48 protein-coding genes and 6 tRNA genes (1 of these 54 only partly in view) are annotated in these 57,671 nt (G+C 48.5%); 18 read left to right on the forward strand and 36 right to left on the reverse strand.

Features of this window, described 5'->3' with window-relative positions:
- The 7 genes from FN808_RS03525 to FN808_RS03555 all read right to left on the reverse strand — a co-directional run.
- A protein-coding gene (locus FN808_RS03525) for a DUF3300 domain-containing protein (RefSeq protein ID WP_142713172.1) crosses the window boundary here: on the reverse strand, nucleotides 1–540 show its 5' end (the start). Its footprint begins 732 nt before the window's first position; the window shows 540 of its 1,272 coding nt (coding positions 1–540); it begins with the start codon at nucleotides 538–540; the stop codon falls past the left edge of the window.
- Nucleotides 541–664: 124 nt separating this feature from the next.
- On the reverse strand, nucleotides 665–1,300 hold the full coding sequence (locus FN808_RS03530; protein ID WP_142713173.1) for a response regulator: 636 nt from the start codon (nucleotides 1,298–1,300) through the stop codon (nucleotides 665–667).
- 39 nt (nucleotides 1,301–1,339) lie between these two features.
- A complete protein-coding gene (locus FN808_RS03535) occupies nucleotides 1,340–4,210 on the reverse strand; it encodes a ligand-binding sensor domain-containing protein (protein WP_142713174.1) in 2,871 nt (956 codons plus the stop codon).
- A gap of 183 nt (nucleotides 4,211–4,393) precedes the next feature.
- The gene (locus FN808_RS03540) at nucleotides 4,394–5,248 is read right to left on the reverse strand and encodes a sigma-70 family RNA polymerase sigma factor (protein WP_073062696.1); all 855 of its coding nucleotides are present in this window, start codon (nucleotides 5,246–5,248) and stop codon (nucleotides 4,394–4,396) included.
- 180 nt (nucleotides 5,249–5,428) lie between these two features.
- Nucleotides 5,429–6,598, reverse strand: a complete 1,170-nt coding sequence (locus tag FN808_RS03545) for a phosphopentomutase (protein ID WP_142713175.1) — start codon at nucleotides 6,596–6,598, stop codon at nucleotides 5,429–5,431.
- Nucleotides 6,598–8,112 carry a GAF domain-containing protein gene (locus FN808_RS03550; protein ID WP_142713176.1) on the reverse strand — a complete coding sequence of 505 codons (1,515 nt, stop codon included), beginning with the start codon at nucleotides 8,110–8,112 and terminating at the stop codon, nucleotides 6,598–6,600. The genes FN808_RS03545 and FN808_RS03550 overlap by 1 nt, the downstream gene beginning before the upstream one ends.
- A gap of 7 nt (nucleotides 8,113–8,119) precedes the next feature.
- A complete protein-coding gene (locus FN808_RS03555) occupies nucleotides 8,120–9,904 on the reverse strand; it encodes a M3 family oligoendopeptidase (protein ID WP_142713177.1) in 1,785 nt (594 codons plus the stop codon).
- A 232-nt stretch (nucleotides 9,905–10,136) separates the two neighbouring features.
- On the opposite strand from FN808_RS03555, the gene FN808_RS03560 reads away from it, so the two are divergent.
- Nucleotides 10,137–13,787, forward strand: coding sequence for a multifunctional oxoglutarate decarboxylase/oxoglutarate dehydrogenase thiamine pyrophosphate-binding subunit/dihydrolipoyllysine-residue succinyltransferase subunit (locus FN808_RS03560; RefSeq protein ID WP_142713178.1), 3,651 nt, complete (start codon nucleotides 10,137–10,139; stop codon nucleotides 13,785–13,787).
- Nucleotides 13,788–13,887: 100 nt separating this feature from the next.
- Here FN808_RS03560 and folE2 read toward each other — a convergent pair whose 3' ends face one another.
- From folE2 to rpsF, 18 genes are all read right to left on the reverse strand, one after another.
- Nucleotides 13,888–14,787 (reverse strand): GTP cyclohydrolase FolE2, encoded by a 900-nt coding sequence (folE2, locus tag FN808_RS03565; protein WP_142713179.1) that lies wholly within the window; start codon nucleotides 14,785–14,787, stop codon nucleotides 13,888–13,890.
- Between the two features lie 25 nt (nucleotides 14,788–14,812).
- Nucleotides 14,813–15,265, reverse strand: a complete 453-nt coding sequence (locus FN808_RS03570; protein WP_142713180.1) for a 6-pyruvoyl trahydropterin synthase family protein — start codon at nucleotides 15,263–15,265, stop codon at nucleotides 14,813–14,815.
- Between the two features lie 147 nt (nucleotides 15,266–15,412).
- Complete coding sequence (arsB, locus tag FN808_RS03575; protein ID WP_142713181.1) at nucleotides 15,413–16,489, reverse strand: ACR3 family arsenite efflux transporter; 1,077 nt, start codon at nucleotides 16,487–16,489, stop codon at nucleotides 15,413–15,415.
- A gap of 57 nt (nucleotides 16,490–16,546) precedes the next feature.
- On the reverse strand, nucleotides 16,547–17,155 hold the full coding sequence (locus tag FN808_RS03580; protein WP_142713182.1) for a low molecular weight phosphatase family protein: 609 nt from the start codon (nucleotides 17,153–17,155) through the stop codon (nucleotides 16,547–16,549).
- A gap of 129 nt (nucleotides 17,156–17,284) precedes the next feature.
- Nucleotides 17,285–18,190 (reverse strand): arsenite methyltransferase, encoded by a 906-nt coding sequence (locus FN808_RS03585; protein WP_142713183.1) that lies wholly within the window; start codon nucleotides 18,188–18,190, stop codon nucleotides 17,285–17,287.
- Nucleotide 18,191: 1 nt separating this feature from the next.
- The gene (locus tag FN808_RS03590; RefSeq protein WP_246068272.1) at nucleotides 18,192–18,530 is read right to left on the reverse strand and encodes an ArsR/SmtB family transcription factor; all 339 of its coding nucleotides are present in this window, start codon (nucleotides 18,528–18,530) and stop codon (nucleotides 18,192–18,194) included.
- A 168-nt stretch (nucleotides 18,531–18,698) separates the two neighbouring features.
- Nucleotides 18,699–20,042 (reverse strand): beta-helix domain-containing protein, encoded by a 1,344-nt coding sequence (locus FN808_RS03595; protein WP_142713185.1) that lies wholly within the window; start codon nucleotides 20,040–20,042, stop codon nucleotides 18,699–18,701.
- A gap of 109 nt (nucleotides 20,043–20,151) precedes the next feature.
- Complete coding sequence (locus tag FN808_RS03600) at nucleotides 20,152–22,878, reverse strand: TonB-dependent receptor (protein ID WP_142713186.1); 2,727 nt, start codon at nucleotides 22,876–22,878, stop codon at nucleotides 20,152–20,154.
- Between the two features lie 221 nt (nucleotides 22,879–23,099).
- Entirely contained in the window at nucleotides 23,100–25,160 is a 2,061-nt protein-coding gene (ftsH, locus tag FN808_RS03605; protein ID WP_142713187.1) for an ATP-dependent zinc metalloprotease FtsH, read from the reverse strand.
- Between the two features lie 157 nt (nucleotides 25,161–25,317).
- On the reverse strand, nucleotides 25,318–26,358 hold the full coding sequence (thiL, locus tag FN808_RS03610) for a thiamine-phosphate kinase (protein ID WP_142713188.1): 1,041 nt from the start codon (nucleotides 26,356–26,358) through the stop codon (nucleotides 25,318–25,320).
- 79 nt (nucleotides 26,359–26,437) lie between these two features.
- Complete coding sequence (locus tag FN808_RS03615) at nucleotides 26,438–26,890, reverse strand: ExbD/TolR family protein (RefSeq protein ID WP_142713189.1); 453 nt, start codon at nucleotides 26,888–26,890, stop codon at nucleotides 26,438–26,440.
- 9 nt (nucleotides 26,891–26,899) lie between these two features.
- On the reverse strand, nucleotides 26,900–27,445 hold the full coding sequence (locus FN808_RS03620) for a biopolymer transporter ExbD (RefSeq protein ID WP_142713190.1): 546 nt from the start codon (nucleotides 27,443–27,445) through the stop codon (nucleotides 26,900–26,902).
- Nucleotides 27,446–27,463: 18 nt separating this feature from the next.
- Complete coding sequence (locus tag FN808_RS03625) at nucleotides 27,464–27,733, reverse strand: hypothetical protein (RefSeq protein ID WP_246068274.1); 270 nt, start codon at nucleotides 27,731–27,733, stop codon at nucleotides 27,464–27,466.
- Nucleotides 27,734–27,772: 39 nt separating this feature from the next.
- Complete coding sequence (locus FN808_RS03630) at nucleotides 27,773–28,486, reverse strand: MotA/TolQ/ExbB proton channel family protein (protein ID WP_142713191.1); 714 nt, start codon at nucleotides 28,484–28,486, stop codon at nucleotides 27,773–27,775.
- 150 nt (nucleotides 28,487–28,636) lie between these two features.
- Entirely contained in the window at nucleotides 28,637–30,607 is a 1,971-nt protein-coding gene (locus FN808_RS03635) for a protein-disulfide reductase DsbD family protein (protein ID WP_246068275.1), read from the reverse strand.
- Between the two features lie 73 nt (nucleotides 30,608–30,680).
- Nucleotides 30,681–31,139 (reverse strand): 50S ribosomal protein L9, encoded by a 459-nt coding sequence (rplI, locus tag FN808_RS03640; RefSeq protein WP_246068276.1) that lies wholly within the window; start codon nucleotides 31,137–31,139, stop codon nucleotides 30,681–30,683.
- Nucleotides 31,140–31,157: 18 nt separating this feature from the next.
- Nucleotides 31,158–31,409, reverse strand: a complete 252-nt coding sequence (rpsR, locus tag FN808_RS03645; protein ID WP_142713194.1) for a 30S ribosomal protein S18 — start codon at nucleotides 31,407–31,409, stop codon at nucleotides 31,158–31,160.
- 31 nt (nucleotides 31,410–31,440) lie between these two features.
- On the reverse strand, nucleotides 31,441–31,824 hold the full coding sequence (gene rpsF / locus FN808_RS03650) for a 30S ribosomal protein S6 (RefSeq protein WP_142713195.1): 384 nt from the start codon (nucleotides 31,822–31,824) through the stop codon (nucleotides 31,441–31,443).
- A gap of 467 nt (nucleotides 31,825–32,291) precedes the next feature.
- Here rpsF and FN808_RS03655 point away from each other — a divergent pair, with 467 nt between their 5' ends.
- Nucleotides 32,292–33,137 (forward strand): trypsin-like serine protease, encoded by an 846-nt coding sequence (locus FN808_RS03655; RefSeq protein WP_221929892.1) that lies wholly within the window; start codon nucleotides 32,292–32,294, stop codon nucleotides 33,135–33,137.
- 41 nt (nucleotides 33,138–33,178) lie between these two features.
- Entirely contained in the window at nucleotides 33,179–33,406 is a 228-nt protein-coding gene (locus FN808_RS03660; protein ID WP_142713196.1) for a hypothetical protein, read from the forward strand.
- Between the two features lie 54 nt (nucleotides 33,407–33,460).
- Here the strand turns inward: FN808_RS03660 and FN808_RS03665 are convergent, their stop codons facing one another.
- The 7 genes from FN808_RS03665 to FN808_RS03695 all read right to left on the reverse strand — a co-directional run bounded on the left by FN808_RS03665 (nucleotide 33,461) and on the right by FN808_RS03695 (nucleotide 40,884).
- Nucleotides 33,461–34,912 (reverse strand): NADH-quinone oxidoreductase subunit N, encoded by a 1,452-nt coding sequence (locus tag FN808_RS03665; RefSeq protein ID WP_142713197.1) that lies wholly within the window; start codon nucleotides 34,910–34,912, stop codon nucleotides 33,461–33,463.
- A gap of 5 nt (nucleotides 34,913–34,917) precedes the next feature.
- Nucleotides 34,918–35,208 (reverse strand): 4a-hydroxytetrahydrobiopterin dehydratase, encoded by a 291-nt coding sequence (locus FN808_RS03670; RefSeq protein ID WP_142713198.1) that lies wholly within the window; start codon nucleotides 35,206–35,208, stop codon nucleotides 34,918–34,920.
- 7 nt (nucleotides 35,209–35,215) lie between these two features.
- A complete protein-coding gene (locus FN808_RS03675) occupies nucleotides 35,216–36,823 on the reverse strand; it encodes a complex I subunit 4 family protein (RefSeq protein ID WP_142713199.1) in 1,608 nt (535 codons plus the stop codon).
- A 12-nt stretch (nucleotides 36,824–36,835) separates the two neighbouring features.
- Nucleotides 36,836–38,857 (reverse strand): NADH-quinone oxidoreductase subunit L, encoded by a 2,022-nt coding sequence (nuoL, locus tag FN808_RS03680; RefSeq protein WP_142713200.1) that lies wholly within the window; start codon nucleotides 38,855–38,857, stop codon nucleotides 36,836–36,838.
- 290 nt (nucleotides 38,858–39,147) lie between these two features.
- On the reverse strand, nucleotides 39,148–39,450 hold the full coding sequence (gene nuoK, locus FN808_RS03685; RefSeq protein WP_142713201.1) for an NADH-quinone oxidoreductase subunit NuoK: 303 nt from the start codon (nucleotides 39,448–39,450) through the stop codon (nucleotides 39,148–39,150).
- A complete protein-coding gene (locus FN808_RS03690; RefSeq protein ID WP_142713202.1) occupies nucleotides 39,443–39,967 on the reverse strand; it encodes an NADH-quinone oxidoreductase subunit J family protein in 525 nt (174 codons plus the stop codon). The genes nuoK and FN808_RS03690 overlap by 8 nt, the downstream gene beginning before the upstream one ends.
- Nucleotides 39,968–40,068: 101 nt before the next feature.
- Complete coding sequence (locus tag FN808_RS03695; protein ID WP_142713203.1) at nucleotides 40,069–40,884, reverse strand: undecaprenyl-diphosphate phosphatase; 816 nt, start codon at nucleotides 40,882–40,884, stop codon at nucleotides 40,069–40,071.
- A gap of 83 nt (nucleotides 40,885–40,967) precedes the next feature.
- Between FN808_RS03695 and FN808_RS03700 the strand changes: the two genes are divergently transcribed.
- A complete protein-coding gene (locus FN808_RS03700; protein ID WP_142713204.1) occupies nucleotides 40,968–41,975 on the forward strand; it encodes an AAA family ATPase in 1,008 nt (335 codons plus the stop codon).
- A 156-nt stretch (nucleotides 41,976–42,131) separates the two neighbouring features.
- Here FN808_RS03700 and rpsA read toward each other — a convergent pair whose 3' ends face one another.
- On the reverse strand, nucleotides 42,132–44,129 hold the full coding sequence (gene rpsA / locus FN808_RS03705; protein ID WP_142713205.1) for a 30S ribosomal protein S1: 1,998 nt from the start codon (nucleotides 44,127–44,129) through the stop codon (nucleotides 42,132–42,134).
- A 67-nt stretch (nucleotides 44,130–44,196) separates the two neighbouring features.
- Entirely contained in the window at nucleotides 44,197–44,853 is a 657-nt protein-coding gene (gene cmk, locus FN808_RS03710) for a (d)CMP kinase (RefSeq protein WP_142713206.1), read from the reverse strand.
- A 154-nt stretch (nucleotides 44,854–45,007) separates the two neighbouring features.
- Here cmk and rpsT point away from each other — a divergent pair, with 154 nt between their 5' ends.
- From rpsT to FN808_RS03725, 3 genes are all read left to right on the forward strand, one after another.
- A complete protein-coding gene (rpsT, locus tag FN808_RS03715; RefSeq protein ID WP_142713207.1) occupies nucleotides 45,008–45,259 on the forward strand; it encodes a 30S ribosomal protein S20 in 252 nt (83 codons plus the stop codon).
- Nucleotides 45,260–45,277: 18 nt separating this feature from the next.
- Nucleotides 45,278–46,798: a 2,3-bisphosphoglycerate-independent phosphoglycerate mutase gene (gene gpmI / locus FN808_RS03720; RefSeq protein WP_142713208.1), complete on the forward strand. Its 1,521-nt coding sequence runs from the start codon at nucleotides 45,278–45,280 to the stop codon at nucleotides 46,796–46,798.
- Between the two features lie 237 nt (nucleotides 46,799–47,035).
- On the forward strand, nucleotides 47,036–49,618 hold the full coding sequence (locus tag FN808_RS03725) for an ATP-dependent Clp protease ATP-binding subunit (protein ID WP_142713209.1): 2,583 nt from the start codon (nucleotides 47,036–47,038) through the stop codon (nucleotides 49,616–49,618).
- Nucleotides 49,619–49,725: 107 nt separating this feature from the next.
- On the opposite strand, the gene FN808_RS03730 is transcribed toward FN808_RS03725, so the two are convergent.
- Nucleotides 49,726–50,850, reverse strand: coding sequence for a hypothetical protein (locus FN808_RS03730; protein ID WP_142713210.1), 1,125 nt, complete (start codon nucleotides 50,848–50,850; stop codon nucleotides 49,726–49,728).
- Between the two features lie 139 nt (nucleotides 50,851–50,989).
- Here FN808_RS03730 and FN808_RS03735 point away from each other — a divergent pair, with 139 nt between their 5' ends.
- The 8 genes from FN808_RS03735 to FN808_RS03770 all read left to right on the forward strand — a co-directional run bounded on the left by FN808_RS03735 (nucleotide 50,990) and on the right by FN808_RS03770 (nucleotide 53,861).
- Nucleotides 50,990–51,949: a glycosyltransferase family 2 protein gene (locus FN808_RS03735; RefSeq protein ID WP_142713211.1), complete on the forward strand. Its 960-nt coding sequence runs from the start codon at nucleotides 50,990–50,992 to the stop codon at nucleotides 51,947–51,949.
- A gap of 70 nt (nucleotides 51,950–52,019) precedes the next feature.
- Nucleotides 52,020–52,093 (forward strand) — tRNA-Pro (locus FN808_RS03740).
- Between the two features lie 65 nt (nucleotides 52,094–52,158).
- Nucleotides 52,159–52,232 (forward strand) — tRNA-Arg (locus tag FN808_RS03745).
- A gap of 78 nt (nucleotides 52,233–52,310) precedes the next feature.
- Nucleotides 52,311–52,381: transfer RNA gene (locus FN808_RS03750), tRNA-Cys, on the forward strand.
- A gap of 42 nt (nucleotides 52,382–52,423) precedes the next feature.
- A tRNA-Glu gene (locus FN808_RS03755) sits at nucleotides 52,424–52,496 on the forward strand.
- Nucleotides 52,497–52,565: 69 nt separating this feature from the next.
- Nucleotides 52,566–52,639 (forward strand) — tRNA-His (locus tag FN808_RS03760).
- A gap of 117 nt (nucleotides 52,640–52,756) precedes the next feature.
- A tRNA-Glu gene (locus FN808_RS03765) sits at nucleotides 52,757–52,829 on the forward strand.
- Nucleotides 52,830–53,321: 492 nt separating this feature from the next.
- Nucleotides 53,322–53,861 carry a YceI family protein gene (locus FN808_RS03770; RefSeq protein ID WP_142713212.1) on the forward strand — a complete coding sequence of 180 codons (540 nt, stop codon included), beginning with the start codon at nucleotides 53,322–53,324 and terminating at the stop codon, nucleotides 53,859–53,861.
- A 549-nt stretch (nucleotides 53,862–54,410) separates the two neighbouring features.
- Here the strand turns inward: FN808_RS03770 and FN808_RS03775 are convergent.
- Nucleotides 54,411–54,728 carry a hypothetical protein gene (locus tag FN808_RS03775; RefSeq protein WP_142713213.1) on the reverse strand — a complete coding sequence of 106 codons (318 nt, stop codon included), beginning with the start codon at nucleotides 54,726–54,728 and terminating at the stop codon, nucleotides 54,411–54,413.
- A 136-nt stretch (nucleotides 54,729–54,864) separates the two neighbouring features.
- On the opposite strand from FN808_RS03775, the gene FN808_RS03780 reads away from it, so the two are divergent.
- The 3 genes from FN808_RS03780 (at nucleotide 54,865) to FN808_RS03790 (ending at nucleotide 57,492) form a co-directional block, all read left to right on the forward strand.
- Nucleotides 54,865–55,797: a ring-cleaving dioxygenase gene (locus tag FN808_RS03780; protein WP_142713214.1), complete on the forward strand. Its 933-nt coding sequence runs from the start codon at nucleotides 54,865–54,867 to the stop codon at nucleotides 55,795–55,797.
- Nucleotides 55,798–55,820: 23 nt separating this feature from the next.
- On the forward strand, nucleotides 55,821–56,495 hold the full coding sequence (locus tag FN808_RS03785; protein ID WP_142713215.1) for an alpha/beta hydrolase: 675 nt from the start codon (nucleotides 55,821–55,823) through the stop codon (nucleotides 56,493–56,495).
- 415 nt (nucleotides 56,496–56,910) lie between these two features.
- The gene (locus tag FN808_RS03790; RefSeq protein WP_142713216.1) at nucleotides 56,911–57,492 is read left to right on the forward strand and encodes an NADPH-dependent FMN reductase; all 582 of its coding nucleotides are present in this window, start codon (nucleotides 56,911–56,913) and stop codon (nucleotides 57,490–57,492) included.
- Nucleotides 57,493–57,671 lie beyond the last annotated feature (179 nt).

Here is a 57,671-nt window from a genome sequence, read left to right on the forward strand (position 1 = left end):
ACTATCCGATCGATATACATTGCGATAGTATCCGCTGCCGTAGAAGTTATAGTAATTATAGCCAAATGGCCGGTGGTAGCCGTACCAATAGGGATCATAGTAAAAACTGTTGCCGTAGAAGCTGTGATAGTACGGGCTTCCCCAGGAAAATGAAAAACCGAAGCTGTTATAGAAAGAATGATGAAAACCGAATCCCACACTCATCCGCCACCGGGTATATGGACTCAATGCCCAGTAATGGGAAGAGAAATAAGGCCACGAACGGGAATAGCCCCAATAGGGATCATAAAATGAATGATAATTCCAGCTTGGACCAAAATAATCGCTGCGGTAACTCCGGTACGGGCTACAGAGACAATCGGCGTAACGCCTGGCATACTCATAGTCTCTGTAATCAATGGGAATGTAGGCCTCCTCTTCGTATCGCTCTTCTTGTTCCGTGTAGCTGTCATCCTGAGACTGCGTATACTTGAGCTGGGTATAACACCCCGTAAAGAGTGTAGCTGAAAGCACTAGTAGAACAAATTTGACAAATTTCATGGTAACCTCCGTCTATACGCTTAATTGCCAGACATTGAGGCTATTCACTACGCAGACCTCAATTTCTATTTATAAAATAACCTCTTCGAAGTATATCAACAATCACATGATCATGTTAGACCCTTTAGATCTCACCTTTCAGTGATTTTGCGATGACCTCCGCTTTAGAATTAACGTGTAACTTCCTATAAATGTTTCGTATGTGAGCCCGCACAGTATCAATGGATATGTCGTAACGATCAGCAATCATTTTATAGCTCAGCCCGTCGACAAGTCCATTGACAATATCATGCTCGCGGGGGGTTAAATCGGATTCGGTATCTTTCCCGGGATTATCATCCTGAAAATGCGTGATCACCTTGCGTGCAATCTGAGGCGACATCGGGGCCCCGCCCTCCAGCAGCTTGAGAATGGATTCCTTGATTTCCGGCAGCGAGGTATGTTTAAGCAGGTAGCCCGAAGCTCCCGCGCGCAGGGCTTTAAAAATTTTATGGGAGTCGTGGTAGACGGTCAGCATAATAATTTCAACATCCGGATATTTATCCCTGATTATGCCGATCCCCTTGATTCCCGACATGCCCGGCAACTGGATATCCATCAGAATGACATCCGGTGCAGGATGTTCTTCCAGGTAGTCAAGCATTTCTTCCACCGAATCCACCGCCACGGGGCAGGACAGTTCATCCTGCATATCCAGGTAACGCTGAATCAGGTCTCGAATTTTCTTGTTATCCTCAACAATGCCCGCTATTGAAGCCATAATCACATGATTTAAGATGAATATTCGGCACCGGGCAGGTTACTCCCGGTTTTCCACTTGCACTTCAAACCCTTCGCTGCTGTTAAATGTAATATCTGCATCAATACGTTTCGCTCGCATTTTCATGTTACGCAATCCCTGCCCGCTTTTACGTTCGTTCCGAGCAGCTGTGCCGTTATCACTGACATTCAGTGTAAAATGCCGGCCTTTTATGCTAAGCGCCACCTGTACCTTTTCAGCATTGGAGTGCTTGGCGATGTTATTAATTGCCTCCTTAAAAATAAGGTACAAATTTTCTTTTAGCGAAACTTCGATCTTTTCCTCCATATCGCCATCAAAGCGGTAGGTAACCTGCAGGCTCGGCAGCACGCTGTTCACATGATCCTGCATGCGGTCAGTGAGATCGCCCAAGGTATCATTGCGGGCATCAATAGACCATACGATATCATCCAGGCTGGATACGATCTTCCGACTCTGGCTTCCGATCTGCTGAATGGAATCCTGCAGCGGATCTGCAACATCCATGGTCTGCAGAAAATCGGACTGCAAAGCGATCTCTGTAAGCGCAGACCCCACATCGTCGTGCAGATCGCTGGCAATACGGACCCGCATCCGTTCGATATCAACCATTTTTTTGACCCGGTAATAATTATAGATAAAAGCGATAAGCCCGCCTATTGCAAACAGTACCAATAGTATAAACCACCAGCGAAGCCAGAAAGGGGCCAAGACCGTAAAGTCCACCGAAGCGCGCTGGGTACTCCATCGGCCGTCATTGTTCTGGGCCATCACTTCGAAGGTATAGTCGCCCGGAACCAGAGCAGGGTACCGTACGCTCCGCTGAGTCGTCGTCTGCCAGCCCTCCCCTGAATTCCGGAGACGATACCGATACTTAACCTGGTCGGGTGCCGTAAAACTAATGCCGATAAAGTTAAAGGTGATATTGTGGTTATTGCTGCCTACCTGAAGGTCAGACCCCATACCGATTTCCTCGCCCGACACGCTGATACCTTCGATGTGTACTTTGGGAGCCGCCCGATTGACTTTTTCGCTGGAGGGATCAAATTGGGTTACCCCTCCCACAGAGCCAAACCACAGGTTGCCATCGCTGTCTTTGAAAGACGCACCGGCATTCATCTCGTTGGCCGCCAGTCCCTGGTCCTGTGTGATAAGCTTGAATGCCTGTACTTCTTCCGACTGTTGACCTGAACTATAGGCTTCATAATCAAACCGTACGAGGCCCTTGTTGGTGCCTATCCAGAAGATGCCCCGGTCATCCTGTTCGATAAAATAACACACTTCATCCGGCAGCCCATCGTCCCCCGTTATCGGTTCAAATCTCCCGTCCTGAAACTGCGCGATTCCCCCAAAGGTCGCAAACCAGAGGTTGCCGGCCTTGTCTCTGAGGATATCCAGGACGCCGTTGTTTGGCAGGCCGTCCTGGATGCCGTAATTTGTAATCTGCCCGTTGCGTAGGCGGCTGACACCGCCATAGGTTGCAAACCAGACCGAGCCGTCATCATCATCCTCCACAGCCATAACGGTGTTATTTGCCAGGCCGTCGTCTTCGGTCATCTGTTGAAACCGCCGGCCGTCATATTTGAGAATACCCTCCCCATAGGTACCCAGCCACCAGGTGTCCTCCTGCTGCTCCAACGGATGAAGAGCCCTAATCTTTCGATAAGGCAGGATATGTTCATCGAAATTTCTAAACTCTCGGCCATCATAGATACTCAATCCCCATCGTGTACCGATAAACAGCTCATTTTCCCTGCTGGATTTCAGCGTGTATACTTTATTGTCTACCAATCCATCCGCCCGGGTAAAGGTGGTAAATACCCCGGCTGAATCAATACGCACGATGCCCCCGCCGTAGGTCGCTACCCAGTGATTTCCCGTTCGATCTTCCGTTATTGAAGTTACCACGTTGTTAGGGAGCCCCTCCTCGACGGTGTAGCTTTTGAACTGGTTACCCAAAAACAGGCTGATACCACCCCCCAGGGTTCCAAACCATATATTGCCCTCCCGGTCGTAGACCGTCGTCTGAATGATATTATTCACCAGCCCCTCCTCTACCGAATAATTGGTGAACGTACCTTCCGAAAAAAAACTGCTTCCCTCTTCTGTTCCGAGCCACAGTTCATCGGCCTCCGTCACAGAGATAGACTGTATGCGATTATTGACAAGGCCATCATCCTCGGAATAACAGCGGAAGCCTTCGTCCTCCAACCGGCAGAGCCCCCCCCGACTGGCAATCCAGAGTTCCCCGTCCGAAGTCAGGGCCAGGTCGCGCAGCCGGTTATCGGGCAATCCATCCTCTTCGGTATAAGTCCTGAAGTTGCCTTCCTCAAGCTTAGTCAGCCCGTCCCGGGTGGCAAACCAGAGAATGCCCTGTTCATCTTCGACTATTGCACGCACGCGATCGTCGGCCAGCCCGTTGACCTCGCGGTATTGTGTCACATTTTGCCGACCATCCCAGTACCAGACTCCTTCGCCGTCAGTGGCAAACCAGAATTCATCCAGCTGATCCTGGTAGATATCCAGGATGGTACTCACATTCAGGGCCTGGAGAGCCGAAGGCTTGTGGATACTGTCGGCTTTTATAAGGTTGACGCCGCTTTCAGTCCCTATCCACAGCTGGTTATCCCGGTCTTCAAAAAGGGCCGTTACCTTGTTGTCGTGAAGGCCATCCTCGCGGTAATAATTTTTAAATTGGATGCCGTCGAACCGGTTTAGGCCGTAGCTGGTCGCAATCCAGAGGTACCCTTCATGATCCTGCATCATTCCATTCACTACCGATTCGCTGAGTCCTTTCTCGATGGAATAGGTACGAAAAGGAAGCACCTGGGCCTCAGCAACGCTGCCCAGCACCAATACCATCACTGCAAGTATAAAAGAAAACCGCTCCATAGAGATATTACTGATGGAAGTATCCTGCGAGATATTAAATTTACCTGCCTTGAACGTGACTCATTATCATTTGACTGTTCCCGTCTCCAGAGGTAACGCCCTCATTCTATTAAAAGTTTGTCAAAATAAAAAAGGCCCCGGTCAACCGGAGCCTTTATCACCTGACAATTTCTTAATCAAACCCTATCCCAAGTAGGCACGCAGGGCCGCACTTCGATTATGGTGGCGCAGCTTGCGAAGGGCTTTTTCCTTAATCTGCCGTACGCGCTCCCGCGTCAAATCAAAGCGTTCGCCAATCTCTTCAAGCGTCAGGGAGTGTTCACGGCCAATGCCAAAATAGAGCCGGATAACCTCTGCTTCCCGATCCGTCAATTTTGAAAGGGCCCGCTCAATTTCCACTTTGAGCGACTCGCCCATCAGGTCATTGTCTGGATCCGGGGTTTCCTCATTCTCGAGAACATCCAGCAGACGGTTGTCCTCGCCCTGGGCAAATGGGGCATCCACTGAAAGATGGCGACCGGATATCTTGAGCGTATCAGCCACTTCGGAAACAGTCATATCCAGGCTTTCAGCCAGCTCGGCGGCCGAAGGCACTCGTTCATATTCCTGTTCCAGCTTGGAAAGTTCTTTGCCAATCTTGTTGAGTGCGCCAACGCGGTTTAACGGCAGCCGTACAATCCGGCTTTGCTCGGCCAGTGCCTGAAGGATTGACTGGCGAATCCACCATACGGCGTAGGAGATAAACTTAAATCCCCGTGTCTCATCAAAACGCTTTGCCGCCTTGATCAGTCCCAGGTTTCCTTCATTAATGAGATCACCAAGTGATAACCCCTGGTTCTGGTACTGTTTGGCCACAGACACCACAAACCGAAGGTTCGCTTTTGTTAAATCCTCAAGCGCTTTCTGGCTGCCTTTCTGGATCTCCTTGGCCAGCCTTACTTCATCTTCCGGGGTGATGAGCTTCTCTTTGCCAATCTCCTGTAAATAGCGATCGAGTGATTCCGATTCTCGAGTAGAAATACCTGAACTTCTTGCCACGGGCTTGTAATGGGTTTATTGATAATTTCAGTGCAAAATTGTTAAATTTTGAACCGTTTTTGACGGCTTCAACATCAAACTAGGGTAAGGTAACGCTTAATTTAACATAATGTTGTCCTTTGAAATCCCTATAATATAAGGTTTCTATTGGATAATAACGAACAAAGATCTTGCCGGCTATCATTCCTTCATAAGCATACTTTTCCCGTGGAAATCAGCCGAGAGTCCAAAAAAATCAGCAATAGTGCAGGCAATATCGCTGAAGGTCTCTCGTGTACCCAGGTTCAATTGTTCAGCACAGGAGCCCGGAAAAACCAATACAGGCACAAACTCCCGGCTGTGATCGGTGCTGTCATTGGTTGGGTCATTCCCGTGATCGCCGGTTATGACAAGCAAGTCATCGTCCTGTACCTTGCTGATGATAGCTGGTACGGCACGGTCAAATTCCTGTAAACTCTGTGCGTAGCCTTCGGCATCGAGGCGATGACCGTATTTTTGATCTGTATCGATCAGGTTCACAAAAACGAAACTGTCGGAGATAGCCGACATAAGGCTGAGCAGCTGGGAGATCCCCTCGGCGTTGTGCCGGGTCCGCCGATACTGGGTAAAATACCGTTCGGAAAAGAGGTCCACAATCTTGCCTATGGCATAGGTTTTGACCCCGCCCTCCCTCAGCTTGCCCAAGATGTTTTGTTCCGGCGGTGCGATGGAAAAATCATGCCGCTGCTCCGACAGTCGCTCAAACGCGCCTGGCGGCCCTTCGAAGGGCCGGGCAATGACCCGTCCCACCCCATGTTCGCCGGTCATAAGGCGATCGCGAGCGAAGGCACACCACTCGTAAAGCTTCTCGACCGGGGTTACATCCACATGAGCAGCCACCTGGAATACACTGTCAGCCGATGTGTAGACGATCGGATAACCGGTCCTGAGGTGCTCCTCTCCGTAGTCTCGAATAACCTCGGTGCCCGAATAGGACTCGTTGACCAGTACTCGTTCCACCCCGATACCGCCACAGAATTGCTGGATAATGTCCTCCGGGAACCCATCGGGATAGGTAGGAAAAGGACGGTTCAGATGGATTCCCGCCATTTCCCAGTGGCCGGTGGTGGAATCCTTGCCAACCGACTGTTCACGCATTTTCCCGTGGGCACAAAGAGGGTTCGATACAACCGGTACCGAAGCAACGGGAATAATGTTTCCCAGCCCCAGCCGTTCCAGGTTGGGCAGTCGGCAGCTGGTCTGCTCGCAAACATGCCCCAGGGTATTCTCTTCCTCATCGCCGTAGTCACCTGCGTCTTCCTGCGCACCGACTCCCAGCCCATCAATCACAATTACGTAGCAACTACCCATTATTGAAGGCTCTCATTTTTATTGGATTTCATGGCTCTTGACAAGGCCGACTTGGCCTTGGACAGTACCTGGTAAGAGTCGTCGGATTCTTGGTCCAGCTTTATGGATCCCACTGTAATATCCGTTTCAATATGCATCCCGTTGGTGAGTTCGAACGAATTTGAAAATTTCTTGCGCAGCGAAGCGACCCACTTTCTGAGCGCATCCGGATCTTTGTTCTGGATAAAGAAGGAGTAAATGTAGTCGGAATGGAATCCCAAAATACCGGTATACCCGTACTGGGAAGGATTAAAGGTCGTTATCAGATCGCGCTGCATCTGGTCCAACTGGTCAATTCGCATCTTGGTTCGCAGCTTCGGCAGGTTTGAGAGGGTGAGCAGTCCAAACCAGGAATGATATTGCGATTCCTCGCGACTAATATTGCGAAGCTCCGAGTCCACGGTCTTTTCCCAGAAATCCGGCAGGAAAGCCCCGAATTGATTGGCAAAAACCGGCTCATCAATATCAATATTGGGATCATTGCCCATAATCTGCAGTCCCGCCACCCGTACAAGATTCATCAGCTTGTGCTTGGTCGACTCCTTGAAAACAAGTGGATTTTTATCATAAGCCAGCACGACGCCCTGCCGACGATCATTCATCAGGAGTGGTATGGCTATGGTAGCCCCGTCGGTATTCCGTTCACGCGGAGACAAGCGTTTTGGGCTGTTATTAAAGTGAATGGCAAACTCCGTATTCCCATTCTCGGCGGCTTCACTGGTGAGCGACCGTTTTTCCATTGTCATCCCGATGGGCAATACGTGCTCCGCCTGATCCGCATTCATGACATTGCACCAACTTCCCATGCCCTGTGTGACAAAGGAAACGCCCCCGTCGGGCAAAAATTCCTGCATGACGTTCAGCAAGCGCTTCACCAGTTCGGCACGATGACAGCGAACGTTCAACCGGTCAAGGCATTTTTCATAATCAATCCACTCATTTTGCTGTTCGTAAAGATCACTGATCTCCAGGTAGGTATTAAGCACGTTGCGCAAGGCATCGATATAGGAGTATATAACTTCGCTTTTGCCTTCGGTAAAGATGTGATCGCGCGATTCAAGCACCGTTATAGCGACCGTTTCACCGTTGTTTACAAAAGGAAGCATAGTCACATACCGAATCGGAACCTCATTATAATAGTGCTTCAGCAGGGAAGCATCCAGCCCGCGTCCCACTTCCCGTGCCGTGGGCTCGGTAATATCTTTAAACTCATTTAGAAAATGGTTTTCAAAGTGCAACCGATCTTTGAACATTACGTTGTCGAGCTCCGTGGATTTGGTCTCAAGTACGAACTGTTCCCGCGAGCGGTTGATCCAGTACAGGTAGACCGTCTGCATCCCGGACGCACTTCGCATCAGAAAGACAAGATCCTTGAGTACATGCTTGAATTCCCGGAGTGCCTTTTCCTGACGCTTTTGTCCCATTATTTCCGCCTTCGATCGATCCTCTTCAGGTGCGGACGCATAGTTGTTCATATTTCGTTTAGCTGATCTTTTGTGCCAATTCTTCTGCTTGTTCAATCATCTGTTCAATCGCTGAGAGCCCACCGTCCCAAAAATCGGGTTTGGTTATATCAAGACCCAGTTTACCCACAATTTGTTCCGGCCAGTCAGCACCTCCTGCACGCAGCATGTCGATATAAGCATCCGAAAATCCGTTTTCTGACTGTGTATACTGTTTATAAAGTGCCAGAACCAGGAGCTCCCCGAAAGCATAGGCATAGACGTAACCGGGAGTATGCAGGAAGTGGGGAATATAACTCCACCAAAGGTCGTACCCTTCCGTCAATGTCACCGAATCACCGTAGATGTCGGTCTGTGTTTTTCGCCACAGGGCTGAAAATTCGCCGGTCGTCAACTCACCCTCTTCCCGGCGCTTGGTGTGGATGGCATGCTCAAACCTGTTCATGGACACTTGTCGAAATACCGTAGCAATAGTATCATCAATTTTACCAATCAACAGGGCCAGTTTCTCCCTGGGATCATCCAGTTTGCGCATCAATGCCTGGAAAACGAGCATCTCCCCGAATACGGAAGCCGTCTCTGCCGTAGTCAGCGGCGTACCGGCCTGCAGCACGCCCTGTTCCCGAGACAGATACTGGTGGACCCCGTGGCCCAGTTCATGAGCCAGAGTCTGGACGTCCCGGATTTTTCCGTTGAAGTTCATAAAGACATAGGGATGGACCGAGGGCACCGTGCTGGCTGAATACGCCCCGCCCCGTTTCCCCGGCTTGATAGCAGCATCAATCCACTGTTGCTCAAAAAACTCCCCGGCTATCTCACCCATCCGTGGATGAAACTCGGAATAGGAATCCAGCACGGTACGCCGGGCCTTGTCCCACTGAATTTGCTTTTGGGTCTCCAGCAGCGGGGCATAGCGGTCGTAATCATACAATTGATCATAGCCCAGCAGGGATCGTTTAAGCTCGTAAAACCGGTGAACCAGGCTGTACCTTCCGGTGACAGCCGTCACCAGCAGATCCACGGTCTGGTCTTCAATTTCGTTGGCCAGGTTGCGCGAGGATATCCAGCTCGGATAGTTGCGCAGCCTGTCGTCGGTATGCTTGTCGGCCAGCAGGGTGTTAAATATAAAGGTCATTGACCGGCTCAGTTCTGAAAAGGTACCGGTAAGTGCTGCGTGAGCTTTTTTCCGGAGCTCTCGTTCAGGCTCATGCAGCTTGCTCAATGCTTCCTGCTGCGTTAGTTCCTCCCCGTCGAGGGTAAAGCGGGCAGCGCCCATGGTTTCATCGAAATAGCGATTCCACGCACTTCGTCCCGTCACCTTCTTGGCGGAGAGCACCTGTTCCGATTTTTCGTCCAGGATATGCGGCTTGTAGCGGCGTGATGTTTCCAGGTAATGCCGATAGTGCTCCAGGGTTTCACTCTCGATCAGCCGGCGGGCCTGTTCATCATCCATCGCCAGCCACTCCACATCAAAGAAGACCAGTCGCTGGTGAATTTCCGACGACAGCTCCCGGGCTTCCTGAACTAATTTGCCGTATTCAGCGTTGGAAGTGTCGGTTGACCAGATAAGCTGGGCATAGGATCCAATTTTGCCTGATAATTCCAGGATTTCCTCATATTCCTGCAGAGCCTGATTCATCTGCTGTTCATCGAATTCCATGACCTTGTTTTTATACGAGGAAACAAATTCATCCGCTTTTCTGCGAACACGTTTTTTATCGTTCTGCAAGGCGGGATCATCGATTGACTTGTATAAATCGGAAAGATCCCAGGTTATATTTTCAGCACCGGTTGGGTCGCTCACGTTATTATCCATTAATTACTTGTCATTGCCATTTTTAAGCCGTTGTAGATCCGTTGAAAATACCCTACGTAAAATAAAAAATTATCTGGGCTGAAGAATCGTATTTTAACATTACAATGATTAACTTTAGATTTATTTATTGGTCTCTTAAAGAAACCAAAAATATCAGTCAAATTTAACATTGATCCGTTTTTTAATTGTTAATTTTAACCTCACTCAATAAGATCACATTTTGAAGTCGCTGGAAGTTATATTCGGACCTAATTCTGCACTTGTTGAAGAACTATACAATCAATATAAAGAAGACCCCTCTTCTGTCCCCAACCACTGGAAACAGTATTTTGATGAACTTGACAAAGACGACACCATAGAAGAACTGAAGGAAGAGGCCCAAAAAGCAGGCAACGGCACTCCCGCTCCTTCTAAGGCCAAGAAAAAAGAAGAGAAAACAGAAGATACCGGTAAAAAGAAATCAAGCGACAAGAGCATCTCTAAAGGCGTTACGCTGGAGAAGATAAAGGGGGTTTCCAGCAAGATTGTTGAGAATATGGATGAGAGTCTGAATATCCCGACAGCAACCTCAGTTCGGGTGCTTCCCATGAAGATGCTTATTGAGGACCGGGCCATCATCAACCGTCACTTGCTGCAGCATGATCAGCCCAAGTCATCGTTCACTCATTATATTGCCTGGGCGATCGTAAAGGCACTCAAGGAGTTCCCAAATATGAACAACTCCTTTGTGCGCAAGGATGGCGACCCCTACAAGGTGATCCCTGACCAAGTGAATCTGGGTCTGGCCGTGGATGTGCAAAACAAAGACGGTTCTCGTAACCTGCTGGTGCCTAATATCAAAGGCGTGGACAGGATGAACTTCAAGGAGTTTCTCCAGGCCTATAACAATCTTATTGACAAGGTTCGGAACAACAAACTGCAGCTGTCTGACTTTGAAGGAACAACCATCACACTTACAAATCCTGGAATGATCGGGACCGTGCAGTCGGTTCCCCGCCTGATGGAAACCCAGGGTACGATTATCGCTACCGGGGCCATTGACTATCCGGCCGAATTCCAGTCAATGTCACAGAAAGTGCTCAGCCAGCTGGGCGTCAGCAAGGTCATGACCGTAACCTCCACCTACGACCACCGGGTCATCCAGGGTGCTGAATCCGGTTCATTCCTGAAGAAAATTCACAGCCTGCTCAACGGCGAGGAGACCTTCTACGAAGAAATTTTCGAAGATCTCGATATCTCATACGATCCCCTGCCCTTTGGCGGAGATAAATACATGGGACAGCTCGACGGGCAGGGCGCTTCGCTCGAAGACAACAAGCGGGCCATTTCCGTCATGCGCCTGATTAATATGTATCGCACGCGCGGGCATGTGCTGGCAGATTTAGACCCGCTGAGCGACGAACCGGATCACAGTCCCGAACTGGACCTGGAATATTACGGTCTTACCCTCTGGGATATGGACCGCGAGTTCTACTGCGGCGGCCTTGGAGGCAACGAGATAGCACCGCTCCGGGAGATCGTGCACCTGCTGCGTGATACCTATTGCGGCAAGATCGGGGCGGAATACATGCACATCCTCGATCTTGAAGAGCGTAAGTGGCTGCGTGAGCGAATGGAGTCTACCACCAATACCCCTGAGCTGGATATTGATCAGAAAAAAGAAATCCTCCACAAGTTAAATCAGGCCAAGGCCTTCGAGCAGTTTCTACACAAGAAATATATTGGTCACAAACGATTTTCACTGGAGGGGGCCGATACCCTTATTCCCATGATGCATCACATGCTTGAAAAAGCGGGGGAAGACAAAGTCGAAAAAATATTTATGGGTATGGCCCACCGGGGACGTCTCAATATTCTCGTTAACATTCTGAATAAGCCGTATCGCAAGGTCTTTGCCGATTTTGAAGGCAACCTCGATCCCGACAGCATCCAGGGTTCCGGCGACGTGAAGTATCACTTGGGAGCTGAAGGCAAATACAGCACGATGGCCGGGAAGGATATCGATATTGAGCTCCTACCCAATCCCAGCCACCTGGAGTCGGTGAATCCCGTGGTTGAAGGAGCTACACGCGCCACACAGGATCATGACAAGGCGGATGATGCCAACAAAAACATCATGCCCGTTCTAATCCACGGGGATGCGGCCTTCTCCGGACAGGGTGTGGTAAGTGAAACACTCAACATGTCGCAGCTGGATGCGTACCAGACGGGCGGAACCGTACATGTCATCATCAACAACCAGATCGGTTTTACCACGCTGCCCGAAGATGGACGTTCAACGGAATATGCCTCGGATCTGGCCAAAATGATCCTTGCTCCCATCTTCCATGTCAATGGCGACAATCCCGAAGAGGCCGTACACGCCATGCAGATGGCCTTTGAGTATCGTCAGAAATTTAACAAGGATGTGGTCATTGACCTGATCTGCTACCGTAAATACGGTCATAATGAAGGCGACGAGCCTGCATTTACGCAACCGGGCATGTACCAGGAAATCGATTCTCATCCCCCGGTGCGCGATCTGTATACCCAGCATCTGCTGAACCAAAACGAGCTGACCGAGGAGGAAGCCCAGGAACTTTTTGATGAATTTGACGAACTGCTTCGCGAGGCGTTCGAGGATGCCAAAAACGCCTCCCCCCTTGAAGTGACCGACGATATGATTGAACGTCACGAGACCCGACAGGAAGCGTGGCCGGAATTCCCGGATACCACGCATCCCGAAGAAGACCTCAAGGATATCGCTGTAAAACTCAATACCGTGCCCAAAGGCTTTGATGCCAATCCCAAACTGTTGAAACAGCTGGCAAAACGGGCCGAAATTGTAGAAAAGAATACCAAAAATATTGACTGGGGGTTTGCGGAAGCGCTGGCCTTCGGTTCACTGCTGAAAGACGGCACCACCGTCAGACTTACCGGGCAGGATGCCGAACGCGGCACCTTTTCGCACCGCCATGCCATACTTCACGGTACCGAAACCGATCAGAAATTTATCCCGCTCAATAACCTGGCAGATGATCAGGCACCGTTCTTTCCCTATAACAGCCTGCTCAGTGAATTCGCCTGTGTTGGTTTTGAATTCGGCTACAGTGCGGCCAAACTGGATGCCCTGGTCATCTGGGAGGCCCAGTTCGGCGATTTCGCCAATGGAGCTCAAATTCCGGTTGACCAGTATATCTCATCCAGTGAGGCCAAGTGGGGACAAAAGTCGGCGCTGGTTATGACGCTGCCCCACGGTTATGAGGGGCAGGGACCGGAACACTCTTCGGCACGTCTTGAGCGATACCTCCAGCTCTGCGCCGAAGACAACATGCAGATCGTCAATCTTACGACACCGGCGCAGTATTTTCATATTTTACGCAAGCAGGCTATGCAGGAAGAGAAGCGACCGCTTATCATTATGTCTCCCAAGAGTCTGTTGCGTCATCCCTTGGCCACTTCGCGAACAGAAGATCTTGCCAAAGGAGCCTACCAGCCCTTTATTGCCGATCAGGAAGTGGAAGACAAAGACAGCATTGACCGGCTGATTGTCTGTTCTGGCAAAGTTTACTATGATCTCTACAAACAGCGACAAGATGAAGAGATCAACAACGTAGCCATTGCACGGTTAGAACAGTTCTATCCCTTCCCCGATCGGGATATAAAGGAACTCTTCAAAGAATATGACCATGTGGATGATATCGTCTGGTGCCAGGAAGAACCTCAAAACATGGGGGGATGGACCTTCGTAGCTCCCCGTATCATGGGGCAGCTCCAGGAGAACCAGAATCTGCGTTATGCCGGTCGACAAGCCTCGGCCTCTCCCGCAGCAGGACAGGTTAAGATTCACAAAGCAGAACAGCAGAAACTTCTCAATGAAGCTTTGACCTAGTACGCTTACCGAAAAACACAAAAAATTAAAAAAGGTTCCCGGACTCTATCACCCGGGAACCTTTTTTTATGGATCAACACTGTTTCACAGCCGGCCAGTGCTAACGCAAACCGTTGGGAACCCCTTTGCAAATACGGCTGACCGCGTCATGGCTGTGAAGACTTTCAAGGTGTGCACACCGGATTACAAAATCACGTATCTTATCCTGTTCATTCAATTCTTCATACAGCAGCCGGGCAGCATCCTCTACAAACTTCTGGAAGGCCCCGTTCATTTCTGCAAACGCCTGTTCATCCTCACGTTTCACCATCACCTGGGTTTCGGTCATCAGCGCCTTCCGGCAATGATTGACAAGGTCTTCCACAAAGATTGACTCGTCGAGTTCCACCGTGAGACTGGCTACACTGCGCTGACTGTGCGGGACCGTTGCCACCCCCCGGTTATCACGGGCATGCTCCGCAAGCTCAAAAGAGCACGGACAGGCACTGCTATACTCAAAATCAAGGTGCATATACGTATGAAATTCTCCATCGGAGCTCAGTACGCCTTCAATAGCCGTTTCATAATACTGATACCCCTCCAGGCCCGACCGCAGGCTCTCCTGCAGTATTGGATAGTTGAATGAGAGTTTAAGATACGCAGAATTCGAATCCAGAGATTCAATATAGGCCTCCAGAACCTCCCGCAGCATTTCCGGATGAAAAACTTCATCCTTGAAATCATAAAACCGCCGGATAATCCGGCTCATGTTAATGCCTTTTTTTCCCGCCTCAAGCCCCACATACCCTCCTACCGAAGTTTCCAGGGTGATAATTTCTCCATCGGGACGCGGATACTTGAGCGGCAGCTTAAAGTCGGAAATCCCCACCTGTTGTATAGGGACATTAGCCCCCTCTATAAGTGAAGCCGGACCGTTCTGAAGGTCAGGCAGACTTTCTTTGTAATCCTCAGAAACTGTAAATGTAGGGTCGTAGTATCGTTTCAATGTTGTAGATATCATGCTTTAAATACTGCTGTTCTGTATGTTAGTCAATTTCAGGCAATGGTTTACCCAATCGATAGGGACAATATTCGGCTGAATTTCGTTCAGTTTCCTGTAACTCGACACTGTAAAGAAATCCGTCACCCCCTGATTTTTCAGCAATCGGTTCTTCAATCTGTTCAAAAAACGCCTTGACCAAATTTTCGGTGGAGGGCATTATCCCTTCCAGAAATGGTACATCCAGATTCAGGTTCTTATGATCACACTTTACAACAATACGCTGTTCAATGATTGATTTCAGGGTCGCTAAATCAATGACATAACCGGTGGTGCTATTTATCTTGCCGGCTACCGTTACGGACAACTTGTAGTTGTGCCCGTGCCAGTTCTCATGGTTACACTTACCGAAAGTCCGTCGATTCCATTCGTCTGATTTTTCGGGATTGTGCAAACGGTGAGCCGCATTAAAATGAGCTTTGCGTGTAACAAAAACCAAATCTACGTCATTTTATTGTTTAGTGATATCGATTCATCAAAACGAATAAACACAAGCCAAGGTTCCAAAATATCAACCTAAATTATAACCATTAGCTATTTTTTTCAACCACAGACTGCTTATCACAGAGATCGTCTGTTCTCCAGCTCACGGTTCGCTTACCGATACCGAGCTCGGAACACTGGACTGATAATAACGATCCTTCAGCCTGAAAGCGACGTTTACCAAAGCAATCAGAGCCGGCACCTCGATAAGTGGTCCAACGACCCCGGCAAAAGCCTGACCGCTATTTAGGCCAAACACGGCAATGGCTACGGCAATGGCCAGCTCAAAATTGTTGCCGGCTGCTGTAAAGGCAATGGATGCATTCCTGTCGTACTCGGCCCCGGCAAGTTTGCTGACGGCAAACCCAATAAAGAACATCACCACAAAATAGATCAATAATGGTACAGCAATACGAACTACATCCAGCGGTATTTGAACGATGAGTTCCCCCTTGAGACTAAACATCATCACAATAGTAAACAGAAGTGCCACCAGAGTAATTGGAGAAATGAACGGTAAAAATTTCTCTTCATACCATTCCCTGCTTTTTAAGCGAACCAGGCCAAATCTACTGATTATTCCTGCCACGAATGGTATTCCCAGATAAATTGCCACGCTCTCGGCAACCATATAAATTGATATATCCACAACAGCTCCCTCAAAACCAAACAACGGCGGTAATTGGGTGATAAAAATCCAGGCATAAAAACTGTAGGCGAAAACCTGAAACAGGCTGTTCAGCGCTACCAGGCCTGCCCCGTATTCACTGCTGCCTTCAGCCAGATCGTTCCAAACCAGCACCATGGCTATGCATCTTGCCAAGCCAATTAAAATCAACCCCACCATGTATTCGGGGTAGTCGTGCAAGAAAATGACAGCGAGAATAAACATCAGAACCGGTCCGATAACCCAGTTCAGCACTAACGAGATGCTAAGCACTTTAATATCACGGAATACGTTGGGCAGCAGTTTATAATCAACTTTGGCCAACGGTGGATACATCATCAGAATCAGCCCTAAAGCAATGGGAATGTTCGTCGATCCGCTACTGAAAGAATTGATGTACTTCGGTGCAGAAGGAAACAGATAGCCGATTCCAACTCCGATCGCCATGGCTACAAAAATCCACAGGGTTAGGTAGCGATCAAGAACATTCATTTTGCGAGCAGGTTTAGCCATAATGTAAATGTATTAGTACTCCACGCTTAGAAAGAATTGAATAGAAAAATGGACATCCTATACCTCTGACATCAGGTAACACATTTCAGAGGCCACCTGGCGGCACCTTTCATCATAGGTTGCCTTCTCCCGGGAAGTGCCGTCAGATTCTTTGGGATCCACATAGGGGATGGAAAAGCGCTTTTCGGCACCGAAAATCACCGGGCAGTTTTCGTCGGCGTCTGAACAGGTCATGACAGCGGCAAAGTTATTCTTCGGATTGTAAGGATCAGCAAATGTTTTGGAAAAACAGACCAGCGGCTCTTCACCATCATCAAACCAGACTTCGTATCGTGGGTTTTCGCCTTTGGGCTTGCGGACCTTCAGACCCGTGCGTTCAATGGCCCCCACCGCCCGTGGATTAAAAGCGGTGACTTCAGTCCCGCCCGAAAATGTTTCCACACCAGCTATTCCAAAGTATTCGGCAAACACTGCAGACCAAATCTGGCAAAAGTGACTTCGACGGCTGTTATGGGTACATATGAAAACGAGACGGGCCGGCTCTCCAGTGTTTTTTTTTGCCTCAATATAATCAGCCAGCTCCTGCAGCTTAACTTTTCGATGGTCAGAAATTTCTGATATTTCCTTTTTGACACCTTCGATGTACAAATCAAGATCAGGGTACATATAACGCAACCAATGGTATGTTAAAATTAGAATAGAGGTGACAGTCCGTTGACGGCTCAGGAGTCTATTTTGTCAATGTGGCAAATTCTGTATGCAACAGTGCTTCTTAATAGAGCCTCAGGAACACAACTAACAGCAGCCCGAACCGGGAGTGCACGAGGAATCATCTCTGGCCGATTCCACTTCCCCTTTTCGGCTCGAGCGATCAGGCCCTGCCATCGGCTTCCGGGCAAAGACTGTGATGCTGAAGATACCGGTACTGCCCTGCTTAAATTCCCCGATTTCCTCTCCGGAAAGATAGTTGCTCAGAATATCATCGGGCATGATAATCGGTTTCTCCTTCTGGATACGTATGTCTTCGAAGCCCAGTTCCCGGATGTGTCCCAGGTATTCCTCCCTTTGGATGGCACCCGCTACGCAGCCGGCATACATCTCGGCATCCTTGCGAAGTGCCTCCGGGAGCTCGCCCACAAGCACGATATCTGAAATACTGAAATGTCCCCCGGCCTTCAGCGTTCTGAATATTTCGGTAAAAACCCTTTGCTTGTCCGGCACCAGGTTCAATACGCAGTTGCTCACAATAACATCAGCCACCTCATCGGAAACGGGCATATTCTCAATATCACCATAGCGAAACTCGACATTGTTAAAGCCCAGCTTCTGCGCATTCTTGCGGGCTCTTCCAATCATTGATTCTGAAAAATCGATGCCCAGCACCTTTCCAGACGCACCGGCTTCATGACGAGCCACGAAGCAGTCGTTGCCGGCACCAGACCCCAGGTCAATGACCGTATCTCCCTCCTCGATCCTGGCAAACTGGGTCGGCAGCCCGCAACCCAGCCCCAAATCGGCATCCGGGTTGTAACCTTCAACAGCACTGTAATCGTCGGTCATAATATTATACACCTCCTCGGAAGAGGCACCCGAACCGCAGCAGGAACGGGCATTGAAATCAGGTGACTGTTCACTAATCCGGCTATACTTTTCTTTGACTGTTTGTTTCAGTTCATCGGCATTCTTGGGTAAAGAACTCATATCAGCAGCAGTTTTCTTCGGTTTCTGGTTTTAACTTCTGTATCAATGGCAATAAATGATCCCGCAATTCTTTGATTCCCTCTTCCTCCAGGCAGTAGCAGGTGCGTACCCCGTCAATCTCTCCCTTGATCAGTCCCGCCTTCTTCAGTGCTTTCAGATGCTGGGAAACCGTAGACTGTGCCAGGGGAAGCTCATCCGTAATAGCTCCGCAGATACAGCTCTGGCGTTCGGCCAACAGCTCAAGAATTGCTATACGTGCAGGATGTGCGAGTGCTTTCATCAGCTGTGCCGGCCGTTTCTGGGAAGAATCAAACAATTTCGATTTATTAACAGCCATCATTTTATCGTTTATCGTAAATTTACGATTTAATATAAGGCATATGATGCACTCCCACAACTACAGATCAAAAATAAAAAGGAGGTCCCGCTTTCAACGCGACCTCCCTGTGATCAGCACACCTCACACGATGTATGTGAGACGATGATGGATAATGGATAGTTTTATCTTCTACTGATTCGGCCAACGAACCCAGCTGCCTTCCCGGGTCCAGTCCTGCTCTCCCATGGCCCCGGCAAACTCAACCTGCTCAAAAAAGGAGTCTGAAGGGACGGTGGCACCAGTCAATGCCGGAGATCCGGTCTGAAGAGTAAATACAAAGTTATCGGGATCGGTAAATATCGGGTCTGTCTCAGTATAGGAAGCAGCATAGCGGTCAGCATCGGCGGCTTTTTCCCAGCCGAGAGCGTTATTCCATATATAGAAGTTGCTGAGAGCAAGATCGCCGCTGTCATAATTATCCCATGACTGATCGGCTTCGTTTTCATCCCCGGCTGCCCCCTCCAGAACGAAGTTGTACCCCGGCATGTTGCTCAGGATGATGTTGCGATAATCGCCGGTAAAATCCTCTCGCAGACGCATGCCGGATTTAAAATCATCGGTATTGTTGGGAGCCCCGTAGACCGTAATATTTGAGAGCAGCGGGCTGGTCGGGTTCCCTGACCCCAACTCGGCACGCCCGTCATTTTCAAAGCCGTTATCGGCGCCTTCGCGCTGAACGGCCAGCCAGAACTGTCCTCGTCCACTCCATCCCTGGTCCATGTCAAAGCTGTCGTCATCGGCCCCGTAAACAACCAGATAACGCATATCGGCATTTCCGCCGAACCATTCTACGCCGTCGTCGCTGCATTCGTATATATTAATGTGCTCGAGCGTGGTCCCGCTTCCCACCGAGTAGAGCGTCAGCGCCTGGAGCTCCGAACCTTCAGCGATGCTGTAGCCGGTGTATTCAATACGGACATAACGCAGAATGCCACTGTCGTCGTCGGGCTTGTCGCCCCCGTAATTAATAGCGTTCGACAGCCCTTCTACTTCTCCTACCCCACCGGGGATGTTATTCGGTGCGTGCCCAACCAGAATAATTCCTCCCCAGTCATTTCGCTCGGGATTGGTTCGGGCAGAGGTAAATACGATCGGGTTATCAGCTTCCCCGTCTGCTACCAGGCGGCCACTGGACCGCGGACTGTCAAAATTCTCATCATCCGCATCCAGGGCGATGATGGTTCCGACATCCTCCGAACGACCATTGTGATATTCGAAGCTCACCGTAACCCCCGGATCGATGGTCAGGGTAACACCCGGAAGAATAAAGTGGGGACCCGCGAGCGTGGTGTCGCTGCTCCAGGTTTCATTTTCGGTAATCAATGTTCCGGGCAAGTTAGTGTACATGTCCGGAATTTCCTCCCCTGGAATATTCGGGTTCACAGGGTTGTTGTCATCGCTGCATGCGGTCGTAAACAGGACCGTGGAAAGCATAACGATGCTTGCAAGTTTTAAGTAATTGGATATCATCATGAGGTGTATGATTTTTGTGGTTGATTGATGTTGGTACAGTCGATTATAAGATGTCTACTTTAAGAAACCGTTAAGCCGGAATAAGCAAATCATTACGCTTTCCTTGCTTTTAGAGTGCTACCTTCACACCAAAGGTATAGGTCATGCCCGGCTTGTATTGAAAGGTGGTCACTCTGCCCTGCTTGTAGACGCGCTGGTCGTTTAGCAGGTTTTCGACCCCCAGACTGAACGAATAATCTCCAAGCGTATGCGAGATATTCATATTGAGTCCATGGAAGGGCTGCTCATATTCATCATCGGGATGCGTACCCTTGCCAATGGTGACGATTCGTTTGCCAAAGGTATGGTAATTCATGCCCAGCTCCGTACGAATGGCAGGAAGGGCATAAAAGGCGGAGAGGTTGACGGTATAGGGGGATTGCCCGTACATGGGCCGTTCGAAGGTTGCCAGCCTCCCCTGGATCTCCTCCCTGCTGTCGCTGAAGTCGACTTTTGAAAAGATATACGATCCATTCGCTACGAACTGCAGGCGCTCCGTGAAATTTTTTCGCATCTCAAGTTCCAGTCCATACAGATCAGCCCGGTCGGCGTTTTCATAGACCACTTCCGTCCGTTCGGTGATGCGGTACCAGACCTCTATCGGATTGTGAAACTGCTTGTAAAAAGCACTTACGGCAAAGAGTTCACCCGGATGCGGATAGGTTTCGAATCGCAGATCATAGTTGTTGATGTTGGTCCGTTCCAGATCCGGGTTTCCATATACGATCCGTGAACCCACAAAGTCCTGGAAGTCAAATTCCGATATCTCCCGAAATTCCGGGCGTGCAAGGGTTACCGAGAAAGCGCCCCGCAGATTCGTTTTATCAGAAATATTGTAGGTTGCATTGATGCTGGGAAGAATATCAGTGGTTTGGACCAGGGATCGGCCATCAATGCGCTGGTCCGATGATTCAATGCGGGCCCCGACATCCAGTGAGAGCCGGGCAAGGATATCGAGCGTGGAACTCAGGTATCCGGCATAAAGAAGCTGTTCTCCCTCATAAGAATCATTGGGACCGGTAATTTCAGCCAGATCGATAATATCCTCTGCGATGACCTTGTCAGCCAGTACTTCTTCAGGAGGGGCTATGGCCAAGTCAGAGGGTACGCTGTTCTCAAAATCCTGGTATTCCAGTTTACGGGCCTCAAATGCTCTCTCCTTGAAATTTCCCGTGACGCCTGTCTTTAATTTGAAACCGTTCACGGGCTCGAGCTCATAATCAATCCGTGCGCTGTAGTTTTTGTCGTTCTGGCTGGAATAAAAGTGACCATTCCCTCCCTCCGAGAGCTTGATAGCGTATTGCCGGTCATCGTTCAGGGCGTATTGTGTTGTTCGCCGGTCCGGGCGGTCCCGCAAAGCCCTGGAGTAGGAAACAACAGCACTCAGGCTCGACTGTAAAAAGTCGGAAAAGTATTTTTCCGCATTGACAGAGGAGGAATATATGTTGCGGCGATCAAAATCGAGAATGGTCTGCCTGTTGATCCTGAGAGCATTCGTATATGTGCCGGTCACTACGGAGGTTTTGTTTTCCAGCGCATTGGAATACAGGTTTTTGAATCCGATTTTGGTGGTACGGCCGGGTTTTACAAATAGGTTCATCATGGCACTGAAATCGGAGCTCTCAGTTCCCACATCCTGTACAAAATCACCGCTCAGTATGTTTTCCCCGGTATTCCTGTTGGTACTTTCAATAGAGCGCGTAATTTTACCCGCATCGTAGGCGGTGTGATACTTATAGCTGATATTGGAGACAATACCCACAGGCATGGCTTCCTCATTAAACTGGTTGGCATAGCTGACACCGATCTTTTGCGAGGGAATGGCCTGCGATGAGTTTCGAACCGACCAGTCGTTATGCAGTTTTGCAGCGGTCTCCACCTCCTGCTCCCTCGTCAACCGATTATCGGTTATAGAAGCCGGGAGTGCCCGTTTACCATTGTCAAAACCCAGGAAATCAGTTCGGCTGCCCGGGTAGGTCAGGGTATTGCCAAATGTTCCCCGCGTGTTGAAGCTGGTAGAGTAGCTCAGTGACAGATTACGGTCTTCGGGAAATTCCTTGGTCGTTATCTGTACCGATCCGCCTGAAAACTCACCCGACTGATCTGGCGTATAGGTCTTTTGAACAACAATATGATCCACCAGGCTGCTGCCGACCAGATCTACGGGGGCTTCTTTCTTGTTGGGATTGGTGGAAGGCACCTGGGCTCCATTAAGCTGAACATTGCTGTACCTGTTTCCCAGTCCGCGTACGAACACTTCCTTCCCATTCATCAGGGAAACCCCGGTTATTTTTTTAAGCCCCGAAGCCACATCACCGGCACCGCTTTTATCCAGGAACTCCGATGAGAGTCCATCCTGAAAAGAAACGGATTTCCGCTGGATGGACAGGAGGCCCGCCTCACTGTTACTGCTGGCAGCGGCCGTAACGGTCACGGCCTCCATCCCTACCGTCTCAGGCATTAGAGAAACATTCAACCGGGTGTTTGAATCCGCATTTACCTGGACATCCGTAATAGTTTTCCGGGCATAAGAGATATAGGAAACCGTAATGGAATGATGGCCAGCCGGTACCTCCCGAATGGAGTACTGGCCATCCAGATCGGTTGCTGCCCCCCGGGTAGTACCCGTAAGAGCCACATTAGCCCCTATAATCGGTTCACCTGTCCGGGCGTCAACGACCCTGCCCGAAATACGACTCGTCTCTGACTGGCCATGGGCTTGATCGGGTGGACCCAGTGCGAGGATCAGTATCACCAGGCAAGGGAGTATGTACTTTAGTGTGCTTAAATTCTTCATGGTAAGTGTGCTGATTTATGGTTGGATTGTTTCCTTAACATGATATGTCAAGGATAGCACACTCAGATTGCATCAATATTACGCCATCATTATGGGTCTGTTAATCTCATGTTACCACAATGTTAAGCGGGAATGGCGTAAAAGGAAGGAACGCTTGGGCTAGAAAAGGCAAAATGATAACCGGAAAGAGTCTGCCCCTCCTCCCGGTTTATCACTGTCATTCATTTTTCGACCTGTTCGGAGGCGTCGTTCTCAACCTCCTCCGTCTCCGGGGACTGCTCGTCGCCAACAGCGGCTTCTTCAGCATGACCGTTGCCCCCCTGCAAGGTTCGATCGGCATTAAAAATACCCTCGGGATATTTTCCTTCCGGGTGATCACCCAGCAGATCCCTCAAGTCGTTATGATCAATTACTTCTTTATCCAGGAGCGTCTTGGCCATTTTTTCAAGCTTGTCCTTGTGATCGGTAATCAGCGCTTTGGTGCGTTCATAGTTCGACTGGATGATATGGGCTACCGCCTCGTCAATCCGTTCTGCTGTATGCTCAGAATATTTTTTGTTGAAGCCGTAGCTATTCTCGGGATTCTTGGAATCCTTGAGTGACAGATAGCCGATCTCATCACTCATGCCATATTCAGCAACCATTGCAAAAGCCATATTCGTAATACGTTCCAGGTCGTTTTGTGCACCGGTAGAGATCCGGCCAAAAATGATTTCCTCCGCCACACGACCGCCCAGCAAGGCACAGATCTTGTCATTGAGTTCCTCTGTTGTCATGAGGAAGCGATCTTCCAGCGGGGTCTGGAGCGTATATCCCAAGGCAGCCAGCCCACGGGGCACAATACTCACTTTAAGCACTGGATCCGTATGCTCCAGGTACCAGCCCACGATGGCGTGCCCCGCCTCATGATAGGCGACAATCTCACGTTCCCGGGGATTAATCAGCTTATTCTTTTTCTCCAAGCCGGCGATAACCCGTTCAATGGAATCCTGAAAATCCTCCATTTCCACCTGTTCTTTGCCCCTGCGGGCGGCCATCAATGCCGCTTCGTTACACAAATTGGCAAGTTCCGCACCGGCAAAGCCCGGTGTCTGAGAGGCCAGGAGCTTAAGATCGATATCTTCAGAAAGCTTCAGCTTCTTGGCATGCACCTTCAAAACCTCCATTCTTCCGCGCAGGTCCGGTTTATCAATAAGGATCTGCCGGTCAAAACGGCCGGGTCGCAGCAGGGCTGAATCCAAGACATCCGGACGGTTGGTGGCAGCCATGATGATAACCCCCTTATCGGTATTAAAACCATCCATTTCACTCAAAAGCTGGTTGAGCGTATTCTCCCGCTCATCGTTTGAGCCCATCATCATGCCTTTTCCCCGGCTGCGTCCAATGGCGTCAATTTCATCGATAAAGATGATACAGGGTGCCTTTTCTTTGGCCTGTTTAAACAGGTCACGTACGCGGGCGGCCCCTACTCCAACAAACATTTCAACAAAATCAGAACCGCTGAGACTGAAGAAAGGAACATCGGCTTCTCCGGCCGTAGCTTTTGCAAGGAGTGTCTTGCCGGTTCCCGGCGGGCCCACCAACAGGACCCCTTTGGGCAGCGTACCGCCCAGTTTTGTAAACTTTTGCGGGTTTCTCAAAAATTCCACGACCTCCTCGACCTCGGCCTTGGCCTCTTCGAGTCCTGCTACATCCTTAAACGAAATTTCATTCTCTTTCTGCTTATCGTAGAGGGAAGCTTTATTCTTGCCGATATTCAGTACCTGCTGACCGGGATTCATCCGCCGGAAGATAAATATCCAGAAGAAAACAGCCAGTCCGATAGGTATAAGCCAGATTAAAATACCACTGAACCAGTCGTCATCAATTTGTACGTCGTAGGTAACGTTGTTCTGGTCCAGGATCGGGCGTATCTCATCCCCTTCCAGCATGGTAGTTGTAAAGGTATTTTTGGGAGGTGTCCCCGTATCAAGCTGCCACCCCTGGTCCTCGGCAGGAGGTGTAACAATGCCCTCCTTAACGGCCTTTTCACTGTAAACTCCCCGAATGTAAGCCCCGTTTTCTATGGTGATCTGCTCGATAAAACCCTTTTCGACATAAGATAAAAACGTGCTGTATTTTATCTGTTCACCAGATGTGGTATTCATAAAATAAATCTGAATACCAAAAAGGGCTATAAGCAGGACTACATAAATCCATATTGGAAATTTGGGAGATTTTTCTCCCCCATTCAGGGGGCCCTTTGAATTGTTTTTATTTGTCGAATTCTTATTCTTGGACATGTACTCGGTGGTAGCAAATTTATCTTATCGCGTAAATATACGGTAAATATTTAAAGCGTGCGTAATATACCCCGCATTAACCTTAGTAAATTATATATGATTAACGATTCAAATCACTAAAACGTATATCCACACCATTCTGTACGCTCAGCTTGCTTTATAGCTGCTGGCCACTGCCGTCGAAGACGACAACCTCCCCTTCGGCCTTCTGCATGCGAATGCCTTCCTCTTTATCGGTAACCTGGCCAATAACCGTAAAATCACTGAATTCATCGGCCAGGCCTTCAACCTGTTCTTCGGGCAGAGTAAACATCAGCTCAAAATCTTCGCCGCCATACAGCGCATATTTATCGACATCCTCTTTCATTTCATCGGCTACCCGGCGGGTGTCCAGGCTTATAGGCAATGCAGCCTGATAGAAATAGACCCCCATTTCCGAGGCCTCAGCCAGGTGTTGTAGTTCACTGGCCAGTCCCTGGGTTAAATCGATCATTGAGGTAGGCAGGATGTTCAGGTCTGCAATCTTCTCGATAAAGTCTTTTCGGGCAACGGGTACAAGCTGCCGCCGTACAACATATTCATAGTCGGTCAGATCCGGCTGGAAAGCCTGCTGCTGGTCCTGTTCCTCCCAGAATCGTTTTTCACGCATGAGGATACGCAGGCCAGCCGCAGCCCCTCCAAGGTCTCCGGTCACACAGACGGCATCGCCCTCATGAGCACCCTTGCGATAGATTATCTTGTCCTGAGCTACTTCCCCGTAACAACTGATGCTGATGCCCAGGGTCTGGTGTGAGGCCGTCAGGTCTCCGCCCCCGATCTGGAATTCATAATCCTTGCCTGCAGCACCAATCCCTCTGTATATCTCTTTAAGCATATCCACCGATATCTTGTTGGGAACAGAGAGATTAACCAGTACCAATTCCGGCGAGCCGTTCATGGCATAGATATCGCTGACGGCAGCGGTAGCAATCTTGTACCCCAGATGATGAAGCGGCACATAGGTTAGATCAAAATCCACGCCTTCCATGAAACTCTCCGAGCTTAAAAGCTGGTACCCTTTCTGGTGATTCAGCACCGTGCTGTCATCGCCATAGCCTTTGACCACCAGGTCGCTGCTCAGGGCATTGTGCTCCATCAGCTCATCAATAAGTTCATCCCGTCCCAGTGATTGTATCGTACGAAAAGATTCCTTGCCCATAGTCTATTGATATAATAAAAAAGGCAGGTACACAAATGTGTACTTGCCTTTTGAGAATAAATGGTTGTTCTGTTCGGTCTTAGTTAACGACCTCTTGCTTGGTAGAATAGTTCAGTCGAAGGGTACCCGCTTCGCGCAGCTCCTGTTCAACATCCGTTACAATACCAAACTCGGCTTCTTCATGTACACGCAAAGAAACAATCAGCTTGGGCTGTTCCTTGTACTTGTCGTACATGATTTTACGTATAGCCCCGATATCTTCAATGATAGCATCATCAATCTGTACACGGGGTTCTCCCAATTGATTGCCCTGAAGCTTTTGGGGGCCTATATAAATATAACTTACAAGCCTTTTCTGCTCTATTTTTTCAATATTTTCTGCCTGAGCATAGTTGATCTGGACCTGAAGCTCAACCTCACGGAGAACGGTTGTCACCATGAAAAAGATGAGCAGCATGAATACCACATCCGGCATGGCCGAAGTAGGTACGTCCTGACTTGTTTTAGCAGATTTCTTTTGAAAATGTGCCATAATTAGACCTTATCCCTCAGAGGGTTCTGCGATTGAAATTTTCTTCGGATAGATATCCTGTATCTTCTGTTGCTCCTCGCTGTCATCTTCCAGCTCTTCATACGGAACCCCGAATTCTGACTGTGAGGCCTGGTTACGGAGTTCAGCATACGCCCCCATCACTTCATCCAACATATCGATATATGTTTTATAAGGTGTCTGGCGTTGTGTCTTAATAGAAACAATCGCTTTGTCAGGAGAATCTGAAAGATTGGGATCTTGACCACGATTGGTAACAAAATCCTTAATCTTTTGCTTTAAGGCGCTGACAGGGGTTGGCTCTTCATCTATCAGAATCATACCCTGTGCATTGACAAGGATATTGAGCAGATTACGCTCCTTAATAGGTGGCGGCTCCTGGTTTTCTTCAGGTGCCGGCGGCAGCTGAAGACCAATACCGGTATCAACATCAATGGTTGTAACGAGAAGGAAGAAGATAAGCAGCAGAAAGGCAATATCGGCCATTCCCGCTCCACCTACTTCAGCTTCCTCGCGTTCCCTTTTGTTATTAAACATAGTTGTAGCACCTAAGAATTATATATTAAAAGTCCCGCGTAGACCGGAGAGGAAAATCAGCAAGAGCATTGCCGCTATCATGAAAATCATGGTAGCCACCCCAGCCTGGGCAACATCACTGAAGATGCCGAAAGCCACGGCAAAAACCGCAAATGGTACCAGCATCATCAGAATTTTCTTAACGTCCTGCTTACCTTTTATAAGGCTCTGGATACCGGAAATCAGCATTCCCAAAACACCGAGTCCGATCAACCCTAAGCCTAATCCTATTGCTATGGTTACAATCATAATATTAAATAAGAATTAGCATTAATGATAAGGGTTATTTTACTCGTCACCGGACTGATCGGGCGCTACCTGCTTGCCTTCTTTAAGCATAACAATTGAGTCAATCAGCGTAATGGAGCTTTCTTCCATTTCCGAGATGATGCGGTCGATTTTAGAAACGCAGTAGTTATAACCAATTTGCAGAATAATACCTGCAAGCAGACCGCCAGCCGTTGTCAGCAGTGCTACTTTAATACCCCCTGCAACCAATGTTGGAGAAATATCACCGGCCTGCTCAATAGCATCGAATGCCTGGATCATACCAACAACTGTTCCAAGGAAACCCAGCAGCGGTGCAATGGCGATAAACAACGACAGCCATACAAGCCCCCGCTCCAGGAAGCTCATTTCAATAGATCCGTATGCCGATATCGCTTTTTCAGCCGCGTCAATGCCTTCATCAACACGCATCAGGCCAGCCTGGAACACAGAGGCAACAGGTCCGCGGGTTTCAGCACAAAGTTGTCGAGCGGCAGGTACTCCCCCTTCATCCAGGGCTTCTTGTACGTCAACCACGAATTTACGGGTATCAATATCAGCCAGGTTCAAGGTGATAATACGCTCCAGGAAAATGGCTAGGCCCAGGATAAGAGCGACAAGGACCGGCCACATGAACCCACCCTCGTTACCTTCATTAAATTTTTCGACAATTACATTAAAAAATCCTTGATCTGCTCCTGCTTGAAGGAAAAAGAGAGTTATTGACGATGTCATACGATTACTCCAGTTAAATTAAATTAGTTATCTGTTTATAAGGGCTCATAAAGATGGAAAATGATAGATTAATTTATTTAAAATGTCAAAGAAAGGAAGGAAAAAAAATATATTTATTCCCTTTCACAATACTTTAACAGCAAACCGCTATCATTTCATCCCAATTTGTAACCTTTTTGTTATTTTCTCAAACTTTTGAAGACCTGTGTCCAAAAATTGCTGAAATTCCTCTTTGTCGGCATAACCCACCAGTTGCTCAATGACTTGACCGCTGTTCGGATCCACAATTACATATGTAGGCAATGCAACGGTTCCTGTTAGTTCAAACTGGAACCGCTGATTCTTTGGACCTTCAGATCCGTCGTCTGTATATAAACGCACTTGCTCCATTTTTGCAAATCGTTTTTGAACAGATGCCAAAGGGAAGACATTGGTTTCCATAGCCCGGCAATTCGTACACGTATAGCCTGTGAAGTCAATAAATACAGGAATATTTGCCTGTTTAGCCGTTTCTACGGATGCCTCATAATTGCTGGACCAAGATTCTTCCGCAGTTTTATTTGTGCCTGAAATACCTTGCTGTGCGAGTGTCTGCACCACGCTCACATCTGTAGCCTGCTTGGGAGGCAGCCAGGAATCCCAGATCCCGAGCGAAGCTCCGAGCAATCCCGGAATCAGGTAGAAACTGAACAGAAGAAACGGGAGAGAGAGGATCAGGCGCCCCGTCCCTATTTTCTGGGGTTTTGTCTCATGAGAAAGGGTGAAGGTGCCGAGGATATACAGGCCGGCCACAAAAAAGATCGCTATCCAGGCAGCGATAGTAAAAGGACGCGAAATAAGTCCCCATTGCCATACCAGGTCTGCATTCGACAAGAATTTGAAAGCCGCGGCTAGTTCAATAAATCCCAGAAGCACCTTGACGACATTCATCCAGGATCCGCTTTTCGGGAGTGATTCCAACCAGCGCGGGAAAAGGGCCAAAAGTACAAAGGGACTTGCAAATGCGGCCGAAAAGCCCGCCATGCCAATAATGGGGTAAAACCATTCGCCCCCCGTCGTCGCAGCCAGAACCCCACCGACAAATGGTGCTGTACATGAGAAGGAAACCGCACTAATGGTCAGTGCCATAAACAAAATACCAACCATTCCCGAGCTTTCGTTGCTCTTTTTATTGAGCCAGTTCGTCAGTTGGTAGGGCAGCCTGAGTTCAAATGCTCCAAGCAAGCTGATCGCAAATACAACAAGGATAAGCGCAATAAAAAGATTGACCCACGGATTGGCTGCAAACTGGTTGGCCCCCGAGGCCCCGATAAAAAGGGCAAGCAGCCCCCCCAGAATGGTAAAAGTAATGACGATTGTCATTCCAAAACCGACGGCTTGCCCGACAGCCCGGAAACCGTGTCCCTCTTTTTGCTTGGAGAAAAAAGAGACCGTTAAGGGGATCATCGGGAATACACAGGGGGTAAGCAGCGCGGCAAAACCCGCTGTCAGAGCTATCCATAAAAAGGAAAAGATTCCATTGCCTCCCAAACCGCTGCTGGCTGCAGTCCCGACACGGGGCGGTTCCTCCCCGATCACCGCCTCATCCTGATCGGAAGTATCGGGGGTTTCGGATGAAACTTCATCCGCTGCTGACTGTGACGACTTCGAAAAGTCCTGATAGGGTTCTTCCGCCACCCCTCTGATGGCAATCGACCGGGTAACGGACTTGGTTTTGGGAGGCAGGCACGCCTTGTCATCACACACCTGGTAGAGTACTTCCAGGTCGATCATTGTTGTGCCTTCCGTCCCCGGTTTAAACGCTACGGGAATAGTGAAGGTGGCCTCACCGGTATGCCAGCCTAATTCAGCATTGAAGTTGGGATCCATCTCAATGGAGGGCTCCGATTCCCCGACTGTTCCCGCTATTTCCATCTGCGGGTTCGCTGAGCTAAACTGCGTGGGATAAGGCCCAGCATCGGGGTCATTGGCAACCGAATAAAGGTGCCACTGCCCTTCAATAGAGGCCTGTACCTTTACTTCAAATACCTCGCCCCCCTGTACCTCCTCCGGTGCCTCTGTAATGGAGTAGGAAACAGGATCCAGCATCTGGGCCTGTACAAAAAATGGGGATAACATCATAATGATGATCCCCATTGCATATTTTAAAATGGTATACATACCCGTAAGTTTAGGTTAAAACGCGATGTGCGTTTTATTTTTTAACCACCCAAACCTTAATCTGTGGCTTAATCTCACCGATCAGATTCACGGTGGCTGTGTATTCGCCCAGTGTTTTGATGTCCTGGTCTAACGAAATCTTACGCTTGTCTATTGTAATGTCTCGTTCTTCCAGTGCTTCGGCCACATCCTGGTTTGTTACTGAACCGTGAATTCGTTCATCTTCACCCACTGAAACAGAAATAGTGACAGAGGTCGTTTCCAACCGCTCGGCCATATCCTGAGCCGCTTCAATGGTAAGTTCAGCTCGTCGTTCGGCCTGCTCTTTCATGCGTTCCAGCTGTTTGAGGGCACCGTCCGTCGCCATCATCGCTTTTCCCTGGGGAATCAGGTAGTTACGACCATAACCGGCCCGTACTTCGACAATATCGCCAGAATCGCCGAGCTTTTCTACATCTTCACGTAAAATTAACTTCATGTATTTATTAGCCATGGAAATAGTAAATATTTTTTATCGAAGGTTTTCTGCTACATAGGGAACCATTCCTAAAAAACGGGCCCGTTTGATGGCACGAGAAAGCTGACGCTGGTACTTGGCGCTCGTTCCGGTTACACGACGGGGGAGAATCTTTCCCTGGTCGTTCATGAAGCGCTGCAACAGCTCGGTATCCTTGTAATCAATATACTCTAAGCCAGCCTTGGTAAACTTACAGGCCCGCGTTTTTATCTGTCCCTTCTTCGGATGTGATGGATTCTTAATCATAATATAAAATGCTTTTGTTTATGGAGATCAGTTAGTCTTCGTCTTCTTCGCCTTCCTCTTCTTCATCAACAAAGACCGTTGGAACGGCATTCTTACGCTGAAGCTCACGGTGGCGGAGCATCTTCGCATCATACTTGAGGGTGAGATAGCGCATAATGTAATCGTCAATGCGAAGGGCGCGTTCCAGTTTTTCAATAAGTTCGCCGGGAGCCGTGAAATAAACGTTTACGTAATAACCGCTCGATTTCCGGTCCATTTCATATTCAAACTTACGGATTCCCCATTCATCAACTTCATCGATCTCTCCATCATTGTTACGGATAAAATCGGTAAACTTTCCGACGATTTGCTCGTACTTATCGTCTTCCAGAACGGGATTAATAATATAGGTTAACTCGTAGTAATTTCTACTCATGTGTGATATGTTTCCTTTGGTTGTTCCTGATTGAAACAGCCGACGTGGTGACTTTCACTCGCCAGCAGGCACGCAAAAATAGCGTTTTTCAACATCAATTACAATAACATATCGCAAGATACTCTTCTCATTCTGACATCAGCAGTCGGCACCGGGCGATACCCGTCCCTTTTCAGAAAAAAGGGCCGTTTGAAAACAAAAATCTGTTTTTGGAGTATAACCCATAGGCCCCTAATTTGATAAGATTATCTAACAGATAAGGTCATTATGGCACAAACCATCCAGGAAGTCCGCAATGTATTAAACGAGATCAGACCACAGTTAATGCAAAAACCAAATGTGAGGGCGACCGGAATCGGGTACAAACGTATGGGGGCACCCTCACTGAGCAGTTATCCATTGTTTGTTCAGTAGAAATAAAGAAAGCTGAAAACAGACTTACCTCCAACGAGCTGATTCCCCGCCAGGTGCACGACATTCCCACTGACGTGAATACCACCGGAATGTTTCGAGCTTTTCAGGATCCCACCTCCCGCTATCGACCGGCGCCGGGCGGTGTAAGCATAGCTCATATCGATGTAAGCGCGGGAACACTGGGATGCCTGGTCCAAAAAAATGGAACCATCTACATTCTCTCGAATAATCATGTTCTGGCCAATAGTAATGAAGCTTCGGAGGGTGACCCGATTTTACAACCCGGTCCCCATGACAGCGGCAACCACCCAGAAGACTCGATAGCCCGGCTCTCCGAATTTGTCCCCATTGTCTTCGAAAACAGCAATGGCAATGGGAAGGGAAAAGGGGACAACAATGACTGCGGTATAGCAGATGTTGTTGTATCTGCTGCCAATACCCTCTCCTCGCTAGCCGGCAGCAGCGTTCGACTCCAGCAATACCGTCTCTCTTCTCAAGCCGAAACCGGGGCAACAGGCAATACGGTCGACTGTGCAATTGCCAAGCCCAACGATCCCGCTGACGTGAATGATGAAATTCTGCAGCTGGGTCCGATCTCCGGACAAAAGGAAGCCTCCCTCAATACAGCGGTGCAAAAGAGCGGAAGAACTACAGCACAAACGGAGGGAATTATTGAACAGGTAGATGTGACCGAACGTGTAAACTACGGCAGCAGCAAGGTGTCGGTTTTCAATGATCAAATTATGGCAGGCCCCATGAGCCAGGGCGGCGACAGCGGCTCGGCTGTGCTGGATATGGATAATAATCTCGTGGGCCTTCTTTTTGCAGGAAGCGACACCACCACGCTTATCAATCGCGCACAAAATGTTTTTGAAGCTCTGGATATTTCTTTACCCTAAAACGGTGATCCCATTTGAAAGGGCCATTAATCCGAAAAATTATGGCAGACCAATACGAAGCGGCCTCAGCCGTCAAGAAAAGGTATGAAGAAAACTGGCTGAAACTTAAAGGAGTTACGGCAGTGGGGATCGGCATGGTGGAAAAAAAGCGGACCGGCATCATCGTATCGGTATCCGAAGATAAAAAGAAGATCAGAACCAGGATTCCAGCCGAAATTGATGGTGTAGCCATCCAAATCGTTCAAACCGGAACGTTCAAGGCACAATAAGAGGATGCTTAACCCTCACCGCCAATCCGCCTTCTTCTAATCTCCGCTTCTCTTTTACGGCATGAAACTACTGGCTACCCAGTCACCCGAATAGTAAGAGGACAGCAGGTCATGCAATCCGCCGAAGGCAACACCAAAGTAAATGGTCATAATGGCCAGTACAATGAGCGTGGCCTTGTATACCGTTCCGGCCTGAACAAACGAGACATCCTTGTGAGGTTCTCGAAAATACATGTAAACCATTGGCCGGAGGTAATAGTAGACACTTGCAGCACTTGCCAGAACACCGACAACGGCGAGACCAATCATCCCCGCGTTAATAGCAGCGGCAAATACCAGGTATTTCCCGAAGAAACCGACCAGCGGCGGGATGCCCGCCAGTGAAAACAGGAATAGCGAGAGCATGACCCCCATGATGGGTCGTTTAAATCCTAGCCCCGCATAGTTGTTGATATCAGTAAAATCCAGTCCCTGTTGCCGTTCATAATAAGCAACAATCCCAAAGGCCCCGATATTCATGATTGAATAGGCCAGCAGATAGAAAAGAACTGCACTGTACCCTTCCGGTGTTGCTGCAGCCAGTCCCACCAGGAGATAACCGGCATGGGCAATACTGGAATAGGCCAGCATTCGTTTCATATTATCCTGTACCAAAGCAATAACATTACCCACGATCATGGTAAAGATTGCAATGACCTGAAGTACATTTGACCAGTCTGCGGTTTCTGCGGGGATCATCTTAGAGACAATCAGTATAAGGGCTACAAATGAGGCCGACTTGGAAGCTGTAGCCATATAAGCAGTAATGGTGGTAGGAGTCCCCTGGTAGACATCGGGCGTCCACATATGAAAGGGAACAGCAGAAATCTTGAAGAAAAAGCCGATGAGAAGCAGCCCAGCGCCCACAACAAATAGAACATCAGTATTGGCAGCCTGGGCAATTTCTGGAATACTTAGCGTTCCGGTAGCTCCATACAGCAAGGCCATTCCATAAAGCAGAAAACCCGTAGAGAATGCCCCCAGCAGGAAGTATTTGAGGGCTGCTTCCGCCCCTGTTTTCCGTTCTTTAATCAGACCAGCCAGTACATACAGGCAAATCGACATGGTTTCAAGACCAACAAAGATCATAATCAGGTTATTGGCACTGGCCAACGCCAACATTCCCGAGGTTGCAATAAGCACCAAGGCATAGACCTCGCCATCGTCATGTTCTATCGCCTTAAGATACTCACGCGAGATTAATACACAGAAGAGCGCCCCAAAAAGCACGACGGTATTACCAAATGCAGAGACCCCTCCATAGGTAATCATGCCAGACCAAGCCTCACCCACCGGACCAAACATATCGATAATGGACAAGCTCAGGCTGGCTACCAGGGATATTATGGTTAAACCGTAAATACCATCATGATCGTCTTTGTAGGAATCAATCAATAGGGCAATAAGTCCGGCAGCGCCTGCGATAACACCGGGCAAAAAAGCGTTAAGATCGTTTAAATAATTCATGCAAATTAGTTGTTATGCAGTGACTCGATGGTTTTTGCAAGTGCAATATCTTTCTCAGTAACCTTTCCACCGGCATCATGCGTGCTCAGTGAAATTTCTACCGTATTATAAACATTGAAAATCTCCGGATGATGCACCTGCTCCTCAGCCTCGTACGAAAGACGGGTTATAAAGCTCATTGCATCCCGAAAATTATCAAATGAAAATTCTTTGGTCAGCTTGTCATCCTTGTATTCCCATCCCGGGAGTTCATTCAGTTGCTGATCAATTTCATCTGTTGAAAGTGGCTCAGCCATGACACTATTACCTGTTTTTGGTTTGAGATGCCAGTTCATTGGTGACGTCATACAATGCAGAAGCCCACTCCGGCAACTCCTCGGCTTTTGCGGACTGTTCGATCGCCAGTCGCTTTTCCTGCGAAGCTTCCAGCAGTTCGTTCACCTGCACTTCGGAGTACTGGGTAAAATCAACCGGGCGAATTCCAATCCAGAACATTAATATGACAAGTGGTACCAAAATACCGATTTCCCGGGCATTCAGATCCTGCAGCTTCTCATTGACCTTGTGTTTGAGCGGCCCGAACATCACCCGCTGATACATCCAAAGCATATAGACCGCAGCAAGGATCACTCCGAGAGCTGCAAATACGGCGAAGGCATTCTGCGGAATAATTTCAGAATTGAAAGCCCCGTTGAGAATAAGGAACTCTCCGATGAAACCGTTCAGTCCGGGCAGCCCGATCGAGGCCAGCGTCGCAATCATGAACATAACTGCAAACACGGGGATCACCTTGGCAATACCGCCGAAATCATCAATCATCCGTGTATGCCGGCGATCGTAGATCATGCCGACAATGAGGAAAAGAGCCCCTGTCGACAAGCCGTGATTAACCATCTGCAACAATGCTCCCTGAACACTGATGGTATTTACTGCAAAGAGCCCCAAAACAACAAAGCCCAGGTGACTCACGGAAGAATAAGCTACCAGTTTTTTAACATCCTTCTGTACCATGGCCACCAAGGCGCCGTAGATGATACCCACGACAGCTAGTGCCCCCATGTAAGGGGCAAATTCTGCAAAAGCATTCGGAAAAATTGGAAGGCAAACGCGCAGCAGTCCATACGTTCCCATTTTCAGCATAATAGCCGCCAGTACCACTGAACCCGCTGTAGGGGCCTCAGTATGGGCATAAGGCAGCCAGGTGTGAAATGGGAACAGCGGAACTTTAATACAGAAGGCCAGTGCAAATGCTGCAAACAAGTAGGTCTGTTCAACCAGGCCAATTTGATAAGCTCCGCTTGAAAGAAAACGCCAGTCTGTACTGAAACGGACCCCTTCCATGACCGATCCGGCGTCGTACCCAAGGTAGATAAGACCAACCAGCATGATGAGCGAACCCACCAGCGTATATATGAAAAACTTGACCGTGGCATGAATACGCCCCTCCCCGCCCCAAATTCCTATCAGGAAGTACATGGGAATCAGCGAAAGCTCAAAAAATACGTAGAATACAATAAGATCAAGTGAAGCAAAAACCCCCATGGAGGCCGTCTGGAGGAGCAGAAGCATGGCATAGTAACCTGCCAGATGTTTTTTGACCGAATTCCAGGAAGACAGAATGACAATGGGCCCCATAAGGGTTGTGAGCATAAACAGCAGAAGGCTTAATCCATCCAGGCCCACCAGGTACTTAATATCCATACCCTCAATGATCGGCGCCCCCTCCGTGAGAAATTGTGCCGTTCCCGATGCAGAGATATCAAAATTAAAGATAAGCAGCAACGACAGAAGGAAGGTCAATGCTGTGGTTACCAGACTGATCCATTTGGTGGCCTTGTCGTTTCGGGCAACCAAGATTCCGGCAATGCCTGCGAGAGGAAGATAAATACAAATATTTAGAAGTAACTGCATCTTACAATTAATTTACAGGATCAACAAACTTAAAACGATAAGAACTCCTACAACGAGGGCGAGGGCATAACTGCTGGCAACCCCTGTCTGGGCATAGCGGAATACACTGCCAAACAGTCGGATGATGCCTCCTACCGCATTTACAATACCATCGACAAATTTCATATCAAACTTGGCCAGCCCTTTGTCCGAAAATCGAACCAGCGGATGAACAACAAGACCTTCATAAAATTCGTCCAGGCTATACTTCTCTTTCCAGGTCTCATAGAATACACCATAGCGACCAGCCAGACGGGCATCCGACTCCTCCGTAGCCCCGCTGCCGTACAGGCGATAAGCCACATACAGCCCGGCAACGGCTACAAGAACAGAGATCACAAGCAGCGCCCACTCCAGGGAGTGAGACAGTCCAAGCTCGTAATCAGCCGTTACCGTATGCAGCCAGTTGTGCAACAGGTTAATATGCGCCTCTTCATGGGTGAAGGTAGATACCAGGAAATTGGGAATACCGATAAAGCCGCCCACTACAGAAAGACCGCCGAGGGCCCACAGTGGAATAGTCATCGTGCTGGGGCTCTCGTGCAGATGCTTTTCAGCCCCGGCAGCCTCTTCGATCTTCTCCGGAAGCTTGAAGGAACCATTGAAGGTGCCGAAAGTGAGACGAAACATGTAGAAAGCCGTCAGAAAAGCAGTAATTATTCCTACTCCCCACAGAAGAAAATACAGGGGGCCGGCAAACTCGGTGAAACCTGCATTGAAGGTAAAGGCCAAAATTTCATCCTTCGAGAAGAATCCGGCCAGTGGCGGAATACCGGCAATAGCAACCGTAGCAATCAGGAATGTCTTGTAGGTAGATGGCATATACTCTTTCAATCCGCCCATGAAACGCATATCCTGCGGATCAAAATGTACTTCCTTGCCCTCCTCATGAAGGCCATGTTCCACATGCTCCATCGCATGAATAACAGAACCAGAACCAAGAAACAAACAAGCCTTAAAGAAGGCATGAGTCACAACGTGAAATATCGCCGCGGTAAAGGCGCCCGATCCGAGAGCTAAAAACATATAACCCAGCTGTGATACCGTGGAATAGGCAAGCACGCCCTTGATATCGTTTTGCGTAAGCGCTATGGTCGCCGCTACAATAGCAGTCAGCGCACCGATCGCGGCAATGATCACCATAACCTCCGGGGACATGACAAACATCGGGGAAAGCCGGGAAATCAGGTATATTCCGGAAGTAACCATCGTTGCTGCATGTATCAGTGCCGAAACAGAAGTAGGTCCCGCCATGGCATCGGGCAGCCACACAAAAAGAGGGATCTGGGCACTCTTGCCGGTAGCCCCGATAAACATCAGAAGACCAATCCAGAACTTCGCATCCGAAGGTATGGCATCCAGGTTAGACAGAATGACATCAAACTGGAGGCTTCCCACGAACTGGAAAGTCATAAACATGGCGACGAGAAAAGCGAAGTCTCCCACCCGGTTGTAGAGAAAGGCCTTTTTAGCGGCATCCGATTTGGCCATGTCGGTATACCAAAAACCGATCAGCAAGTAGGAGCAAAGCCCCACTCCCTCCCATCCCAAAAATAACAGCAGGAGGTTGTCTGCCAGCACCAGATTCAGCATGGCGAAGATAAAAAGGTTCAGGTAGGCAAAAAACTTCCAGTAGCCATCATCGTGCCACATGTACCCTATGGAATACAAGTGTATCAAAAACCCAACACCGGTCACTACCAGCGTCATCACAATCGAAAGCTGATCAATCTGATATGCGATATCCACGCTGAGTGTCCCGACATCAATCCAGGTAAAGAGTTCCGCAATGACGGGCGCTGTCTCCTGCCCCATATTCAAAAAGAAATAAACCGCAATGACAAAAGGTATAAAGACGGAAAGGTTTGCAATAGCACCGATCATCCCCTTGCGTTCTCGGAAAGAATCAGAGCTTAGCCCCATTAGTCCATTGATGAGAAAACCCACCAACGGGAGGATGATAATCAGACTTGTAAGCGTAGTAGCAGAATCCATTTAAAAGATTTTTCAGTATTGTATCCTTACAAAATTTCTGGCCCAAAAGTAGCCAATACCCCGATTTTTCCCAAGGGGAAATTATCAGATGGCAAAGATACAAAAAAGTGAGTGAAGGTAAAGGACAGGATTTGCAATTATTCGGAAATTTCACCTATTTAGTTGCTTTCTAAATTAGGTACTGAACCTCCCAAAAACATCTGCCCAAACGGCTGTTTATCCCACCGCAATATCTTGCTTATTTGCCACCACTCCCCTGTTCAGCGGGTGGATTCACTCCCCGGTAATCCCTACCAGCGCAGAAGGTTTACCCGGCTGATATCGACAGAGAGGTTGTTTCTGAAAATGGCAATGATGATAGCCAGCCCCACGACCGCTTCGGCCGCCGCAACCGCAAGCGCAAAGAAAACCAGTATTTGCCCATCAACATTACCATAGTGGCTGCTGAATGAGATGAGTGACAGGTTTACGGCATTGAGCATGAGCTCCACACACATAAAAATGACAATTGCATTCTTGCGGATGAGTACCCCCACAATTCCGATGCAGAATAAAATTGCACTAAGAGCTAAATACCAATCTATACTAATCATTTTCGTCAGTGACGGGCTTAGTTTTATGCTGTGCTACCATCAGGGCTCCATTCACGGCAGCGGTCAGAAGCATAGCAATTATATGAAAAGGCAGTGAATACTTTGTGTAAAGGACATCCCCGATAGCCTCGACCGTCCCGGCCTGGGTCATCTGTTCAGCCACAACCGGCAGGGTATCGGTCAAGCTTCCAATACTGTAGATAAGCTGGGAAAAGACGCCCACTCCCAACAGGAAAGCCACAAAATATTTGATACGGAATTTGCTAAACAACTGCTCTTCATTCTCAAGGTTGAGCAGCATAACAACAAACAGAAACAAGACCATGATGGCCCCGGCATACACCAGGACCTGGATAATCGCCAGAAACTGTGCCTTAAGCAGCAGATATACTCCCGAAAGCGCTATCATGTTCAATACCAGAAAAAGCGCGCTGTTGACGGCATTTTTGTTAATCACCATCGCCAGTGCGGAGGCAACAGCCAACACAGCTAAAAAGATAAAGGAAAAAGTAATCATGTCATCCAATTTGTTTCAGTGGCTTCAAAGGTAGATAAATTTAAAAACGGCATCAACTCAAATTTGGGTGAAATTCTGTTCAACCTTCGCCCATGGTGTATCTACCAAAAATATACAAGGCCAACGGCACCCAGTATCCAGCAGTACCAGGCAAAAGGATGAATTCCCTTGCTGCGAAGCAGAATAATTAAGTATTTCAAGGCAAAATAGCCGGATACAAAAGAGGTAATAAATCCGACAAGGAGTCCAAAAAGGGTATCGAAGGGAACGCCCGATTCGGCCATCTCAAAAGTTTTAACCAGCATAGCCCCCGCGATAACCGGAATAACCATCAAAAAAGAGAAGTTTGCCACCTCTTCCCTCTTGATACCCAGATACAACCCCAGCGAAATAGTAGATCCGGATCGGCTGATCCCGGGAAGGATGGCGAAGGCCTGGGCCAGCCCTATCCCGAGAGCACTGCCCGTACCCAGATCATTCGGGTGGTCTCTGCGAAAACGGGTACTATATAAAATGGCGCCGGTAACCAGCAGCATGATGGAAACCGGGAACGGCCGCAAAATGGTATTCTCTATCATCTCCTCCATGGTAAATCCCACCACAGCGGCAGGGATCATACTTATCAGAATAAACCATGAAAGCTTAATATTATTATCGCTTTTGTATCGTTGTCTTATCTCTGAGGGATTCCGAACCAGTTTCCAGAGTGATGAAAGAATAGCGGCAATTTCCTTTTTATAATAAACAAGGATGCTACAGAGGGTTCCAAAGTGTACAATGACCTCAAACGTAATATTTTTCTCAAAATCTCCACCCAGCAGCTCTTTTCCCAGTACCAGGTGTCCCGAACTGCTGATGGGCAGAAACTCAGTCAATCCCTGAATTAATCCTAATAAAAAAGAATCTATGATTTCCATTTCTTAACTTAGACCGTTTATATTTTCTGCGCCGGAAAATAGCTATAACACAATCAAATTCTAAATCAACCATTAAATTTCTCATGTCCAATACCACGACGTCTGTAGATATGCAAGCATTGGGAGAAAAAATTGAAAAAACCAGTGCCTTTATTGAAGATATTTATTCTGAGCTAGACAAGGTTATTGTAGGACAGCGATATATGATTGACCGCCTGCTGGTAGGCTTGCTGGCCGATGGACACGTGCTGCTGGAGGGCGTGCCCGGACTGGCCAAGACCCTGACTGTCTCCTCTCTCGCCAAAGTTATCAATACCGAATTCCAGCGCCTTCAGTTTACCCCGGACCTTCTGCCGGCCGACCTTATCGGTACACTCATCTATAACCAGAAAGAAGCGGAATTTACGGTTAAGAAGGGACCTATTTTTGCCAATATAATCTTAGCAGATGAGATCAATCGTTCTCCGGCCAAAGTCCAAAGTGCTCTTCTTGAGGCTATGCAGGAACTCCAGGTGACCATCGGAGAGACGACCTATCCGCTGGACGAGCCCTTCCTGGTACTGGCCACCCAAAACCCCGTAGAGCAGGAAGGGACTTATCCCCTGCCCGAGGCCCAGGTTGACCGCTTCATGATGAAGATTCATATTGACTACCCCTCCGAGAGTGAAGAGCTTGAGATTATGCGGCGCATGGCCAAGACAGGAAAAAAAGAAGAGCTGAAGCCCGTGATTACGACCGAAAAGGTGCTGGAGGCCCGCAAGGTCGTGGATCAGATCTATATTGATGAGAAAGTCGAGCAGTATATCATTGACTTGGTTTTTGCGACCCGGAATCCTGAAAAATACAATCTCGATGAACTTTCGGGACTGATTAATTTTGGCGCTTCGCCTCGCGCATCCATCAACCTTAACCTGGCGGCCCGGGCTCATGCCTTCATGCAGCATCGCGCCTATGTGACCCCCGAGGATGTCCGCACTATTGCCATGGATGTGCTCCGACACCGCATCATTCCCACCTTTGAAGCCGAAGCCGAAGAGGTTACCTCCGAGGACCTCATCTCAAAAGTGATGGCAAGTATTCAGGTTCCCTGATCGCCCCCCTGAACCGTAACAGGCAGCGCCGAATGCTGTAGCCTCATACACATACCCCCTTTCCTGTGCCTGTTACAACCAACTGGTATAAAAAAAGGCTCAGTGCCGCAAAGCACTGAGCCTTTAAATTTAACAGGAAGATTATGAGTTCAGAAATTATTCCTGCTCATCATTATCATCATCCTCCTCTTCCTCTGCTTTATCTGCCTCCGACTGCAATCTTTCAGCAGCTTCGGCCTTTTCGCGGGCAGCCATCTGCTCTTTCAGGTCAGCAAGGCCCGACATTTCTCCAAGAGTTGGAGTGCCGGTCTGCGGAGTTGACTGCTTGGAACGGCTTTTCTTCTCGGTCGAGGATGCTTTCTTGACATCCTGTTCGCGCTGACTGAGCGTGATGTTCTTGTTGGTCTCATCAAGCTCAATCACAAACGCTTCGACCTCGTCTCCCTTGGCAAAATGCTCGGCCGGATCGCTTCCCGCCTCGGTTTTGCTGGCCGGGATAAAGCCCTGAAGCCCATGGGGCAGTGAAACAAACACGCCCTTGTCCGTAGTATTGACGACTTCACCTTCTACCTTGTTCGTGCCGCCATACTCCTCTGCGAACTCTTCCCAGGGATTTTCTTCAATCTGCTTGTGTCCAAGGGTAATTCGGCGATTTTCAAAGTCAATCGCTAAAATAACCACTTCAATCTCTTCATCCTTGTCGATGATCTCGTTCGGATGATTGACTTTCTCCGTCCAGCTCAGGTCGGAAATATGAATAAGTCCATCAATACCGGGCTCGAGCTCGACAAAGACACCAAAGTTGGTAAGGTTTCGAACGGTTCCCTTGTGCTTGGATCCAACGGGATAACGCTTGTCAATCTCCTCCCAGGGATCTTTCTCAAGCTGCTTGACACCGAGTGAAATTTTCTTTTCCGGCTCGTTCACATTCAGTACCACACAGTCGATGATGTCATCCTTTTTAACAAGCTGTGAGGGATGCTTGATGTGCTGGGTCCAGGACATCTCACTGATGTGGATAAGACCTTCCACACCTTTCTCAAGTTCAATAAAGGCACCGTAGTCGGCGATGGAGACCACACGTCCCTGAACCTTGATATTCTCAGGATACTTGAGATCAATTTCATCCCATGGATGCGGCTGCAGCTGCTTGAGTCCGAGCGATACCCGCTTGGTCTCGTCATCAAAATCAATGACTGCAACATTCAGGCGCTGATCCAACGAGACGATCTCACTGGGATGCTCCACCCGGCCCCAGGAGAGGTCCGTAATGTGCAGCAGGCCGTCGACGCCTCCAAGATCGATAAATACACCGAAGTCGGTAATATTTTTGACAATACCTTCGAGGACCTGTCCTTCCTCAATCGTGGAAAGAATTTCTTCCCGCTGTTCTTCAAGGTCAGACTCAATAAGCGCACGGTGTGATACAACCACATTTTCAGCGTGCATGTTGAGTTTGACTACCTGGAATTCCATGGTCTTTCCTACATAGGCATCGAAGTCGCGCACCGGTCGCACATCAATTTGCGAGCCCGGCAGGAAAGCGTCAATTCCCATGATATCGGCAACCATACCTCCCTTGATACGCCGCTTGATGTATCCTTCAATAATTTCGCCGGTTTCGGAAGCACGCTCAATGGTCTCCCAGGCATGCAGAATATCGGCCTTGCGGCGGGAAAGGATGAGCTGGCCCTCCTGGTCTTCAACCTTGTCCAGGAATACATCCACTTCGTCCCCGGGTGCAAGGTTCTCAACAAGCTCGTCAGGGAATTCATTGGTCTGTACAATTCCCTCCGACTTGAATCCGATGTCAACAATTACATAATCTTCATCAACGGAAACCACACGCCCGGTTACAATCTCTTTCTCTTCTATCTCATTGAGCGTATTCTCATACATGTCTGCAAGCTGATGAAACTCTTCATCAGTATAGTCCTCTGAAGCGGCCTGCAGCTGGTCATAGGTGTAGGTTTCAGCTTCATCAATGTCTCCGGAGAATGAGGGAACCGTTTCTTTTACAGGCTCCTGTTTGGCCGGTGCCTCTTCTTCAGCCTCGGCTACATCAACCGTCGTTTCTTCGACGGTTTCTTCCGCGACGGCGGCCTGCTCTTCGGTATTTTCCTGGTTTTGTTCTTGTTTTAGTTCGTCTGTCATTACTTGTATTAGTTAAAATTACCACACTCTGAATCATTCAGAGTGGGATTAGAGTTAGTATTGTAGTTTATCGTTTGATCAGGTCACTAATATACAAACAAATTTGATCGACCTGTTGTTCAAAGCTCAAATTTGTAGTATTAATTTCGATGGCATCCTCCGCTCGCTTCAGCGGATCAGCCTCCCGGTTCGCATCCTTGAGATCACGCTGCTGGATATTGCGCCTCACCTCTTCCAACGACAAGGCCGGGTTGTCGGGTTTCCGCTCATTATAACGCCGGCGGGCCCGCTCCTCAATATCTGCCGACATAAAAAACTTCAGATCAGCATCCGGGAAGACCGCCGTTCCAAGATCTCGCCCCTCGGCTATATAGATTCCGTCTTTTACCGCTTCGCGCATCAGGTGATTCACAAATGTTCGAACCCTGGGCAGGGCAGCCACTTCGCTCACATGTTCGGCTACCTCCGGCGTACGGATGCGGTCGGTTACCGCGGCATCATCCACTGCGACATGAAACTGTCTGTCGCAGTAGCGAAAGCTGATCTTCGCCTGGTCTAACAACTGAAAGAACACTGTCTTATCCCGGCCTGCCTGCAAATATAGCAGCGTCACTGTTCGATAGAGAGCGCCGGAATCGAGATATTCAATATCCAATTTATCAGCCACAGCCCGCGCTGTCGAACTTTTACCCGAGCCGGCCGGTCCATCGATCACTGTGATCATAATGGAAAGTCTCCTAAATTACCCTTCTTTTGTTAATTTTTCAATGATTTCTTGTTTAATGATTCCAGAAATTTTAACTTTGGGCTCTTTCTGAAATGGCGAAGAAGATGATACGAATTAATTTGAAGAACTGATAAGAAACTCTTAAAAATCTATGCCACAACATAAATCTGCGATAAAACGCGTTCGACAAAGCGAAAAACGTCGTCAACACAACCAGCCACAGCGATCAAAAATGAAAACGCTGGTCAAAAAGGCGCTTGAAACAACCGACAAAGAGCGAGCAGAGGAAGCCGTAAGAGAAGCTACTGCCTATCTGGACAAACTGGCAGCCAAAGGGCTGATCCACGAGAATTTTGCGGCCCGAAGAAAATCAAAACTGGCGAAACACCTGAACAACCTGTAATTATAGGCTCCCCTTATCTTGGCTGACTCATCATCGAAAGCTCTTCTGGTTATTCTCGACGGCTATGGTATTGCAGAAGATCCGGCCGTCAGTGCCGTCGACCAGGCAGAAACGCCCTACCTTGATGGCTTGTTCCGCGATTATCCCAACTCCAGGCTTACGGCCAGTGGAGAAAAAGTAGGATTGCCCGAGGGACAATTTGGCAATTCCGAAGTCGGCCACCTCAATATTGGGGCGGGACGCATCGTTCCCCAGGAGCTCACCCGCCTCAACACCGCCATTGAGGATGGATCTTTCTTTGCAAACGACGTACTCTGCGCAGCTGCCGAAAAAGCCAGAGAAAACGGGCGCATCCATTTAATGGGTCTGTTTTCCGATGGAGGGGTGCACAGCCATAACAACCATCTCTTTGCCCTGCTTCGAATGGCCCGGAAAAAGGGTATTCCGAATACCTATGTGCATGCTTTCACCGATGGGCGCGACACCGATCCGCATGGCGGCTTGAATTATGTGAAAGAGTTTGAGCAGCAGGCTGCCGAAATTGGGACCGGTACCATCGCTTCTATTGTGGGCCGCTACTATGCCATGGATCGCGATAACCGGTGGGAGCGCACGAAACTGGCGTATGACCTGCTGGTTCATGGAAAGGGAGCATCTTTTGATACGCCGGAGGAAGCCCTGCAGGCCTCCTACGAGGATGAGGTGACTGATGAGTTCGTCAAACCCAAACTTATCAATCAGTCACCGGATTCACGTATCCAAAAGGGCGATGTCGTCATCTTCTATAACATACGGGGCGACCGGGCACGGCAAATTACCCGGGCTCTTATCGAACCGGGCTTCAGCGAGTTCGAGGTTGAGGACAACCTGAACCTTCATTATGCCACTTTTACGGCTTATGATGAAACCTTTGACGTTGAAGTTGCCTATCCCCCGCTCCGACTCCAGAATACCCTGGGCGAGGTCGTCAGCCGTCACCACCTGAACCAGCTCCGGATTGCCGAGACGGAAAAATATCCTCACGTCACCTATTTCTTCAACGGCGGAGAGGAGGAACCTTTCGAGGGTGAGGAGCGCATCCTTATTCCAAGCCCGAAAGTGGCGACCTATGATCTTCAACCCGAAATGAGTGCCCCCGAAGTTGCGGATACTCTCTGCAAAGAGCTGAAGACGGAAAAATTTCACCTGGGGATCCTAAATTTTGCCAACCCCGACATGGTCGGACATACCGGTGATATGCAGGCGGCGATACGTGCGGTTGAGACCATTGACAGCCAGCTCAAGAAAGTTGTTGATACCGCCACTGACCACGATTACAAAATAGTCATCATCGCCGATCACGGGAATGCAGATCGTATGATTGATGAAAATGGGAACCCCCATACTGCGCACACTTCTGCACCCGTGCCCGCGCTCATAATAAATGAGCCGAAAGCCCAACATATGCACGACGGCATTCTTGCGGACGTTGCTCCCACCCTCCTCAAATTAATGGATCTTCCCCAACCGCAAGAAATGACCGGCTCCCCCCTGTTTTAACTCGCACATCAGTCCTTTCCCGGTCCTCAAATGCCTTGTGAGGCCCCCAACATATTTGGACCTGCAGCAATCCGGTACAAATTTTATTTTTCTGCTCATCGGAGGGTAAATCCACTCTTTTTGTTTGCTTTTGCACGATGCCAGTACTACTTTCGATAAAAGAATATGAACTAAATTCTCGATTCACTCGTTTTACCGATTGATAGATAACCCCAAAAGTTTAAGAAGATTCGATTTATGGAGGGTAATTTCTCAAGCAAAGTTCGAGACGTCATTCAATTCAGTCGTGAAGAAGCACTGCGACTGGGACATGACTATATCGGCACGGAGCACTTAATTTTAGGAATTGTACGTCTTGGCGAAGGTGTAGCTGTTAAAATCTTGAAAAACCTTAATTGCGACCTTTTCAAGCTCAAGAAAACCGTTGAAGATACGGTTCGCGGTACCGGTGGATCTGTAAAAGTCGGTAATATTCCGCTTACAAAACAAGCTGAAAAAGTACTGCGCATAACCTACCTCGAAGCTAAGCTCTACAAAAGTGATACGATTGGCACTGAGCATCTGCTGCTGTCGCTGTTGCGCGATGATGAAAATATTGCCGCACAGATACTGCAGCAGTTCAACGTGTCGTACGATGCAGTTCGCGAAGAGCTGGACCTTATTATTTCAGGAAAATCACCGGACGACGATCGCCAGGATTCTCGATCTGTCTCGGCAAGCCTTTCCTCTTCATCCAAAGGCTCAAAATCGTCTGGAAGCTCACGAGAAAAGAAAATGGAAAAATCAAAAACCCCTGTACTTGACAATTTCGGCCGGGATCTTACGCAGATGGCTGAAGATGATAAACTCGACCCCATCATTGGTCGGGAAGAAGAGATTGAACGCGTCGCTCAGGTACTGAGCCGACGCAAAAAGAACAACCCGGTGCTCATTGGAGAACCCGGCGTTGGCAAGACCGCTATTGCGGAGGGATTAGCGACACGTATTATGGAGCGCAAGGTATCGCGTGTGCTGTATGACAAACGCGTCATAGCCCTCGATCTGGCCGCGCTCGTGGCCGGTACCAAGTACCGCGGGCAGTTTGAAGAGCGTATGAAGGCCGTCATGAGTGAACTAGAGAAGACGGAAAATGTTATCCTCTTTATAGACGAACTTCACACCATCGTGGGTGCCGGAGGGGCCAGCGGCTCTCTCGACGCATCCAACATGCTGAAACCGGCACTGGCACGGGGCGAAGTACAGGCCATCGGGGCAACCACGCTGAACGAATATCGTCAGCACATTGAAAAGGACGGGGCTCTTGAACGACGGTTCCAGAAAATCATGGTTGATCCCACCACCCCGGAAGAGACCGTTGAAATTCTCCGGCAGATCAAGGACAAATACGAGAAGCACCACAGCGTCTCCTACTCCGATGCCGCAATTGAAGCCTGCGTCAAGCTTACCGACCGGTATGTGACGGACCATTTCCTGCCGGACAAGGCGATTGATGCGCTGGACGAGGCGGGCGCGCGCGTCCATCTTTCCAACATCCATGTTCCCCAGCATATCATTGACCTGGAGGAAGAGATTGAACAGACCAGCAAAGAGAAGAACGGCATGGTCAAAAAACAGCGCTTTGAAGAAGCGGCCCGTCTCCGGGACAAGGAAAAAAGACTCACCGACGAACTCGAACAGGCCCAGGAAAAATGGGAGAAAGAGTCCGAAGAGATTATCTATGATGTAGAAGAAAATGATGTTGCCCAGGTTGTGGGCATGATGAGCGGAGTTCCCGTCAGTAAAATCAGCCAGAGTGAAAGCAAGAAGCTGGTTAAGATGAAGGAGGAACTCTCGAAAAAAATCATTGGCCAAAATGAAGCCATTGTAAAGCTTACCAAGGCCATCAAGCGCACGCGTGCCGGACTCAAGGATCCTACGCGGCCCATCGGTTCGTTTATTTTCCTCGGCCCCACCGGGGTTGGTAAAACCGAGATGGCCAAGGTCCTGGCGCAATACCTCTTCGACAAAGAGGACGCCCTTATTCGCATCGATATGAGCGAATACATGGAAAAGTTCTCCGTTTCGCGGCTGGTGGGAGCACCTCCGGGCTATGTGGGCTACGAAGAGGGCGGCATGCTCACAGAAAAGGTGCGCCGCAAGCCCTACAGCGTTGTACTGCTGGATGAAATCGAAAAGGCCCACCCGGATGTATTCAACATCCTGCTGCAGGTGCTGGATGACGGTATACTCACCGATAGTCTGGGTCGCAAGGTGGACTTTCGCAATACCATCATTATCATGACGTCCAATATCGGGGCACGGGATATCCGAAATCTCGGCCAGGGCATCGGTTTTACGCCTGGCGACAGCAGCCTCGACTACGAAAAAATGAAATCAACGATTCAAGATGCACTGAAAAAAGTGTTTAATCCGGAATTCCTCAATCGTATCGATGATGTGATTACCTTCCGCGCACTGGAGAAAGAGGATATTTTCCAGATTATCGACCTGCTCTCCGATGACCTCTTCAAGCGTATCCGTGAACTCGGATACCACATCGAGGTTACCAAAGGGGCCAAGGATTTCCTCAGCGATAAAGGGTTCGATCAGAAGTACGGCGCCCGACCGCTTAAACGAGCAATTCAGAAATATGTGGAAGAGCCACTGGCCGAGGAGCTGCTCGAATCCGAGCATCCCCAGGGCTCAAGCATAAAGATAAAAATGAACAAATCGCGCGACGGACTCACCTTCGATTGGACGGAATCCTCCAAGGAGGAAAGTGACGGCGATGAGGCTTCTGACTCAGAAAACAAGGAGTCGGCCTCCGAAGCCAAGGCATAGTACCTGCTATTATGAAACAATCAAAAAGGCCTCTTGCCACATGCAAGAGGCCTTTTCAGTTTAAAACAGTCAGCCGCCAGAATCCGGAAACGTAAACGTATTTACCGTTAAAAAGAGACCTCAATGTTCAGCTCTTTGTTTGCCCCGGTAAGCCGATAGTTGTTCGACGAGAGCCGCTGAATACCGCGCCGGAGGCTCTCATGGAAGGTCAGACGTCCGGAGTATGAGGTGCTGGTGATATCACGCCTGCCCAGGTCCACTGCCTTGACTTCAATATTGCTCAGCTTTGATGATGAAGTGCTGAAATTACCGCTAACTATAAGAAGCATTTGGTCTTCCGGAACGTATTCAGCCATGAAGACCGGCTCCTGCAGGCTGGTGCTCCCCATATTCTCTCCGGTCAGCACATTGTATACCCGTATCCTGTTCTCAGAAAAAAGTGTCAGGTGGCTGTTGTCGGCCGATAGTGTAGCTCCCTGAAGTTGATTTTCGGCCGAAATACTGTTGATTTGATTTCCATATTTGTCCATAACCACGACCCGGTCACTGGTACCGCTGGCCGCGGTAACAAAACTGACCATGGTTCCATCACCAGACAGATCAAGGTCCTTAATATATCGATCATCACTCTGATAGAGGTACTGAAGTTTCCTGTCGGCATCAACCAGCCGGATCTTCGAACCGACCTGGCCCTCCCGCTTAATTTTGGACGTATAAAGCAGAATTGTTTCCTGGGTCGGATTCATCACAAGCTGTGAAATCGTCTCTCCCTGTTCGCTGTTACTTCCGTTGGATATGTTGGTTCCAATATTGCCCGATTCGTCATGGAATGTAAAGTTCATAATATTATTCCGAAGTAACAGGTGTCCCCCATTGGTCGGATAAATCCCCAGCGAAGGATCGCTGGAACTCAGTGAGATGGAGGAATAGCGGTTGAGGGTATCACCGCTGGCGGTTAACAACGTAACACGGGCCTTTCCCTGAACATTATTCAGCAGACTGACAACCGAGCGGTCAGGGGAAAATCCCAAAGCCGAAAATTGACCGCTGCTCCCGGAATCCAGGAACGTAATTGTCCGGGAGTCTATTGAAACTTTGGCGCCGTCGCTCAGAGAAAGAACCGAAGAACCGTTATCGGCCGTTTCACTAGTTGGAGAAATGGTCACGGATTGTGCAGAAGTCATCACGGGAAGAAGCAGGAGAAACAGTAACTGAAATGAAATACGAATCATAAATCTAAAGGTGCTCGGATATTGAAATTAAAAGAATTTAAGAACGGAATTTTTTCATAGAGATGCAGACAAATATCAGTCCATAATTCTACCATATTCTTTGTAGATTTGGCCTTTTATCAATTTAGCCAAGAATAAGATGTTATTTTCGGTCATTATTCCTGTTTATAATCGCCCGCAAGAAGTTGACGAGCTGCTGGATAGCCTTACGAAGCAAACCTATCCCCACTTTGAAACACTGATTGTCGAAGATGGTTCCGAAAATCGCTGTAAAGATATTGTGGAGAAGTACCGGGAGCAGTTGAATATTCGGTATTACTACAAAAAAAATTCAGGCCAGGGTTTCAGCCGCAATTTTGGCTTCGAACGGGCCGAGGGCGATTACCTGGTGGTATTCGATTCCGACTGCCTCATCCCTCCCCATTACTTTGAAACAGTCAACCAGTACCTTGAGAGGGATCCCGTGGATGCATACGGGGGACCCGACCGGGCCCATGCCGATTTTACGCCCGTACAGAAAGCCATCAGCTACGCCATGACCTCCCCCCTTACCACCGGAGGCATCCGGGGCAACAAACGTCATGCCGGTACCTTTCATCCGCGGAGTTTCAACATGGGGATCTCCCGTCAAGTATACGAGGAGACCGGAGGGTATCGTATTACCCGCATGGGCGAGGATATCGAATTCAGCATTCGCATCATTGATTCCGGATTCAAAACCGCACTCATCGAAAACGCTTACGTCTATCATAAACGACGCACAAATCTGACACAATTTTTTAAACAGCTGCATTTTTTTGGCAGGGCCCGCATCAATATCAGCCGGTTCTATCCCGACCAGATTAAGATCGTCCACTTGCTCCCGGTTATGTTCACTCTTGGCGTACTCTTCTTTTGTTCCCTCCCGTTATGGTCCCTGTGGCTCTTTGAGAAGCTCCTGGTCCCCTTTTTAGCATATTTCGCACTGATCTTCGTTCATTCTTCTTATAAACATCAAAGAATCTCCATTGGACTGCTCAGCATGGCAACGGCATTTATCCAGCTTACAGCCTATGGGATCGGATTTTTAAAAGAATGGTGGGTCAAGCTTCGGGAGTAAAATTCATTTTATTTTGAAATTGATTTGAGATATAAAGACTCTTATATTTGACATCTTTCTGAAAAGAAATCGGGGAGTAGCGCAGTCCGGTAGCGCATTCGCTTTGGGAGCGAAGGGTCGCAGGTTCAAATCCTGTCTCCCCGACACTGTTGAAATTTTGATTGGCAAACGGCAGAAAGCCTAAACGTTTTTTGCTCTTTGAGTTATAGGCGCCCGTAGCTCAACTGGATAGAGCAACGGCCTTCTAAGCCGTAGGTTACAGGTTCGACTCCTGTCGGGCGTACAGGATTAGTTGCATAGTGCACAAACAGCTCCATTTTATGGTTCCCGGAGATAATTTTGTTTGTTACTTTGTATTCAAGGCGACATGGCCGAGTGGTTAGGCAGAGGTCTGCAAAACCTCCTACGGCGGTTCGAATCCGCCTGTCGCCTCAGCCGATATACTGGCAACGTGTTGTTTGACATCATTACAATGCCGCGTTCGTCTAGGGGTTTAGGACGCCGCCCTTTCACGGCGGTAACACGGGTTCGAATCCCGTACGCGGTACTGCTATTAAAACGCAAATGGCCGAGCATACCATTTTGGGGTATCAGCTGTTTGAATAATTGTTTCATGGAGCCTGTAGCTCAGTTGGTTAGAGCGCCAGGTTGTGGCCCTGGAGGCCGTGGGTTCAAATCCCATCAGGCTCCCTTTTTTATCCAAAATATACTTGTAAAATAGATTTTTTACCGGTATTCTTTGGGCCGTTGCCCGGTAGCTTTGCTGAACCATCGTTCGGTAAAGCTTTTTTACTGACACCATGATATGCCGCGTTCGTCTAGGGGTTTAGGACGCCGCCCTTTCACGGCGGTAACACGGGTTCGAATCCCGTACGCGGTACGACAGCCCTTGCAGGTCCCGCCTGCAGGGGCTTATTTATTTGGTAAGAAACAGTTCCCCTTTCTTCTTGGTCTGTCCCCTTTGTTTCAAGTACTGGAATAAGTTTTTATCACTTTTCTGATTCATCTCCCACATAAAACAATGGTCACGACCTGTTAGAAGGCTGCTACAATATTCTGAACCAAAGACTGAGCGAAACAGACATCATTGTATTACCCTCCCCCCGCCCTGGCTTTGTACCAAAAAATCCAGCGTGCTGTGGCTGTATAACATGTACAAAAAGTTGATTAAGCCGTCCCGAACTCCTTTACATACCGGGTTTCCGAATAGGCTATCGCCTGACGGTAGCTGAATCATGGATAAAACCACCCATTGTATGGCACGTTCCTTGATATAAATCAAGACTATTTCATGCCCTATATCAATGATGCCATAATGATGGTTCAGTATGTTGAAAATGAACAAACTGTTTAACATCAAACTAATTTTATTATGAGTACTGCAACAAAAACCATATGGACCATTGATCCAATTCATTCAGAAGTGCAATTCAAGGTAAAACACCTGGTGATTTCCAGCGTTACCGGGAGTTTTCATTCTTTCGATGGAAAAATTAAAGCTGAAGGCGGTGATTTTGAAAATGCCAAAGCGACATTCAAGGCCGACATTAATAGTATTTCCACCAATAATGAAGATCGCGATCAACATCTGAAGTCAGATGATTTCTTTAATGCTGAAGAGTATCCAAAAATTGAATTTGAATCCAAAAATTTTGAGAAGACTGGTGAAGGAGAATACAAAGTTACCGGTGACCTGACCATTCGTGACGTCACCAAAGAAATCGAACTGGATGTCGTTCACGGCGGTACGGCAGGCGATCCTTATGGTAACACCAAAGCAGGATTTGAAGTAACCGGGACAATCAACCGAAAAGAGTTCGGACTCACCTGGGATGCCGTAACCGAAGCAGGGAATGTTGTTGTGGGAGACAAAATAAAACTGCAACTGAACGTGCAGTTTATCCAAAGCTAACACGTCGGATTACGTCCTATACGCTGGAAGCAGGTATCTTTGCTGAAAGATATCCGCTTTTTTATTTTATGACCTTCATCCTCCGATATTTTGTCCCAGCCATCCTTTCAGGTGGCCGCTTCAACGGGAATAAAAAATGAAGCTGCATTTCATCAGGCTTCGGTATTTTTGCACTGCTTGACAGATCAGGGACTATTCACCGAAGCTCCGGGAAACCAGACAATGGATGATTAATTTCCGCTCTGTGATAGTTTTTTGATTACAGGATGAGCCTAAGAACAGAAAACATTCCGTTCCAAGCCTATCTTCCCCTAAGCCACCTCTTGTAAGTTTGTAAAGCTTGGTAAACTTGCGATGCTTGGGTTGTACAACCGTAAAACAGCTGATCCACAACCAAAATGACCCTTTGACCGGACCTTTCCTATCTCCAACTGTAACCTATAACGTTGCATTCAATTTCAAATCCGCCCGGGAATACGGAATCAATGAAACTGTCACAGCCGGTTATAATACGTAGGCGCTGTATGCCGGGGCGGCCTGTGCTCATGTTTAATCTTCCCGATCATCTGCAACCAGAGGTTTTATCGCTTTAAAAATTCCTGCACCTGGCTGAAGTCGATGGCTGCAGCCGGCTATGATAATTCCGGCTGCCGGTTGTTTTTGGACCACTATGACAAATGTAAAATTTTGAGTAATCTTCAGTACGGACTGAGTGCAGCTTCCAGGATTTCTCTCGTCACGTCGAATTCTTGACATACGCAATAAACCAGTTATGCCCTTTTTTATTTCACCAATTCCCCGACTCACCATGGTTGTCAACCTAGCAGCATAGGTTTTGCAATAGAGAACAAATTCTCCATTTATCATGGAATATCGCATTTCCAATGAACCGTCCGGTTGATATATATCAAGTATTGATCCTGACGAATATCAATGCATTCCTCACAGAATATAATTAGTTTAATAATAAATGATTTAACGTCAATGAATAAATCAAGTTGCCATGAAAAAACACAATAAAGGAATTCATCATATTACTGTACTTTCGGGCGATGCCCAGCGAAACGCCGATTTTTACGTACAATCCCTTGGAATGCGGTTGGTAAAAAAATCGGTCAACCAGGACGATCCAAGTACCTACCACCTGTTTTATGGCAATGCTAATGGTTCTCCGGGGTCCGGGCTGACGTTCTTCCCCTGGCCAATGGCACGACAGGGCAAATCCGGTCTGGGTGAAGCCATCAAAGTTGCTTTCGCTGTTCCTTCCAACTCAATGGAATACTGGGTTGAACATTTTGGTGCAGAAGGCATCGACTTTGATGGTCCCTATGACCGGTTTGGACAACAAACCTTAGGGTTTAAAGATCCCGATCGCCTGCAGCTGGAACTCGTATTTGATGAGCAGGCAGATCAATTGCCGGGCTGGGATGAAGGCACCGTACCGGCAGCATACGGTATACGGGGGTTTCGGGGAACTACACTCCGTTTGAAAAAACATGAACCAACAGCTGAAGTGTTACAAACGGTGTTCGGCTTTGAGGAAACCGGCCAAGAGGATAATGCATGGCTTTACACAACAGAGGCCCCTGTAGGCGGGTCTGTTATCATTGAAGAGGGGAAGTCCAAACCTTCGGCAAATGGGCGGGGAATTGTCCACCATGTCGCCTTCCGTGCCAAAGATGATGAGGAGCTGTCCGAACTGCGTAAGAAAGTAATCGCGATGGATTTAAATCCGACGACTATTATTGATCGACACTGGTTCCACTCGGTTTACTTCCGGTCTCCGGGCGGAGTCCTGTTTGAAATAGCAACCGATGGTCCGGGCTACGATGTGGATGAGGATCCCGACAGGCTGGGAGAAAAACTTATTCTTCCACCCTGGCTTGAGTCTCGCAGAGAGATAATCGAAAAGCGATTACCTGATATCACCGTTTAAATTTAATATTGTTAGAAAAAGATATGTCATTATTCCGAGTTGATCCGCAACACCCATTTCACGGACCACATCAAGGACTACCACATGCCGAGCATGGGGCATCGTTGTCCCGCGCAAAAGCAGCCATGGTGATGATTCACGGACGGGGTGCTGGCCCACAAAGCATGTTTCCTCTTGCTGATGAATTTGCACAACCTGATTTCCATTACAGGGCTCCCCGGGCCCATAACCATACCTGGTATCCCCACTCCTTTTTGACACCCAAAACTCAAAATAAACCAGGTATCTCCAGTGGAATACAAGAGATTTACAATGTGCTCGACGACATAGCGGCAGGGGGCATCCCCCGAAAGAAGGTCCTACTGCTGGGCTTCTCACAAGGGGCATGTCTGGCGTCCGAATTTGCAGCTCGTCACCCGCAGAAACTGGGAGGAGTCGTCGCTCTCAGCGGCGGTTTGATCGGGCCCACTATCGACGAATTGAATTATACAGGCTCAATGGAGCAGACCCCGGTTTTCCTGGGATGCAGCAATGTGGACCCCCATATCCCCAAAGAGCGCGTGGACAAGACGGAAGAGATTTTCCACAAGCTCGGTGCAACTGTGACGAAGCGGATTTATGAGGGAATGGGACACACGGTAAATGAAGATGAAATAAAAACCGTCCGCGGTATCATGGCCCATGTATTAAATAGTTGAATGGATCTGCTGACCTTTTAACACAGCACACTGCTATGAAAGCTAGTCGTCTTTGCACCGGTGCCAATGGTTAATATCATTTTACGGATATCAGGATAACACTCAATAACGCCGGCAAATCGGTGAGGTATCTGAAAATAGAATACGAATGGTATTATTTTTTGACGGATGGAGCCTGATTATGACTGAGATAATATCCCACGACCTCAGTATATCACTATGCTGGATGCTTCGGTGGATGTTGAAATGAAAAATGGACCAATACAATGGTTTTCTACCGGCGATATATTTGCTGGTGGAAGAGGTAACGGATCACGGACTTAAACAACGTGGTAGATAAGAAGTCCCGAACCTCTGTGTTTGTGACGCTGAATAAAAAACTTATACTATCCTTAAACCATAACCGATTTAAAAAATGAATGCAGCTTCAGATAACAATCAGGACATCAAAATTCTGGCATTTGCCGGAAGTCTCCGCAGCGGATCCTATAATAAAGCCATACTGCGAGCAGCAAAAAAACTTGCCCCGAAATCAATGAATATCCATATTTTTGATCTGGAAGGTATTCCGCTCTACAATGCGGATGTGGAGGCCAACGGGGATCCCGGGCGAGTAATGGAATTCAAGGAAGCGATCCGCAGATCGGATGGGCTTCTTATTGCAACGCCCGAATACAACCATGGGGTTCCTGCTGTCACAAAAAATGCGATTGACTGGGCTTCACGGCCGGCAAAAAACGCGCCGTTGAATGAAAAACCCGTTGGAATTCTCGGTGCCTCACCCGGCAGGACGGGTTCTGCGCGCGGACAAAGCCAGTTGCGACAGGCTTTTGAATTCACCAATTCGTACTGTATGCCTCAACCGGAAATACTGGTGTCACTTGCCCATAAGAAATTTGACAATGATGGAGCCTTGACAGACGAAACCACCAGAAAATATCTGGAAAAGTATTTGGAAGCGCTCTATGACTGGATAAATAAATTCTCAGACCAATAAAGAGACCATCCAAAGGAGCAGGATGAGAAAAGAATATCCCTCGGCCTGGATATCTGCAAAAGCAGCACGAGTCGCTTGAAACTGAAGCTATTATGAGCGATACCCCCAATCACACAGTTATTACTGGGGGGCTGAATCCATCATTATTGACATTAACGCTGATCCATGATCGTATGGCC

Source organism: Fodinibius sediminis, from assembly GCF_900182555.1.
In the GTDB taxonomy this organism is placed as follows: domain Bacteria; phylum Bacteroidota; class Rhodothermia; order Balneolales; family Balneolaceae; genus Fodinibius; species Fodinibius sediminis.

Coding starts and splice junctions, on each gene's coding strand:
- FN808_RS03530 (WP_142713173.1), bottom strand. CDS start 1,300: ATGGCTTCAATAGCGGGCATTGTTGAGGATAACAAGAAAATTCGAGAC.
- FN808_RS03535 (WP_142713174.1), bottom strand. CDS start 4,210: ATGGAGCGGTTTTCTTTTATACTTGCAGTGATGGTATTGGTGCTGGGC.
- FN808_RS03545 (WP_142713175.1), bottom strand. CDS start 6,598: ATGGGTAGTTGCTACGTAATTGTGATTGATGGGCTGGGAGTCGGTGCG.
- FN808_RS03550 (WP_142713176.1), bottom strand. CDS start 8,112: ATGAACAACTATGCGTCCGCACCTGAAGAGGATCGATCGAAGGCGGAA.
- folE2 (WP_142713179.1), bottom strand. CDS start 14,787: ATGATATCTACAACATTGAAACGATACTACGACCCTACATTTACAGTT.
- arsB (WP_142713181.1), bottom strand. CDS start 16,489: ATGGCTAAACCTGCTCGCAAAATGAATGTTCTTGATCGCTACCTAACC.
- FN808_RS03580 (WP_142713182.1), bottom strand. CDS start 17,155: ATGTACCCTGATCTTGATTTGTACATCGAAGGTGTCAAAAAGGAAATA.
- FN808_RS03585 (WP_142713183.1), bottom strand. CDS start 18,190: ATGAGTTCTTTACCCAAGAATGCCGATGAACTGAAACAAACAGTCAAA.
- FN808_RS03590 (WP_246068272.1), bottom strand. CDS start 18,530: ATGATGGCTGTTAATAAATCGAAATTGTTTGATTCTTCCCAGAAACGG.
- FN808_RS03595 (WP_142713185.1), bottom strand. CDS start 20,042: ATGATGATATCCAATTACTTAAAACTTGCAAGCATCGTTATGCTTTCC.
- FN808_RS03600 (WP_142713186.1), bottom strand. CDS start 22,878: ATGAAGAATTTAAGCACACTAAAGTACATACTCCCTTGCCTGGTGATA.
- ftsH (WP_142713187.1), bottom strand. CDS start 25,160: ATGTCCAAGAATAAGAATTCGACAAATAAAAACAATTCAAAGGGCCCC.
- thiL (WP_142713188.1), bottom strand. CDS start 26,358: ATGGGCAAGGAATCTTTTCGTACGATACAATCACTGGGACGGGATGAA.
- FN808_RS03615 (WP_142713189.1), bottom strand. CDS start 26,890: ATGGCACATTTTCAAAAGAAATCTGCTAAAACAAGTCAGGACGTACCT.
- FN808_RS03620 (WP_142713190.1), bottom strand. CDS start 27,445: ATGTTTAATAACAAAAGGGAACGCGAGGAAGCTGAAGTAGGTGGAGCG.
- FN808_RS03625 (WP_246068274.1), bottom strand. CDS start 27,733: ATGATTGTAACCATAGCAATAGGATTAGGCTTAGGGTTGATCGGACTC.
- FN808_RS03630 (WP_142713191.1), bottom strand. CDS start 28,486: ATGACATCGTCAATAACTCTCTTTTTCCTTCAAGCAGGAGCAGATCAA.
- FN808_RS03635 (WP_246068275.1), bottom strand. CDS start 30,607: ATGATGTTATCCCCATTTTTTGTACAGGCCCAGATGCTGGATCCTGTT.
- rplI (WP_246068276.1), bottom strand. CDS start 31,139: ATGGCTAATAAATACATGAAGTTAATTTTACGTGAAGATGTAGAAAAG.
- rpsR (WP_142713194.1), bottom strand. CDS start 31,409: ATGATTAAGAATCCATCACATCCGAAGAAGGGACAGATAAAAACGCGG.
- rpsF (WP_142713195.1), bottom strand. CDS start 31,824: ATGAGTAGAAATTACTACGAGTTAACCTATATTATTAATCCCGTTCTG.
- FN808_RS03660 (WP_142713196.1), top strand. CDS start 33,179: ATGGCAGACCAATACGAAGCGGCCTCAGCCGTCAAGAAAAGGTATGAA.
- FN808_RS03665 (WP_142713197.1), bottom strand. CDS start 34,912: ATGAATTATTTAAACGATCTTAACGCTTTTTTGCCCGGTGTTATCGCA.
- FN808_RS03670 (WP_142713198.1), bottom strand. CDS start 35,208: ATGGCTGAGCCACTTTCAACAGATGAAATTGATCAGCAACTGAATGAA.
- FN808_RS03675 (WP_142713199.1), bottom strand. CDS start 36,823: ATGCAGTTACTTCTAAATATTTGTATTTATCTTCCTCTCGCAGGCATT.
- nuoL (WP_142713200.1), bottom strand. CDS start 38,857: ATGGATTCTGCTACTACGCTTACAAGTCTGATTATCATCCTCCCGTTG.
- nuoK (WP_142713201.1), bottom strand. CDS start 39,450: ATGATTAGTATAGATTGGTATTTAGCTCTTAGTGCAATTTTATTCTGC.
- FN808_RS03690 (WP_142713202.1), bottom strand. CDS start 39,967: ATGATTACTTTTTCCTTTATCTTTTTAGCTGTGTTGGCTGTTGCCTCC.
- FN808_RS03695 (WP_142713203.1), bottom strand. CDS start 40,884: ATGGAAATCATAGATTCTTTTTTATTAGGATTAATTCAGGGATTGACT.
- FN808_RS03700 (WP_142713204.1), top strand. CDS start 40,968: ATGTCCAATACCACGACGTCTGTAGATATGCAAGCATTGGGAGAAAAA.
- rpsA (WP_142713205.1), bottom strand. CDS start 44,129: ATGACAGACGAACTAAAACAAGAACAAAACCAGGAAAATACCGAAGAG.
- cmk (WP_142713206.1), bottom strand. CDS start 44,853: ATGATCACAGTGATCGATGGACCGGCCGGCTCGGGTAAAAGTTCGACA.
- rpsT (WP_142713207.1), top strand. CDS start 45,008: ATGCCACAACATAAATCTGCGATAAAACGCGTTCGACAAAGCGAAAAA.
- FN808_RS03725 (WP_142713209.1), top strand. CDS start 47,036: ATGGAGGGTAATTTCTCAAGCAAAGTTCGAGACGTCATTCAATTCAGT.
- FN808_RS03730 (WP_142713210.1), bottom strand. CDS start 50,850: ATGATTCGTATTTCATTTCAGTTACTGTTTCTCCTGCTTCTTCCCGTG.
- FN808_RS03735 (WP_142713211.1), top strand. CDS start 50,990: ATGTTATTTTCGGTCATTATTCCTGTTTATAATCGCCCGCAAGAAGTT.
- FN808_RS03770 (WP_142713212.1), top strand. CDS start 53,322: ATGAGTACTGCAACAAAAACCATATGGACCATTGATCCAATTCATTCA.
- FN808_RS03775 (WP_142713213.1), bottom strand. CDS start 54,728: ATGATAAATGGAGAATTTGTTCTCTATTGCAAAACCTATGCTGCTAGG.
- FN808_RS03780 (WP_142713214.1), top strand. CDS start 54,865: ATGAAAAAACACAATAAAGGAATTCATCATATTACTGTACTTTCGGGC.
- FN808_RS03785 (WP_142713215.1), top strand. CDS start 55,821: ATGTCATTATTCCGAGTTGATCCGCAACACCCATTTCACGGACCACAT.
- FN808_RS03790 (WP_142713216.1), top strand. CDS start 56,911: ATGAATGCAGCTTCAGATAACAATCAGGACATCAAAATTCTGGCATTT.